At 69.3% G+C, this 42,845-nt stretch carries 39 protein-coding genes and 1 pseudogene; 16 read left to right on the forward strand and 24 right to left on the reverse strand.

What is annotated here, in order from left to right; all coding sequences use genetic code 11:
- The 7 genes and pseudogenes from RBH18_RS22845 to RBH18_RS22875 form a co-directional block, all read left to right on the forward strand.
- Positions 1-475: pseudogene (locus RBH18_RS22845) on the forward strand (hypothetical protein); the annotation flags it as partial.
- On the forward strand, positions 472-2,019 hold the full coding sequence (locus tag RBH18_RS22850) for an SCO6880 family protein (RefSeq protein WP_306211043.1): 1,548 nt from the start codon (positions 472-474) through the stop codon (positions 2,017-2,019). The pseudogene RBH18_RS22845 and the gene RBH18_RS22850, both read left to right, overlap by 4 nt.
- A gap of 177 nt (positions 2,020-2,196) precedes the next feature.
- Entirely contained in the window at positions 2,197-3,516 is a 1,320-nt protein-coding gene (locus tag RBH18_RS22855) for a VirB4 family type IV secretion system protein (protein WP_306211045.1), read from the forward strand.
- A 147-nt stretch (positions 3,517-3,663) separates the two neighbouring features.
- Positions 3,664-5,331: a type IV secretory system conjugative DNA transfer family protein gene (locus tag RBH18_RS22860; RefSeq protein ID WP_306211047.1), complete on the forward strand. Its 1,668-nt coding sequence runs from the start codon at positions 3,664-3,666 to the stop codon at positions 5,329-5,331.
- Positions 5,328-6,041, forward strand: coding sequence for a hypothetical protein (locus RBH18_RS22865; protein ID WP_306211049.1), 714 nt, complete (start codon positions 5,328-5,330; stop codon positions 6,039-6,041). The genes RBH18_RS22860 and RBH18_RS22865 overlap by 4 nt, the downstream gene beginning before the upstream one ends.
- On the forward strand, positions 6,041-7,024 hold the full coding sequence (locus RBH18_RS22870; RefSeq protein ID WP_306211051.1) for a DnaB-like helicase N-terminal domain-containing protein: 984 nt from the start codon (positions 6,041-6,043) through the stop codon (positions 7,022-7,024). Before RBH18_RS22865 ends, RBH18_RS22870 begins: the two co-directional genes overlap by 1 nt.
- Before the next feature lie 14 nt (positions 7,025-7,038).
- Complete coding sequence (locus tag RBH18_RS22875; RefSeq protein ID WP_306211053.1) at positions 7,039-7,302, forward strand: hypothetical protein; 264 nt, start codon at positions 7,039-7,041, stop codon at positions 7,300-7,302.
- 51 nt (positions 7,303-7,353) lie between these two features.
- Here the strand turns inward: RBH18_RS22875 and RBH18_RS22880 are convergent, their stop codons facing one another.
- A complete protein-coding gene (locus RBH18_RS22880) occupies positions 7,354-8,367 on the reverse strand; it encodes a restriction endonuclease (protein WP_306211055.1) in 1,014 nt (337 codons plus the stop codon).
- A 455-nt stretch (positions 8,368-8,822) separates the two neighbouring features.
- Between RBH18_RS22880 and RBH18_RS22885 the strand changes: the two genes are divergently transcribed.
- Together RBH18_RS22885 and RBH18_RS22890 are read left to right on the forward strand one after the other, a co-directional pair.
- Positions 8,823-9,437 (forward strand): hypothetical protein, encoded by a 615-nt coding sequence (locus RBH18_RS22885; protein WP_306211057.1) that lies wholly within the window; start codon positions 8,823-8,825, stop codon positions 9,435-9,437.
- Between the two features lie 113 nt (positions 9,438-9,550).
- Positions 9,551-10,243 (forward strand): hypothetical protein, encoded by a 693-nt coding sequence (locus tag RBH18_RS22890; RefSeq protein WP_306211059.1) that lies wholly within the window; start codon positions 9,551-9,553, stop codon positions 10,241-10,243.
- 242 nt (positions 10,244-10,485) lie between these two features.
- Here the strand turns inward: RBH18_RS22890 and RBH18_RS22895 are convergent, their stop codons facing one another.
- The 3 genes from RBH18_RS22895 to mobF all read right to left on the reverse strand — a co-directional run bounded on the left by RBH18_RS22895 (position 10,486) and on the right by mobF (position 16,198).
- The gene (locus RBH18_RS22895) at positions 10,486-10,683 is read right to left on the reverse strand and encodes a hypothetical protein (RefSeq protein WP_306211061.1); all 198 of its coding nucleotides are present in this window, start codon (positions 10,681-10,683) and stop codon (positions 10,486-10,488) included.
- A gap of 85 nt (positions 10,684-10,768) precedes the next feature.
- Complete coding sequence (locus RBH18_RS22900; RefSeq protein ID WP_306211063.1) at positions 10,769-11,518, reverse strand: phosphoadenosine phosphosulfate reductase domain-containing protein; 750 nt, start codon at positions 11,516-11,518, stop codon at positions 10,769-10,771.
- Between the two features lie 141 nt (positions 11,519-11,659).
- Entirely contained in the window at positions 11,660-16,198 is a 4,539-nt protein-coding gene (gene mobF, locus RBH18_RS22905; protein ID WP_306211065.1) for a MobF family relaxase, read from the reverse strand.
- Between the two features lie 310 nt (positions 16,199-16,508).
- Here mobF and RBH18_RS22910 point away from each other — a divergent pair, with 310 nt between their 5' ends.
- Positions 16,509-16,961 (forward strand): hypothetical protein, encoded by a 453-nt coding sequence (locus RBH18_RS22910; RefSeq protein ID WP_306211068.1) that lies wholly within the window; start codon positions 16,509-16,511, stop codon positions 16,959-16,961.
- Between the two features lie 118 nt (positions 16,962-17,079).
- Here the strand turns inward: RBH18_RS22910 and RBH18_RS22915 are convergent, their stop codons facing one another.
- Positions 17,080-17,247 carry a hypothetical protein gene (locus RBH18_RS22915; protein WP_306211069.1) on the reverse strand — a complete coding sequence of 56 codons (168 nt, stop codon included), beginning with the start codon at positions 17,245-17,247 and terminating at the stop codon, positions 17,080-17,082.
- A 450-nt stretch (positions 17,248-17,697) separates the two neighbouring features.
- On the opposite strand from RBH18_RS22915, the gene RBH18_RS22920 reads away from it, so the two are divergent.
- Positions 17,698-18,318 carry a hypothetical protein gene (locus tag RBH18_RS22920; RefSeq protein WP_306211070.1) on the forward strand — a complete coding sequence of 207 codons (621 nt, stop codon included), beginning with the start codon at positions 17,698-17,700 and terminating at the stop codon, positions 18,316-18,318.
- Here RBH18_RS22920 and RBH18_RS22925 read toward each other — a convergent pair.
- The 5 genes from RBH18_RS22925 to RBH18_RS22945 form a co-directional block, all read right to left on the reverse strand.
- Complete coding sequence (locus RBH18_RS22925; protein ID WP_306211071.1) at positions 18,315-18,560, reverse strand: hypothetical protein; 246 nt, start codon at positions 18,558-18,560, stop codon at positions 18,315-18,317. The genes RBH18_RS22920 and RBH18_RS22925 overlap by 4 nt on opposite strands.
- A gap of 126 nt (positions 18,561-18,686) precedes the next feature.
- Positions 18,687-18,917, reverse strand: a complete 231-nt coding sequence (locus RBH18_RS22930; RefSeq protein ID WP_306211072.1) for a hypothetical protein — start codon at positions 18,915-18,917, stop codon at positions 18,687-18,689.
- Positions 18,918-18,979: 62 nt separating this feature from the next.
- Positions 18,980-19,432, reverse strand: a complete 453-nt coding sequence (locus RBH18_RS22935) for a single-stranded DNA-binding protein (protein ID WP_306211073.1) — start codon at positions 19,430-19,432, stop codon at positions 18,980-18,982.
- A gap of 78 nt (positions 19,433-19,510) precedes the next feature.
- Entirely contained in the window at positions 19,511-19,969 is a 459-nt protein-coding gene (locus tag RBH18_RS22940) for a single-stranded DNA-binding protein (protein ID WP_306211074.1), read from the reverse strand.
- Positions 19,970-20,274: 305 nt separating this feature from the next.
- Positions 20,275-20,622 carry a hypothetical protein gene (locus tag RBH18_RS22945; protein WP_306211075.1) on the reverse strand — a complete coding sequence of 116 codons (348 nt, stop codon included), beginning with the start codon at positions 20,620-20,622 and terminating at the stop codon, positions 20,275-20,277.
- A 225-nt stretch (positions 20,623-20,847) separates the two neighbouring features.
- Here RBH18_RS22945 and RBH18_RS22950 point away from each other — a divergent pair, with 225 nt between their 5' ends.
- The 3 genes from RBH18_RS22950 to RBH18_RS22960 are packed head-to-tail and all read left to right on the forward strand — an operon-like array spanning position 20,848 to position 24,381.
- Positions 20,848-22,200: a DUF4365 domain-containing protein gene (locus RBH18_RS22950; protein ID WP_306211076.1), complete on the forward strand. Its 1,353-nt coding sequence runs from the start codon at positions 20,848-20,850 to the stop codon at positions 22,198-22,200.
- Positions 22,197-23,627 carry an argonaute/piwi family protein gene (locus tag RBH18_RS22955; protein WP_306211077.1) on the forward strand — a complete coding sequence of 477 codons (1,431 nt, stop codon included), beginning with the start codon at positions 22,197-22,199 and terminating at the stop codon, positions 23,625-23,627. The genes RBH18_RS22950 and RBH18_RS22955 overlap by 4 nt, the downstream gene beginning before the upstream one ends.
- Before the next feature lie 31 nt (positions 23,628-23,658).
- Positions 23,659-24,381 carry a hypothetical protein gene (locus RBH18_RS22960; protein WP_306211078.1) on the forward strand — a complete coding sequence of 241 codons (723 nt, stop codon included), beginning with the start codon at positions 23,659-23,661 and terminating at the stop codon, positions 24,379-24,381.
- Positions 24,382-24,465: 84 nt separating this feature from the next.
- Here RBH18_RS22960 and RBH18_RS22965 read toward each other — a convergent pair whose 3' ends face one another.
- From RBH18_RS22965 to RBH18_RS23030, 14 genes are all read right to left on the reverse strand, one after another.
- Positions 24,466-25,419, reverse strand: a complete 954-nt coding sequence (locus tag RBH18_RS22965) for a bifunctional DNA primase/polymerase (protein WP_306211079.1) — start codon at positions 25,417-25,419, stop codon at positions 24,466-24,468.
- Positions 25,416-25,871, reverse strand: a complete 456-nt coding sequence (locus RBH18_RS22970; RefSeq protein ID WP_306211080.1) for a hypothetical protein — start codon at positions 25,869-25,871, stop codon at positions 25,416-25,418. The genes RBH18_RS22965 and RBH18_RS22970 overlap by 4 nt, the downstream gene beginning before the upstream one ends.
- Positions 25,872-25,961: 90 nt before the next feature.
- Complete coding sequence (locus tag RBH18_RS22975; protein ID WP_306211081.1) at positions 25,962-27,464, reverse strand: DUF3560 domain-containing protein; 1,503 nt, start codon at positions 27,462-27,464, stop codon at positions 25,962-25,964.
- Positions 27,465-27,593: 129 nt separating this feature from the next.
- Complete coding sequence (locus tag RBH18_RS22980) at positions 27,594-28,352, reverse strand: hypothetical protein (protein WP_306211082.1); 759 nt, start codon at positions 28,350-28,352, stop codon at positions 27,594-27,596.
- Between the two features lie 4 nt (positions 28,353-28,356).
- Positions 28,357-29,313 carry a hypothetical protein gene (locus tag RBH18_RS22985; protein ID WP_306211083.1) on the reverse strand — a complete coding sequence of 319 codons (957 nt, stop codon included), beginning with the start codon at positions 29,311-29,313 and terminating at the stop codon, positions 28,357-28,359.
- A complete protein-coding gene (locus RBH18_RS22990; protein ID WP_306211084.1) occupies positions 29,310-29,756 on the reverse strand; it encodes a hypothetical protein in 447 nt (148 codons plus the stop codon). The genes RBH18_RS22985 and RBH18_RS22990 overlap by 4 nt, the downstream gene beginning before the upstream one ends.
- Positions 29,757-29,874: 118 nt before the next feature.
- On the reverse strand, positions 29,875-30,321 hold the full coding sequence (locus tag RBH18_RS22995) for a hypothetical protein (protein ID WP_306211085.1): 447 nt from the start codon (positions 30,319-30,321) through the stop codon (positions 29,875-29,877).
- Positions 30,318-31,847, reverse strand: coding sequence for a DNA cytosine methyltransferase (locus RBH18_RS23000; protein ID WP_306211086.1), 1,530 nt, complete (start codon positions 31,845-31,847; stop codon positions 30,318-30,320). Before RBH18_RS23000 ends, RBH18_RS22995 begins: the two co-directional genes overlap by 4 nt.
- A 174-nt stretch (positions 31,848-32,021) precedes the next feature.
- Positions 32,022-33,668 carry a ParB/RepB/Spo0J family partition protein gene (locus RBH18_RS23005; protein WP_306211087.1) on the reverse strand — a complete coding sequence of 549 codons (1,647 nt, stop codon included), beginning with the start codon at positions 33,666-33,668 and terminating at the stop codon, positions 32,022-32,024.
- 433 nt (positions 33,669-34,101) lie between these two features.
- On the reverse strand, positions 34,102-35,322 hold the full coding sequence (locus RBH18_RS23010) for a methyltransferase (RefSeq protein ID WP_306211088.1): 1,221 nt from the start codon (positions 35,320-35,322) through the stop codon (positions 34,102-34,104).
- Between the two features lie 137 nt (positions 35,323-35,459).
- Positions 35,460-35,861 (reverse strand): hypothetical protein, encoded by a 402-nt coding sequence (locus RBH18_RS23015; RefSeq protein WP_306211089.1) that lies wholly within the window; start codon positions 35,859-35,861, stop codon positions 35,460-35,462.
- Positions 35,858-36,841 (reverse strand): hypothetical protein, encoded by a 984-nt coding sequence (locus RBH18_RS23020; RefSeq protein WP_306211090.1) that lies wholly within the window; start codon positions 36,839-36,841, stop codon positions 35,858-35,860. Before RBH18_RS23020 ends, RBH18_RS23015 begins: the two co-directional genes overlap by 4 nt.
- Entirely contained in the window at positions 36,838-37,761 is a 924-nt protein-coding gene (locus RBH18_RS23025) for a DUF4192 domain-containing protein (protein ID WP_306211091.1), read from the reverse strand. The genes RBH18_RS23020 and RBH18_RS23025 overlap by 4 nt, the downstream gene beginning before the upstream one ends.
- A 594-nt stretch (positions 37,762-38,355) precedes the next feature.
- Entirely contained in the window at positions 38,356-39,135 is a 780-nt protein-coding gene (locus tag RBH18_RS23030) for a GP88 family protein (protein ID WP_306211092.1), read from the reverse strand.
- 1,110 nt (positions 39,136-40,245) lie between these two features.
- Here RBH18_RS23030 and RBH18_RS23035 point away from each other — a divergent pair.
- Both RBH18_RS23035 and RBH18_RS23040 read left to right on the forward strand, forming a co-directional pair.
- Positions 40,246-40,896 (forward strand): hypothetical protein, encoded by a 651-nt coding sequence (locus tag RBH18_RS23035; protein ID WP_306211093.1) that lies wholly within the window; start codon positions 40,246-40,248, stop codon positions 40,894-40,896.
- Positions 40,893-42,845 (forward strand): hypothetical protein (locus tag RBH18_RS23040; RefSeq protein ID WP_306211094.1); only part of this gene is annotated, 1,953 nt, incomplete at its 3' end. The genes RBH18_RS23035 and RBH18_RS23040, both read left to right, overlap by 4 nt.

The raw sequence follows: 42,845 nt of genomic DNA on the forward strand, positions 1-42,845 counted from the left end.
GCGGCCGGCTTCGGTGCCGCCGGTCGAGCCGACCAGCACGTCCGGCCCGAGCGTTGCTGCCGCCGCGGAGCCGGTCCCGCCTGCGGTCTACGACCCCGGCCCCGCCGAAACATCAGCTGCCGAGCCCGACAGGACCCCGCCGCCGCAGCCGGTCGTCGTCGAGGCCGACCCGACCGCGCCGAGCCCGCCTCCTGCTGAGCCCGCCCCCGTGATCGAGCAGGCCGAAGCCGCCCCAGCGCCGGAGCCCGCACCACCAGCGGCAACGGCTCCCGCGCCGGAGCCCGCGCCTCCGGTGATGTCGCAGCCCGTGCCGCAGGTGCCGCAGCCGCGCACGGCCAGCCCGGTCGAGCACGTCAAACCCGCACCCAGCTCCCCGGTGGTGGAGCACGTGAAACCGGCCCCGAGCCACCCGATCGAACACACCCGCCCCACCAACACCCCTGGTTCCGGTCGTGAGAAAGGCAGCAACCCGTGACGACAGCCCCCGCGCAAGACTCCGCCCGCCCGCGCTCCTACCTGGGCTGGCAGCAGGAGAAGGTCGCCTTCATGTACGGGCTGTCCGGGCGCCGCTTCGCGATGCTCGCCGCCGCCGTCCTGCTCGCCGTCTGGCCCCTGGTGATCGCGAATATGAAGACGGGCATCGTCGCCTGGCCCCTCGCCGTCATCATCGGGGTCCTGGCCTGGGTGCGGTTGGGCGGGCGGACCGTGGATGAGTGGGCGGTCGCCGCCGTCTCCTACGGCTGGCTGCGCGTGCAGGGCCAGCACAAGTTCGCCTCCGCAGCCTTCGCCCCACCCGCCAAGGACCCGGTGGCGGCGAAGCCGCAGGACCTGCCCGGCATCCTCGCCCCGGTGCAGATCCTGCACGCCGAGATGCCCGGCGGCGGACCCCTGGCCATCGCGCATCACCGTCTCGACCGCACCTACACCGCCGTCGCCCGCGTCCGTGTCCCCGGCATCGGCCTGGTCGACACCAGCCGCCGCGAGCAACGCGTCGCCGGCTGGGGCTCGCTGCTCAGCGGCCTGTGCACCGAGGGCGCGCCGATCGTCCGGGTCCAGGCCCTGCAACGCCTGCTGCCCGAATCGGGTGCTGCGCTACGCCGTTGGCACGCCGACCACCTCGTTGACGGATCTCCGGCGATCACCTCGGAGATCACCAGCGGGCTGCTGTCGACCGCGAGCCTGGCCACCAGCGACCGCGAGGCCTATCTGGCGTTCACCATGGACGCGCGGAAAGCTGCCCGCGCGATCAAACACGCCGGTGGTGGCACCGCCGGAGCCGCCGCCGTCCTCACCCGGCAACTCCGCGCGCTGTCGGGTTCGATCGCGGGGGCGGATCTGATGGTGGAGGGCTGGCTCGCCCCCAGGGATCTCGCCGAGGTCCTGCGCACCGCCTACGACCCGCACGCCGGACGGCACCTGTCCGAGCGCCGCGCCCTGGCCACCGGCCCCCTCGCCTCCGGTGACGAGCTCGAGCCCGGCGTCGACCCGGCCGCGGCGGGGCCGGCGGCGGCGATCGCCGAACCCGGCTCCTACGTGCACGACGGCGCGCAGTCGGTCACCTTCTGGGTGCATGACTGGCCCCGCAACGAGGTCTACGCCACCGCCCTCGCCCCGCTGCTCGGCGAAGGCCAGCACCGCCGAGCCTTCTCCCTACACGTGGAACCGCTCGGCCCGCGGCAGGCCGAACGGGAGGTGATGCGCGAGCGCACCGCCCGCAGCGTCGCCGTGGCGATGCGGCAGCGCTCCGGGCAGATCGTCCCCGAACACGAACGCCAAGCCCTCGATCGCGCTCGGGCGCAGGACATCGAACGCGCCGCCGGGCACGGCCTGGTCCGCTTCACCGCCTACGTCACCGTCACGGTCACCGATGCGGACAAGCTCGAAGACGCCTGCGCCGAACTCGAAGCCGACGCCGCCGCAGCCCGGATCGAGTTGCGGCGGATGTGGTTCGCCCAGGACATCGGCTTCGCCATGTCCGCTCTGCCGCTCGGCTTCGGCCTGCCCAAGAAGAGGTGGTAACCCATGGCGTCTCGTGATCTTCCCGTCGCCGACCTCGGCGACCTCTTCGGCGCCCACGCCGCCACCGTCACCACGAAGAAGCGCGGGCGACGGTCCGAGCGGCCGGCCAAGGCCGTGCGGGAGCCGGTGCCGCCGGCGCACGGCTGGGCTCGCCCGTTCGGCGGACGCGCCCCTGCCATGCCGGAGCTGCCGAGCTTCCGCGGCTCCACCGGCCAGGTCCAAGGCCTCTACCCCTGGTTGTATGGTGCGTCGATGCCGCCGGTCGGCGCCTACATGGGCGTCGACTGCCTGAGCGGCGGCGCCTTCAGTTGCCATCCGATCGCCTGGCTGCACCGCGGCTACATCACCAACCCGAACATGCTCATCACCGGCGTCCCCGGCGCCGGCAAAAGCGCGACGATCAAGGCGATCGCGCACCGGCTGATGGCCTACGGCGTGAAGGCCTTCGTCCCCGGCGACATCAAAAACGAATACGCGCCCCTCGCTCGCGCGCTCGGGGTGGAGCCGGTCGAGCTCGGCCCCGGTCTGCCCGCCCGGCTGAATCCCCTCGATGCCGGCCCGCTCGGCGACAATCTCCCGAGCGATCCGGAGTTGCTGCGCGAGCGCCTGGACGAGATCCAACGGCGGCGGATCACTCTGCTCGGCTCGCTGATCACCATGCGGCTCGGCCGGGAGCTCACCCCGACTGAGGAAGCTGCTCTCTCCCTGGCCATCCAGCACGCCTCCGGCCAAGCGACGGCGAACTCGCGGCTGGTGGACCCGACGATCCCGCAGGTCTGGGCGCTGCTGCGCGATCCGCTGCCGGAGATGGCTTCGGAGATGCGCGTGCCCGGTTTGGACATCGGCGAGCTGCGGGAGATGATCCGGCCCTGCGCCGATGCCCTCGGCAACATGGTCCAAGGCTCCCTCTCCGGGTTGTTTGACAAGCCGACGACGGTGCGGATGGATTTCGACGCCCCGATCCAAACCGTCGACCTGTCGCGGATCGACGGGCGCGGCGACGACACCGTCGCCATGACCCTCGCCTGCGTCTCCTCTTGGGGCCAGGCCGCCATCGACCGCCCGGACGGTCCCGTGCGGCTGGTCATCCGCGACGAGCTGTGGCGGGCCATGCGGATCCCCGCCATGATCCGCAAAGTCGACTCCGACCTGCGCCTGTCGCGCTCCCAAGGCACCATCCAGCTCCTCGCCACTCACCGTCTCGCCGACTTCGAGGCCGTCGGGGCGGCCGGGTCGGCGGAGGTCGCGATCGCCCGCAACCTCATCGCCTCCTGCGATGTGCGGATCTGCCTGCGCCAGGACACCGCACCTTTGGCGATGACCCGCGACGCGATCGGGCTGACCGACACCGAATGCGCGCACATCGCCTCCTGGTCCGGCGAGCAGATCGGCCGCGCCGTGTGGAAGATCGGCCGGACCTCCAGCCACATCGTCCAGACCGTTCTGCACCCGCTCGAGCGGCAGCTGTACTACACCAACGAGAAGATGGCCGTCTAAGTCATGGCGAGCAATCCGGGCGCGTCGGCGACCACCCGCATCCGCGGCACCAGCTACCTGACCAGCAGCGACACCCTCGTCCTGCTCCTCGTCGGCGCGCTGGCGTTCGGCGGCTACGGGGTGTGGCTCACCGGGCAACTCGCCGCCTTGGTCACCCACGCCACGTGGCCGGCGGTCGGCATCGACCAGGCATTCACCCTGCTGACCGGCATGCTGCGGCATGCCGGGGACCCGCGCCAGGCGTGGCCCGAGCCCGCCCAAGGGCTGCTGCCCGGCCCGTTCGGCTTCTACACGGTCATGCTGCTGGTCTTCGCCGCCGAGACGGTGCTGCTCGCTTTCGGGGTGCGCTGGTTCCGTGGCGACCGGCCCACCCGGGGCATGGCCGCGACCGCCGACCTGGACAAAACCCTGTCGTCGGCGGCCGTGCTCGCGCGCGGCCGTCGAATCCGGCCCGGCCTCACCGGCAAACCCGCCCTCGCGGACGTCGCGGTCGATCTCGGCACCGTCGGACGCCGCCACCTGTACGCCGGTCTGGAGTCGTCGGTGCTGTTGATCGCGCCACCGCGGCAGGGCAAGACCAGCCAAGTCATCATCCCCTGGCTCCGCAGCTTCCCCGGGGCGGCCGTCGTCACCTCCGTCCGCACCGACGTCCTGCAAGCCACCGCCGCCCTACGGCGCGGGACGGCGTGGCTGCTCGACCTCGACACCCATACGGTCTGGCCGCACCAGGTCCGCTGGACCCCGATCGCCGGCGCCGCCGATTTCGACGTCGCCTACCGCCGCGCCGACGTCATGATCCAAGTCGGCAAACAAGACAGCGCCAGCGACAGTTCGAACGCCGGGTTCTTCGCCATGACCGCCACCAACCTCCTGGCCTGCTGGCTGCACACCGCAGCACTGACCAGCCGCACCATGGATGACGTCCTCACCTGGTCCCTCGATGCCAGCATCGACACCCCGATCAAACTCCTCCGCGATGCTTCGGGTGCGCGCGAAGGCGTGGTGAAACTCCTCGACGCTTTCTACCGCCAGCCCGACAGCACCCGCGCCAACCTGTGGTCGACCGTGCAGACCGGCACCAGCGTGCTGCTCGGCCGCACCGCGGCCAGGGTCTTCTCCGGCCCCGCCACGGATTCGTTCGACATCGAGGCGTTCCTGCGCTCCGGCTGCGACACCCTGTACTTGGTCGTCGATGAGAAGAAGGCCGACGCGCTCGCGCCGCTGATCACCGCCTTCGTCGAAGAAATCACCACCGTGGCGATCGGCCTGGCCAAGCAGTCCGAGAATCTGCGGCTGGATCCGCCGCTGGGGCTGATCCTCGACGAAGTTTCCAACGTGGTGCCGTTGCCGGACCTGCCGAACACCATGTCCTTCGCTGCGGGCTTCGGCATCTTCACCGTCGCCGTCCTGCAAAACCTCGCCGCCGCCGAACGCCGCTGGCACCGCGTCGGCCGCGAAGAACTCTGGAAAAACTCGACCGTCAAAATCGCATTGGGTGGGCTCGCCGGTGACGACCTCGACGCCTTCTCCCAACTCGCCGGCACCTACCGCGAAACCCTGATCATCCCCCAGCACCACCGCGACCACGTCACCCTGCAGGCCAGCGTCGTCGACCGCAAAACCCTCTCCCCGGATGCGATCCGCACCCTGGACGAACGCCGCCGCGAAGCCCTGATCATCCACGCCACCACCCCACCGGTGATCACCCGCATGCAACGCCACTACGAAGGCCCCCACGCCGCCGACCACACCCGCGCCATCGCCCACGCCCACACGCTCATGCACCCCGAACCCGCGACGGGAGCCACCCCATGAACCCCACTTCCCTCGACCTGGGTGGCGAGCCGCTCCCGGAGCCGGAGCCGCTGATCCGCGAGTGGCATGCGATGAGCAGCGACGAGCAAACCGAGACCTGGCAGGACCTGGTCGACTGGGTCATCTGGATCCACGACCTCTACGAGCTGTCCCGCGAAGAACGCCTCCCGCTGTGCTGGCCGCAGCACCCGGGTCTCGTCGAAGAGCTGCGCTCTCTGAAGGTCTGGCGCGAACAGATCTACGACAACCCCGACGCCGCGTCCGCCCCGCACAGCGCCCGCTCCTGGCACGGCGAACTCCGCCAGTCGATCACGGCCGCGGTCGGGTTCTACGCGCCCAGCTGCCGCAGCGGCCACACCGACGCCGCCCTGTTCGCCGACACTCACCCGGACCTGGCCGAGAAGTGGCGGGGCGCGGCTCCGCCGGTCATGGCCTCGGCCCCGGCCCTGCCCACCATCGCCGAGCCTGAGGTCACGGTGATGTCGGCGCAGGACATGCACGACGCGCTCACCGCCGGGACCGCGCGCCGGCACAGCGCCGCCCTGCCCACCTGCGCCTTCTACGCCGATGGCTGGTGGCGGCGTGAGCCGGACAGTACCTGGCAGCGCGTCACCGGCGACGAAGCCGCCGCCCTCGAGCGCAGCAGCCAGCAACTCGACGCCGCCGACGCCGCCTACCAGCAGCACATCAACCGTGAGGACCAGCCCTGATGTCAGAACTTGTCACACGCGCTGAGCAAGGCCTCCTCGGCGCCATGCTGCGCGACTACGACCACCCCTTCGTCATCGACAGCATCGAACCCGACGACTTCGCCCACGCACAACACCGCGCCGTCTACCGCGTCCTGCTCGAAAACGACACCAGCGACGCCAGCCCCGAGCAACGCATCGCCCTGGTCGCCGCGACCGCGGAAACACATGTCGACCCCGCCTGGCTGCGGGAGCTCCTTGACAACGCACCAGCTGACCCGCTGGTCATCGGCTACAGCAGCATCGTCTACGAAGCCTCCTTCAACCGCATGTTCGTCGAGCTCGCCGAGCCCACCCACCGCGCTGCCGAGGCCGTCACCGACCCCGAAGGCCGCGCCGAGTTCCGACGGCTGGCCGACATCCTCGACGCGCAGGTCGCCTACTTCGGCGCACAGTCCACCGCCGATCCGATCATCGACATCGCCCTTACGGTGAAAGACGCCGAACTCGACCTGAGGATCGCGCTCAACCGCGAAGATCAGGTCATCGCCGACATCGTGCAACACCCCGAACGCGCCCGCGACGTCGCCGCCTGGCTCGACTCTGCTGTGTTCACCACCGAACAACGCCGGCACACCTTCGAGTTCGCCGTCTCCCAGGCCTACGACAGCGACCACTTCGACGCCGTCACCCTCGCCTGGCAGATCAACCGCGCCCAGAACATCACCGCCTACCCCAACGCCGCCGCCCCACCCGCATCGATCGACGCCGACTACACCTACCTCACCCGCCTCTACACCGCGACCGTCACCTCCGGCACCGCCATCGCCGTCGGCCGCGAACTACTCACCGCGCACGTTCAGGCTCAGCACCAGCACACCAGCAGGCCGCAGCAGGTTACGCCGATCGGACAGGCACCTCCACGCCCCCAAGCACAGCGGCAGTTGAACACCCCGCCGCTGCACCAGGCGCCCGCCACCGACATCCGCCCCATCGAGCTGTGACGGAACGAGCGACCATGAGCGACCACACCCAGCCCCACCCCGCCTCCGGCGACCTGCGTACGCCTCGGACCCTGGCCAGCGACGTCATGCGCGAACTCATCAGCACCGCCGACGCCGCTGTGCTCGGCGAGCACCCTCGCTTCCGGATGTTCGCCCGCTACGACAACCACTGGTGGGTCGACGCCGGCAACACCTTCATCGAAATCACCGGCGACGAGCAAACCCGCAAACTCGACCGCTGGCACCAACGGATGTCCCAGGGCAGCCTCTGGGCCTGAACCCGCGTAGCCCTCCTGTCCTGGGGCGAGGAGCACCGGGCGCAGCTTTGGTCAGGCAGCTGCTAGGGCCGGATCAGCATAAGGCGTGGCGCCCGGTTCCGGGGCGGGCAGCCAGGCAACACCGTAGGTGGCCCAGCGTTGCATCACAGCACGATCCACGACATGGATGCCCTGGCTGGCCGCGAACTGCCGCGCGGCCTGCGACAGGGTCCGGTTGGTGACGATCGCGACGACGTCCGCCGCGTGCACCGGCCTGGCGGTGCCGTTGAGCGCGTGCACGTAACGCGGATCGACCCGGCTGCGTGGCTTGATCGAGTGCTTGCACTGCACCACGACACGTCGACCGTCCTGCGTCGTCGCGATCACGTCCGCGCCCTGGTCGTGGGCGCCACCGCGGGCTCGCAGGATCGTGCAGCCGTCACGGTACAGCAGCCAGGCAACGATCTCCTCGAACTTCTCCGGCGACAGCTGGTCGATGTGCTCCAGCGTCAGCGACTCGAAGGTCGTCGCGAACCCTTTTCGCCTGTCCAGTTCCGCGAGCAGTGCGTCAAGATCGCTGTAGAGACGCTCCTGGTCGGTGTTCCAGCGGCTGATGGCCCGCTCCAACGCGGCCCGCAAGCCCTGCAAATGTCGCAGGACCGAGCGGTCGCGAGGTGCACCAGTACGGAAGGCCGCAGTGAGCGTCTCTTGATCGCACATCCGGCTCAGCTCAGCGATGGCTTTCTCGCACAAGGCGATGTGGCCGCGGACGAGGACGTGTTCGTTCTCGACTCGTTCACGTAGACGCTGATGAAGCTCGGCCGCTTCTTCGCGTACATATGCCCACTCCGGTCTCGCCTGCTGGCGCTGCCACTCGGCGGCCGTCTCCAGCATCGTGGTGATGGCGGCGGCGAGCGGGAGCCACTCGTCGTGCGCCTGCGTCGCGACCCTGATCTCGACATGGCGGAACACGATGGCATGCACGTCCGCCTCGCTGAGGCGGCCCAGGTTGCTGCCGAAAGCCCAGTTCAGGTCGGTGTCGGCAAGCTTTGGAGGCCTCACGGACACCGAGCTGTTGATTTCCACTGCGAGGAGGCTACCTGCACCCACCGACAGAGTTGATCTTGTAGGTGTGCGGCTCACCGGCGGGCCATACGTGCCGGTGATAGCTGGATGGCTCGGTGGCGGGCTAGGTAAGGGGTTCAGGGGCGGAATCGGAGTCCAGAGCGTCGCCCTGACGCCGCAACACTGATGCAAGCGCAATGTCGACTTGCCCTCCGGACATAGATGCCGATTCGGGCATACGGCGCCGTATTGCCGCATAGTAATTTTTTCGTTTTTGAGAGTTTTTCAAGGCGGTTTTGTAAATATCAAGTGTCACGCCGCATCGAGCCGTCGAGCTGCACCAATGCCTAGGTTCACCTAAACGATCTCTGGACCGTGATCAAGGTCACCTACATAGACAAACATTAATGCAATGAGGGATACTGAGCGTCCCGGGATCAAAAAAGAAAGTCGCTGCGACCTCACCCAAAGAAACCTTGCGACGCGCATTCGCAATCTTTGCCGCAGTTGCAGCATTTCTTGCCCTGACCGCAAGCCCGACTTACGCAAGCCCCTCAGTTTCGCAGTCCGATGAGCCGAGCCAGACCGAAATTCAGAAAGAGATGAGCGGTCGCGGCACCTTCTACGCCCCGTTTTTCTCGGAAGATTCCTCCATCCTTCAGGACCCCCCGGGTGGTGGTTGCGATTTTTCTGATGTGAACGGATCCGGAACCGCCTACTACACCAATGGCGTCCTGACGGGCACCGAGGTCCAGTGGCACGCCCAGACGATCTGCACAACGACAGCGGCCGGGCAGTCCATGGGTGGAATTATCGTGAATTCCTCCCTGTGGCTCAACGGAAGCAGTGTCGACACCGGCACGGAATTCGTTTGCACAAACTGCAACCTCGGGAACTCCCCGGGGGCCTGGGTGGGCGGCCCTTCCGCTTCCGGCACCTACTGGGTAGGAGCAACCTTCAATTACCTTCTCCCGGACGGCTGGATCTGGGGCACCCCCGGCACCACCGCATGCAACGTAAGCACCACCAACACCGCACTGTTGATCTGCGGCAACACGAGCGGCACGATGTACTTTCCTCCAACGAATTGATATTGACAGGCGACTAGTCGACGGCTAGGACTGCCGGGCGTATCGTACATGCGGGTGAAGTCTCGCTCAGCCGAGACTTCACCCGTCACTAACATTTCACAGACGGAGGCCCAGTGGAAGCCCTCGCTTACTTGCAGGGAAAAATCGCGGAGCTGGAGCGGTCTAATCGCTTGCCAAATGTTGACGCATTCCAGCTGGCATACTCCGAGCTTCAGAGCGCCACTTCCGCCCTAATCCACTTCGGGCACATCGGACGCCAAGAGGCTGACCAGTTACTTCGGCAGGTTATCAGTGATTATTCGCGGGGCGGCGGCCATCAGGTAGCACTCAGGTTCGCTGCAACGGGAACAGCTTCCACCCGAATAACGCCGCTTCCCGAGGCCCTCCTACCGGCCCCCCCTGACGCCGGTCCAGTCGCGCCAGATCTGGATGGCAGCGAAAACTGCGGCCTATTGGAGCGAGTTGTTGCATTGCATCCGCAAACCGCAAATTTGCAGGGAATCACCGTTTCCCTAATTAGCGCTGAGCTGTGGTCGAATCGTTTTGTCGTTCACTTGTATCGTCCGGCCTCTCACGGCAGCACGGTTGAGAGAGTTATTTCACGTTCACGATGGCGCGCACGAACAAAGGACGGGAAGAACCTCCAAGAGATTGCGTACCATTCCTTTGAAGATGGGCAAAACCTCGTCGAGACTGTATCATTTACGCCTGGAATCAATTTTGGCGTCGATAGAATTATCGTCGTCCTCGAGCCCGACCTGGACAGCGATGTCGGATTCGAAATCCGCATGCCAGTAGAGGGTTAGTTCGAGTAGCAACTTGGCGGCGCTCTACTCCAGGTGTAATTCGAATAAAGTCGTCCTGGTGTCACTCAAGCGCCATGTCGCGGGATTCCGGCGGCCCGACATGCGCGCACTAGCATCCGAAGGCGTGGCGTTTTTGCCCTCCCGTGTCCTGGCGGCACGGCCGCTCTCGCGATTCAGACGTCGGCGCTGTTGCGGCCCTGGCTTGGTACGGTTGCTGGATTCTTCGTGTCAGCAAGATAATCTCAGGGCGCGTCGGGGTCGAAGGTGTATTCTTGGAGACGCCGACGTTCATCTGAGGTAAGTTTGGCCCAGGTGTACGGAAACCGCGGGTCGCCGCCGAGGCCTGTGCCGTCGAGGCCGAGGGCTTCGACGGTGTTGAAAGACAGTTCGTCGTCCGGGTGTCTGATAAAGAGTCCGAGCTCGTACGGGATTTCATCCATGGCGCAAGATCCTGTCGACGTATCCATTTTGCGTGACCACACCCCGAAGCGTGGTCGGACGGTGTGATTGGTATGCGGCGCCGGCTCAGGGGCGTTCGGCTGCTTGGGCGATTAATTGGTGCATTGAGGTGCGGTTCTGGATGCGGTGGCCGATGGCGTCTTCGAGGGCGGCATATTGGCGTGCGAGCTGAGGCCGCAGCTGGCAAGCGAGAACCAGGTCGCGGCGTGACGCCAAAGGGCAAATCGAACAGGATAATCTGCTCATTCCGGCCGTATAGGCCCAGTGGCGTGGGATGCCGGTGGCGTTGACGGTGTTCCAGACCTGGTCGATGGTCCAGTCGTGGATAGGGAGCCATTCGGTGACCTCGCGGGCGCGGTTTCGCGTGCTGGTCCGCAGCCTCGGACGCCGGGCGCGGGTCGGGGATTCGGCGGCGCGGAGCCCGAGGGCCGACAGCACCCGCAGGGGCCGGTCGAGGTGGCGGAATTCGCCGCGCAGCAGTTCGGTGACGTACTTGCCGGCAACCGCCCGTTTTTGGTCGGCGGTGCAGAAGCGGGCGTGGGCGGCGGGGAAGTAGCCGCGCTGGTGGATCAGGTCGAGCAGTCCCCGGAACTGGCGCCGGACGGCGAATCGCAGGCCGTAGTGGTGGGCCTGGGTGGCGGCGAGGTCGACGACGCCGGGCCATTCGACGCCGGGGAGTTCGGCGTGGAAGACGGTGACGCGGTCCAGGACTCCGGCGGCGTGTGCGGCGTGTGCGATGACGTCGAGTTGTGCGGCGCTGTCCTTGCCGGCGCTGGACTGCACGAGGATGGCGTCGTACCGGGTCAGATCGATCATGGCGCGAGCTCTTATCTGTCAGGGGAAATGGGTCAGTCGCGCGAGGTGCCGCAGCACGTGACGTGTGCTGCGGCACCTCGTGGATCAGTTCCGAAAGCGCGGCGACCGGGTACGCGCGGCGCGCGCCAGCCCGGTCTGGTTTTAGTAGGTGAGGTCGATGCCGGGCTGCGGTGCCGGGTGTTCGTGGGCCGGTGGTGCGATGACCCGGCGGCGGCTGATCACCTGCTCGGTGCCACCTGAACTGCCCGGTGCGGACGACGCGGCAGGGCTCGGGGCGGGGTAGAGCAGGCCGCGGGTTTCGAGCTCGGCCTGCAGATGGGTGGCGTAGAAGGCGGCGGTGATGAGGGTGTCGGCATCGCCGTGGCGGGGGCCGAGCCAGTCGTTGCCCAGGCGCGTGGCGAGGGCGGCGGTGATGGCGTCGCGGTCAGTGTCGGGCAGGGCGAGATAGAGGTCGGCGGCGACCCGGGCGGTCGCCGGGTCGGCAGCCAGGGTGTGGGGGTGGCGGGTGGCGAGGACGGCGTCGGCGGCGTGCAGGAACGCCCGGTGCCCAGCTGATTCGGCGGGTTGATAGGCGCCGAGGGGGTGGGTGGGGTCGTCGGTGGTGACCTGGTGCTGGTCGCGGTAGGCGGCCACGATGCCGAGGTGCCGCAGCCACACCGCGTGGGCGGCCGGGTCGCCGGTCGGGGCGGGGCCGAGGCCGGCAAGCCAGGCCGGTTGCTGCTGGATGGCGGTCATAGTGAGTTCATGCTGCCGCTGCTGAATGAGCTCGTCGGCCTGGTCGAGGTAGCGGCGGAAACCGGTGTCGGGGGTGGCCGGGTTCGCGGGCAACCACGGCAGCACTCCGGCTGCGGGGGTGGGTTTGAGGTAGGTGGTGATCGTGGCGCGGACGCTGTCGAGGTCCCCGCCGACGGGGATCGCGGAGAGCAGCAGTTCGGCCGGGCGCCCGGAGTTTTCGGCGGCTTTCAGCGTCCAGGCCAGGGTGCGCCAGGCGTCGAAGCCCTCGGGTCCGGCCGGTGCGGGGGCGTGGTGCAGGTGTTGGTTGATGCGCCAGGCCAGGACTTGGGAGATCGAGCGGGCGCCGGTGAGCGGTTGGGTGTGGGCGGCGGTGTGGGCGATGGTGAGGGGGTTGTGTCCGGCGAGTTCGGCGCGGCGGATCGCGGCGCGTAGCGCGGGCCAGGCCGGTTCCGCCATGATCGCGGCGGCGCGCTGGGGGTCGAGGGCGAGCGCGAGGACGGCTTCGACATTGGTGTTTCCGGTGCTCGGGTCGGTGTGCAGCAGCTGCGGCACGGTGACCGCTTCGGCGGGGTTGAGGATGTCCTTGTCGACGATCTTGGTGCGGAGCAGGGCGGCGTAGCGGGTGGCGTCGGCTGCGCTGGGCTGGGCGAGGGCGGGTTGTGGGGTGCGGCCGTCGATGTGCTCGTTGATGCGCCACACCAGCAGCTGCGCCGCCGAGTCCCCGGCGGTCAGCGGGCCGCGGCGGGCGGTCGCGGCGAGGACTTGCGGGAGGTCCCAGCCCTCGGCTTCGACCTCTTGCAGGGTGCGGATGACGGTGGTCCAGGCCGGGTCGCGCAGGACCTGCCAGCCGTCTTCGTCGAGGGTGCTGGTGAGCAGGGTACGGAGCCGGTCGGTGGCGGCGTGTTCGGCGGCGTGGCGCAGCATCGGCAGCACGGTGGCGATGCTGCGCGCGGTCTCCCGGCCGGAGGCGATGGCCTCGGTGGCCGAGGGTTGGGCGCCTTCGGCGGCGAGAACTTGCTCGAGGACTTCGCGAGCCGCTTTCGCGTGGCGGTCGTAGATACTGCGGTCGAGCCGGGCGTCTTCATCGACCGGGAGGATGCGGTGGGTGACGGCGTAGAGGGTGGTCTGCTGGCGGGCGCGGGTTGCGGCAACGTAGAGGGTCTCGCGGGTCATGTCCTCGGTGATCAGCGCATGCGCGGTGTCGACCGTGGCGCCCTGAGCGCGGTGCACGGTCGTGGCGTAGCCGAGCTCGACGTGCGCCGCGACGTAGTCGGCGGGCAGGGTGACGGTGCCGCCGTGGCGGTGATGCCGCACCGCAAGCGACCCGTCCTTGTGGCGGCCGGTGACGGTCCAGGCGTCGCCGTTGCGGACCCAGTCCTTGCCCCGGTTCGCCGTCAGCTTCCGGTTGTTGTCGCGGGTGACGATCCAGTCGCCGACCCCGGCGATATTGCCGTCGTGCAGGATCACGCCGGTGGGTTCGACGTGGCCTGCGGTGACGCGGTCGGCGCGGGCGCGGGCGGACAGGTCGGTTACCCCGCTGGTGGTGGCGGCGAGCATCAGCGTGGTGAGGCCGCGTGTCATGTCGGTGTGCCATGCGGTGTAGGCCTGTTCGAGGAGGGCTTCGGCGGAGCCGCCGACGATGCGGTTGTTCGCGGTGTAGAAGTCCAACGCCGCGCTGTCGCCCTCGCGCAAACGGCGGGTCGCCGCCGCATGATCCGGGTGGGTGAAGCGGTGCAGCTCGGACAGCTCGACGGCGCCGGCTTCGGTGGCGAGGAGGCGTAGGGCGCCGCCGGACTCGACGGCGGACAGCTGCCGGTAGTCCCCGAGCAGCCGCACGCTCGCCCCGTGCTGCTGGGCGATGTCGCGCAGGGTGTCGAGGTTGCGGGTGCCGGCGAGCCCTGCTTCGTCGACCAGGATCACGTCCCCGGCCCGCACCTGAAAGAACGCTTTCCCTGCCGGGAGCCGGCCGTCATGGTCGGGGGTGGGTTGGCCGTGGGTGAGGTGTTCGTAGACGAACTTGTGCACGTTCTCCGCCGCCGTGCCGCCGAGATCGGCGGATAGGACGGCGGCGGCCGAGGCGGAGGTGGCCAGGGGGATCAGGCGGCGGCCTTGCTGGTCGAGGACGTGTTGGTAGGCGCGCATCGCGGTGGTCTTTCCGGCGCCGGCCGGGCCGAGCCCGACTGCGATCAGATGCGGGTCGGTGGTGAAGGCGACGACCAAGTTTCGTTGGCCTGGGTCGAGGCGGGTGCCGGTGGTGGCCTCGAACCCGTCGAGCACCGCGTGCACCGCCGCCTCCGGGACGACGGTGAGGGTGGGGGTTCGGGCAGCGTTGAGGAGGCGTTGTTCGGCGTCGAGGATCTGCTGGCTGGTGTAGCGGGTGGCCTCGTGTTGCACGAACACCGACGTTCCGTCCGGCCGCCGTAACGCGGGCGGTTCGTCCAGCGGCGGGGCCATGGTGACCTGCACCGACAGGGCGACGGCGGCGTCCACGACCCGGTCGAGCAGCAGGGTACGAGCCTCAGCGCCGATGCGGGGAAGTCCGTGTGGGAGGACGGAGGGGGGTGGCTCGCGGAGCATGCGGTCGGCTTCGGCCCGAAGGTTCCAGCGGGTCCAGGTCGAGCGCGATTGCTCCGCCCACCCGACCGCGAGGGCGCCCAGGGCGGTGATCTGGTCTGTGGACACGGCTGTGGATAATCGCGAGTGCTGCTCGCCTTCCCCGCGGTGATCAGCCACCACGGCAGCGAGAACGCGGCGGGCGGTGCGGCCGTGCTCGGCTCGCAACCGACCGGCCCATTCCTCCCGCAGTACGCCGAGCGCGCGCGGTATCGGTTTGGTGCCGCGGGTGTCGAGGTTCGCGCGTTCTGCGAGGGAGAAGGCGATCCGGTTGTCCGGGTCGTGGCCGTGGGTGCGGCGGTAGTCGACGACGAGGTCTTCGTAGCGGGCCTCGATCTGCGCCCGCCGCGCCGAGAACGTCCGGATCCAGTCGAGGGGTATGCCGGTGACTTCGCGGATCGGGCGCTGCTTGCCGACCGTGTCCGCCCGGGTGGTGAACTCGACGCCCAAAAGTTCGGTGGCGAGAGTTTCGACGGTCGAGTTGTAGTGCTCGGACGCGGCGACGCCGATGCGGTAGAGGGCGCGGCCGTCGAGGGCCCGCCAACCACCGTCGGCGCCTTGGATCTTGTTGCTGATCGCGACGTGGGTGTGCAGGTTCGGGTCGCCGTCACGCGAGTCGTAGTGATCGAACATCGCATACACCAGGCCCTTGGTGGCGATCTGCGCCTGGCCGACGTCGCCGGTGCGGGTGAATGCCGCATGCTCTTCGAGCAGCGCGAGGGCGGAGTCCCGGGCGCGTTCGTGGGCCTGCTGCACCGCGTCGCGGACCCATGGGCGTTCGTCGAGGGCCCAGAGCAGGACGAGGGATTTGACCGGGGTGAACACCAGGTCGTAGCCCGCGACCCCACCCCGGGCGCGGCGGGCTTCCTCGGCTCGGATGCGGCCGGTCTCGGCCTGCGTCACCGCCCGGCCCGTCTCCTTCTCAATGACGGCGAGGCGTTGGGCGACGCGGGCGTTGAAGTCCTCCAGGGTCGCGTAGACCGGGAACCGGCGCCCGAGCGTCGCCGCCCGCAACGCTTGCTGCGACAGCTTCTCGAGCTGCTCCTCGGTCATCCCGGCCTTGGTGTGCTTGCGCAGGTGCTCGGCGATGATGCGGTCGGCGTCCGGGTGCATCCCGGAGCCGAACAGGTGCCGCATCTGCGCCTCAGACACGATGCCGGACAGCCCGAGCGCGTCGAGTCCGTGTCCGGCCCAGCGGCCGGGAGGGTTGCCGTGATCGGTGTAGTAGGCGGTGGCGTCCTGGCCGGGTTGGCGGTCGGTGTCGCCGCCGGCGATGTGGCGGGTGAGGTAGGTGTAGCCGTCGCCGACGGTGAGTTTATGCAACGTCATCATGGCCAGCCACCCCCACTCTCTACTCGCCTATTTCGTTGATGAGTGCCGTTTCTGGTGTCGCCGTATCTGCCTTTCTGCGACTGTCGGCTGGGTGAGATTACCCGGGTTTTTGATCCGTGGCCAGAGCATCTGCAAGAGGTGTGTCGTCGTTCTCGTAAGCTCCTCCATGCGGGGAGTTTGTGCAGCTCAGTGCCCTGCTGTGGGAGGTGTTGTGGTGGTTCTCGTTTTTGCTTGCTTTCGCTTATCTTCAGTTGGCTTGAGCTGCTTTGAATTTCGGACTTGACCTTGAGGTGAATGCTTTTCGGCGGCTATGGTTTCGGGCATGACGAAGCGTTTGAGTGGTGCGGGTGTGAATCGTTCGGCGGCGCGGAAGGCGGCGGAGGTCGCCGCGTTGCGCAGGGCACGGGCCGAGGCGCATGAGAAGGCGGTGACCGAGGCGGTCGCGGTCTTCTTCGACCGCTCCGGACGTGCCGAGCAGGTGAGGGCTGAGGCGCAGGAGCGGGCGCGGCGGATCCTCGCCGACGGAGAGGAGGCGGCGGCCGAGCTGAGTGGGCAGGCCGATGACGCGGTGATGGCGTTGAAACGGCTCAAGGAGAAGCCGGTAGAGATCGCCGGGATGCTGGCCCTGCCGATCACCGGCGTGCGCGCCGCGCTGACCCGCGTCGACACCCGCGACCGCACGCCACAGGACGCCGGCGCCCCGGCCGTTGCCGGGACGGACACGGCACGGCAGGACGTGCCGCCGCCGCTCGACGCGCCGTGACCGCACACAAGAAACGGGGGCACCTGCCCGGCGCGGGTGGACGGCGCGCGGACAGGGAGCGCGAACATGCGGACAGGGCCGAACCCCAGGGGTCCGGCCCTGCGGTCATGCGGGTGGTCTACCGCTGGCGGTAGGTCTGGACGGTGCGCAGCTCGGCCATGTCGGCGGGGCTGGCCGGGTTGTAGACCTCCTTCTCCCCGCAGCGCACGAACGGGGTACGCCGGCCCGGCGCGACCCGGACGAACGAACGCGACGAGGGCGGCTGGCGATCGGTGGGCTGGAACATCGGGTGCCTCCCGGCGGGTGACTGATCGTGCGGCTGCCGGGTTGGAGGAGGTTGCGGTGCCCGGGGTTGCCGCGCTGACCGGCGATGAAGGACCGGCCAGTCCAGGCGGCGGGCAAGAAAGCCGGGGCACGCGGGCGGGCGCGGCGGCGCAGCGCACGGCGAAGCCGGGCCGCGCCCGGCCCGCATGGTGACCGGCTCTTGCGGGCCGCGGGCGGGCCGGTCACCATCGCAATGGCCAGCGCGGCACCGGCACCCGCACCACGCAACCCGGCGCCCGGGTCCCCGGCCGGGACCACCCCCGAACGACAGTCCGCCGCCAGCGCGTCGCGCACACCGCGAATCAGTTCGGCCCGCGCGCAAGTGCCGAAGCTTCGGCCGTCGTCTGCCGAAGGGAGTAGCTGCAACACCCGGGATAGAGCACGCCCCCTGGGCAGGGCAGAGGAGGACGAGGTGCGCACAGCAACCAAGATCACGCTCGCCGCCGCAGGAACCGTCACCGCTGGGCTGATCGGCATCACCGCACTGGGAGCGTGGTACGGCACCACCCCCGCCTACAAGGCACAACTCGCCGCCCAGCAGTCCGCCGACGCGCGCGAGTCCGCCGCATCCTCCGCCCGACAGGTCGAGGCCGAGCGTCAGGCACAGGCCGAAGCGTCCCGTAAGGCCGAGGCGGATCGCGTTGCCGCGGCCGAAGCCACGCGCAAGGCCGAAGCAGACCGCATGGCCGCAGAGCAGGCGGCAGCGGCCAAGGCCGAGCAGGACCGCAAAGCCGCCGCCGAGCAAGCACGCCAGGAGAAACTGGAAAGCGACGCGTTCGAGGTGTTCGACCGCGTCGACGGCGCGTGCTCGGACATCGAAGACGCGCGCCAGGCCCGCGCATGCGGCACCAAGACCGGCAACGCTGTCAAGGGCACGCAGCTGCGCGCGGCGGTCAACAAGCTGGCCGACGACCGCGGCAAGTACGTCTCGGCGGAATGGGTGAAAGCCGCTCAGGCCGGCCAGAGCGAGACGGCCCGTCTGTGGATGTCGGCCAAGCAGGCAATGGACGGCCTCTACGTCGCCACCCTCTAACCGCTTGAACATCGCTGGTGCGCGTCGACCGTGTTGAGCGCGTCGTGGTGCTCGTCCACGCTCTCCAGAGCGACCGCGATCAGGTCGTTGAGCGCAGCGGCCTCGAGCTCGCGGCCGTAGTGGCGGTGCAGCACCTGTTCCTCGGTCAGCGTGCGCAGCTGCTCGACCGCCTGGTGCAACGCGAGGCGAACGGCGTTGCGCACCACGGCGAACGTGGCGTCCTCCAGCTCGACAACGACCATGACAACTCCTTCGACGTGAAGATTCAGATGGCCAAAGCGGGGCATCGGCACGGGGCATGGGGTGAGGACGCGCGGCGCCGAGCCAGCCCCTTCGAAGCGGGTGCGGCTCGGCGCCCGTTTGGTTCATCAGGTGCCGTCCAAGCCGCAGCCGGCGCAGACCAGGACCTCGCTGCCGGTGGGGCCGATCCAGATCCCGCCGGGCGAGGTGTCACGGCACGATTCCGGCGACGCGTACGGCCAGCTGCCCTCGACGACGAGGCGACCGGGCCACACAAGATCACCGTGATGACGCTCGACCGCGCCCGGCCGGTAGACGACCCCGTCATGCGAGGCCGGGATGTAGACGCCCTCCACCACGACGCCTCCTTTCGTCACACGGGGTTCGGCCACCCGGAGGTGGCCGAACCCGGACATCGTCGTCAGCGGCTGTGGTGGACGAGTTCGCGGTCGGTGACCGCCTCGGGGTAGACGTCGGCGGCGTAGCGCTCGCCGTCGGCGGTGACTACGACGTTGCCGGGACGCTGCCGCACCGCCGGGCCCGCGTGGGCCTCGGTGAAGCGCATCGACACCGACACGTTGCGGGCCTGCATCTTCAACGCGGGCAGGTCGGAGTCGTTGAGGTACGGCAGCAACTGCCCCGCCTCGACCAGGACCTGATCGCCGCGGACCAGGTTGCGGACGCGGGCGGCGAGCTCGCCCCAGCACAGAACCTCGAAGAACATCGCGCGCGAGTCGCGCCAGGCGCCGGTGTGGTCGCGGTAGCGGTCCTTGTGCACGATCGGGAACTGCACGAACTCGCGACCGTCGCGGGTGGCGCCGGCGGTCGGCGAAGCGGTGAGACGTCCTTCGACGAGGACGGAAAACATCGACATGAGAAGGCTCCAGAGGAGAGGTGGGACAGGCGGGCGGCGGATGCGCCGGGCCGGATGTCCGGCCCGGCGCGGGGCTGCTCAGCCGACCGGCTCGGCGTCGAGCTCGGCGGCGGCCTGGGTGTCCCACGGGTCCTCGAAACCCTGCTCGGCGCTGGCGCTGGCGCTGGCGGGCTTGGGCTTGCGCATCGACTGGGCCTCGGCGAAGCGCAGGCTGATCGCGACGTTGGCGGCGGTGACCTGGAGGTCGGCGGCCGGGTTGCTGGTCGTGCGGTTGGTGTAGGCGAACACCGACAGGTCGTTGCGGGCGGTGACGATGACCGTGTCACCCATCCGGATGCTCTCGGCCACGCGTTCGGCGAGCTCGCGCCAAGCGGTGACGGTGAACCAGATGGTCGGACCGTTGACCCACTCGCCGGCGTTGGTCCGCCGACGGGTGTTGTGGCCGACCCGGAACCGGCACAGGGCGTTGCCGGCCGGAGTGAAGCGGACCTCGGGGTGGTCGGCGACGTTGCCCTCGAAGGTGAGATCGAACTGCATGGCGGTGGCTCCTCGCGGAAGATCCGGGTGCGGCACCGCTCGGAACCGAAGGTGTCCGGCCGCAGGGCCGGTGGTCCGGGGTGTCGCGCTGACGGACCGGTCAGAGCCCGCCCATGGGCCCGGGGCGCCAAACCCTGATCGAGCAGAAGATCTTGGCGTCGAGCGCAGCGAGACACGGGTGCCAAGATGTTCTGCCGGGGTTTGGTAGGCCCCGGCCCGGGTGGGCTGACCTTCAGGGCCTCAGCAGCGGCGCCATGACACCACACGGATCGCACGGCCGCCCGCACGAGCCCGATCGCACGCAACTACAGCGAGAGGAGCGCCGCCAATGGGTTCGGCACCTGCGGAAGCCGGGCTAGGACGGCCCGTGCGGCCCTTTCGCCGGGCGGGTCCCGGACGATCCCGGTCGGCGAGGATGACGTAATGCGTACGCGCTGCGGTGCCGGGGATGAGAAACCGACCGGCGTGCTGGCGAGCTGGATCGTCGCGCCGAGGCTGCCGATCGTCACGAGCAGCAGGCCGCGCAACGCCAAGCCGCCCTCGACGAGGATCGCGGGGCCGTCGACCAGCGGCGCCACCCACTCGACGAACGCGAAACCCGGCTCCATGGACGTGAAGCCCGACTCCATGAGCGAGAACGCACCCTTGATCAACAGGCGATCGTTCAGAGGCCGCCTCTTGGAACATCGAGGTCGAAATCCCCCTCGCCGAGCACGACCCTCCAGGATGATCTTGATTGGCTTCGCGCGCAATGGACGAAAGCCAGTTTTGTCGTACCCCCGCCGTATGGTGGTTGCCGGACTCGACAGCCTCTGAGTCCCGCGCCCCGGCCCCTGTCACGGGGCGGGCGTCAAGCTCGGCACGCGGAGGACGGCTTGGTGAAAAAGATCGACAAGAGCGCCCACACCGGTGACGGTGCGATCGCGCTGATCCACCAGCGCGTCTACGAGATGGGCTTCGTCTGGCACGAGCGCAAGACCGACGCCGGCATCGACGGCGAGATCGAGCTGCGCAACGCGGTCACCGGCGAAGTCGCCAACCGCACTCTGTCCGTGCAGAGCAAAGGCAAGGGCGAGCGGCGCTTCCCCGGCGAAGACACCGACGGGTTCCACTTCCTGTGCGATCGAGCCGACATCGACTACTGGATGAGCGCGTCCGTGCCGGTCCTGCTCGTCTGCTCGCACCCGGAGACCGGCGAGGCCTGGTGGATGCATGTGCAGGGCTGGTTCGCCGACCCCGAGCGCCGAGCGTCGCGGCGCATCGACTTCGACAAGAACACCCAGACGTTCGACCGCTCGGCCGCTCCGCGGCTGCTCGCGCTCGCGGACCCGCACGGCGATGCCCACGTCCCAGTCGCCGAGGACCGGCCCGAGACGCTCACCAGCAACCTGCTCCCTGTCACCATCCCGACCACCCTCTACTACGCCGCCATCGACACTCAGGACCCGCGCGAGGTCTTCCGCCGCCAGCGCACCGAGCACCCCGACCTTCCCATCGCCGAGGACTTCATCCTGCGAGGCGACCGCATCTACACCTGGCGTGCCCCGGAGAAGTCGGCGCTCGGCAAGCTCATCATCGGGCGAAGCAAGCAGATGCCGCTCGCCCAGTGGGACGGCGACGAGACCCGGCAGCGCTGGCTGGTGCAGCTGCTCAACAACGCCCTGCGCGCCGACGTGGCCGCCGACTGCGCCTGGCACGACGGCAGGAAGATCATCTACTGGCGGGCGACACCCGACCTGAACGCACGCAGCATCCGTAGCGCGAGCGGCCGTGCCCGGCAGGTCTTCACCCCGAAGTACAAGAAGAACAACCCCGCCGAGATCAGCTACTGCCTGCACGCCGGGTTGGAATGGCAGTTCCTCGACATCGACGGCACCTGGCACTGCGCGCTCGTGCCGACCTACCACTACACCCGCGACGGCCGCAACGACTCCTACTACCTGTCGGAGTACCTCGCCGGAATCAAGCGCCTCGACCGCAATCCGGCGGTCTACCACCAGACCCGCATGTGGGCGCACTACCTTCACGGCGACGACGACACCCTCACCTTCCGCGACACGATCCTGACCTACGGCACCCTGCAGACCTTCGACACCGACAAAGGCATCGACGACAAGGCCTGGCGCGTCGACCCGCGCAAGCCCGCCGACGACGCCGAGCCCGAACCCCTCGCCGACCCCGTCAACGAGGCCGACGAGGACGAACTCGCCCTGTTCGAGGTGCCGCGATGAAACTGACTATCCTCGACGAGCCGAACCTGGAATTCGGCGCGGGCGCCCGGCACATCGACCCCCGTCACGGGATCACCGACTACGGCCCCGCCGATGCCACCAACACCGCCGTGCGCACCATCCGGGCCGGCATCATCGGCACCCCGGCCGCCGTGCAGGGACTGCGCCGCTGGCTCGACAAATGCACCCATCCGATCGAGGCCAAGGACAGCCGCCTGGGACACCTGTTCGTCCCGTTCCCCGGCTTCGCCACCGCCACCGGCTTCCAGTCCCGCTTCGACTGGGACCCCCGACTGCAACGCACCATCCGTGACCGCGACCTACGGCAACTCGAAGGACTCAAAGCCCAGGACGCCGTCACCGCCGCCGTTGAGCTCTACCTCGCCGAACTCGCCATCCTCGACGAGGAACCGGGCTGCGACGTTGTGCTCATCGCCCGGCCTGAGGAACTCGCCGAACGACCCACCCGCGAGGTTGACGCGGACGCGCCGTGGAAGAAGGCCCCTCTACCCGAACCCGTCGACGACTTCCGCGCCTTGCTCAAAGCCCGCGCCATGCGCTACCACGTCCCGATCCAGGTCCTGCGCCGCACCACCTGGGACCCCACCTTCAAACCGGTCAACACCGAGAAACCGCGCGTGCAGGACGAAGCCACCCGCGCCTGGAACCTGCACACCGCCCTCTACTACAAAGCCGGCGGCGTGCCCTGGCGCCTCCCGCGCGAGGCCAGTGACCTGACCAGCTGCTACGTCGGCATCACCTTCTTCCGCAACGGCGACAACACCACCCTGGAGACCAGCGTCGCCCAGGTCTTCAATCAGCGCGGCGACGGCGTCATCGTCCGCGGCGCTCCCGCCAAGGTCTCGCGCCACGACCTGCAGCCCCACCTCAACCGCACCGACGCCACGAACCTGCTCACCGACGCCCTCACCCGCTACCGCAACGAGCACCGCACCCTGCCCGCCCGCGTCGTGCTGCACAAGACATCGTCGTACACCCGCGACGAGCTCGCCGGCTTCCGCGACGCCGCCGATGCCTGCGGCATCGACCTGCTCGAAATGCTCTGGCTGCCCGCCAGCGACCCCGTGCGCCTCTACCGCCACGGCGACAACCCGCCGCTGCGCGGCACCCTGCTCAGCGTCGACAAGACCCGGCACACGCTCTACACCCGCGGCAGCATCGCCTTCTACCACGCCTATCCCGGCATGTACGTACCCAGGCCACTGCCGTTCCGCTTCGTCGAGGCCGAGTCCAGCCCTGAAGCGCTCGCTGAAGAGCTGCTGGCGCTGACCAAAATGAACTGGAACCAGACCCAGCTCGACGGCAGGCTTCCCATCACCTTGCGCACCGCCGACCGCGTCGGCGAGATCCTGCGCTACCTCGGCCCCCACGATCGGCCCCAGGCCCGCTACGCCTTCTACATGTGAATCCCTACCGACTAGGAGCCAGAAGACCAGCATGTTCGAACCCAACGGGGACCATCCGACCGCCGTCGCCAGCTATGACGACGAGGGCATCAGCGCCGCCATCGCCTGGTGCCGCAAGCATATGCAGGAGGGCGACACTCTCACCGTCTGGACGAGCCAGAAGTCCAATCTGCGCAACTGCCCCCAGCTGGAACAGCTCGTCAACCGCGATAGCAACGTCAGGCGCACCTCCGCACGCGGGGGCGCCCACGTTCACGGGCACGGCCCGGTACTCATGGCCTGGGCCGACATGGACGACATCAGCGAACTCGTTCATTCCGCCCGCCACCGGATCCGCGCGCTGTGCGTCATCACCTACAACGAAGACAAACTCCGACCCTGGGTGCTGGCAGCCCACCCCACTATTCTCGGCGACGGCTCGGCATGGGAAGACAGCACACCAGGGCTCGACCCTCTCGTCGTGGAAGCGCTGAAGGATATGACCAAGGGCGTCACCTACAACACCATCGCGGCACGAGGACACGAGAAGAACGTCGTTGTGGGCGCCTTGCTTGCCCTGCATGACGCCGGTGTCTCCCTGAACGGTGACGCGATGCAGGCCTGGGCACTCACCCACGGATGGTCCGGCAAGAATCCCCAGCACCTGCGTGACTACGTCAGCGCCATCAATAATGGCAAACGCCCCCGCATCGAGCACGTGCTTCGTCCGGACTACGTCGACCTTCTGCGGCAACGGGTGGCGGAACACGCGTAGCTCAACTCCAGCAGCTTGCCAGGCCACCCGTGCGGCCAGGCCAGAGAATATGAGAGTCCCTGGCCAGGCCGCCGGTGGCCCTCGTCAGCGACGCACCCGCTCGGCCGGGGGACGCGGATGTCGCAGCCCGGCCCTCCAACCAGAGGCGATCGTGCGCCGCGCCTGGGCGCCGGAGAGGCCGACGGCGCGGGCGACCTCAATCAGCTGCGGCCACACCGTCTGCTGGTCCAGGCTCCCAGCCTCGGCGAGCTGCCCGAGCCGGAAAGCCGCCCGCACCAAAGCGTCGTTACGGCCCCCGGCGCTGACCCGCTGACCGCCGGAATAGGCAGGCCGCGGTGCGGCGCGGATCCGGCTGATCTCTCCGGCCAACGCGGCGAGCCCATAACTGGCGAGGTCACCCATCTCCGGCGCCTCATGGACGGTCCGGCTGACCGGCTCCCGGCGTGGCCGAGCGACCAGCGGTCTAAGAGCCGGTGGCACGCCGGGCAGCGAACCGATGTAGGGCTGGGTGAACCGGTAGCGGCGTCCGGTGGCGTGTAGCGAGGGTGGGGCGACGACGAGGCCGCCGGTGCCGCGCCAGTCGACGCCGGGGATGATCCCGACCCGGTTGGACAGCCCGGTGCTGGCGTACCAGAGGTGCCAGCCGTGGCCGGTGCGGACGAGGGGTCCAGCGGGCCGGACGACGTCGAGCAGGTCGAGGAGCCGGCGCAGAGCGTCGGGGGTGTCGACGTCGCACACGTCGAGGCCGGTGCCGGTGGCCAGGCCGACGTTGGCGTGCGGCCACCTGGCCCACCAGGAGCAGATCGTGGCGGGGTCGGTGGAGGCGTTGTGCAGGCCGTGGCGCAGGTGCGGATGTTTTCCCGCCGAGCCGCACTCACGTCCGGCGGTGCAGGTGCAGCCGCCCCGGTACGGGGTGTGCAGGGGCATCACCGGGATTCCGGATGCGGCGTAGTGCAGCGCCGCCGCCCGCAGCGCCCTGCGCGCGGCCGGTCGGGCGCCTTCGTCGTGATCAGCCCCGGGTGGGGTGGGGCGGGTCATGCGGGCCGCCGCAGGCCGGCGACCGCGTCGAGGATGGCCTGCTGGTCCACGGCGGTGATCCAGCTGCGCGGGACCTTCGTCCAGACGCGGTGCTCGTCGCCGCCGAGCAGGGCGAGCCGGACAGTGTCGACGTTGTCGTTGAGGACGATGTAGAGGCCGTTGCCGCCTTTCCAGCGGGGCGAGGCGACGGTGACGGCTGCTCCGGGCGACAGCATCGGGTGGAACGGGACGGTGACCGCGTTCGCGGCGGGGGTAGTGCCGTCGGCGGGCGCGGGCAGCAGCAGTGACGGGTGGATGCGCAGGCCTCGGCCGCCGCCGAGCGGGCGGATCGCGATGTTGACGGGCAGGATCTTCTCGACGGTGAAGACGAGGCCGTGGTATTTGGCTGGGGTCTCTTCGGGGTTGCAGATCACTTTGTCGCCGACGGCGAACGAGGGGGTGGTGTCGGGCACAGCAGGTTCCTCTCCTGGAAACAAAAGATCGCCCGGCCGGCGAGATTGCCGAGCGGGCGATGCGGGGTGGCGACGGTCTGGAACTGAGGGTTATTGGCGAGCGGTGGGGTGGACGGCGAGCCAGCGGTCGGCGCGTATTTCTCGGTCGGTGCCGTCGGTGAAGGTGACGGTCACCCAGGTCCGGCCGTGCCGCTCGACGAGGTCGCCGATGTGGGCGACGGGGCCTTGGAAGTGGGGCCACAGCTCGCGGCCGTGCGGCCCGGTGTCCCACAGTCCGACAACGATGTCACCTGGTGTGAGCTGGGCGGGTTTGCGGTCGACGGGGTCGCCGTCGGGCATCGTCCACGCCGCTGCGTCGCGGTCCGGGATGAGGCTGGCGGCGATGGCGGGCACGGGTTCGCCGGCTTGTAGGCGGTCGTAGACGGCGAGGTAGGCGGCGGCGAGCCGGCGTCGGGTGTGCAGGGCGTGCGGGGTGTCGGCGGTGGGCCAGAACGCGGCGGTCTGCTGGTCGCCGGCGTTCAGGTCGAGGCCGTGCACGAGGCGGCGGGCGTTGTCGGCGTGCCGGGCCTTCTGCTGCTCGGCCGGGCTGCTGGCGGCATGTCCCGTGGCGTGGTGGGAAACGTGGTGCCAGCGGGCGACGGTGCGGGCGAGGTCGACCGGCCAGGGCTCACCGGCCGGGGTGTCGAGTTGCAGGCCGTCGCGGCGGCGGCCGTGGATCTTGTCGAAGGTCAGCTTCTGGGGCCAGTCGGTGTTGGCGAGGCTGACCGATTTGCGGTTGACGCGCGTGACCCGGTGCCAGCCGGATATCCCGCGCACCTGGTCTCCGGTCGTCAGGTTCTGCGGGCCCCAGGCGTGGAAGGTGCCGTCAGCCGCGTGCTGGGCGAGGATCTGCTGCTGGTGGGCGATGTTCTCGCGGAGCCGGTCGATCTCGCGGCGAATATGATGTTGAGGGGCGTCGCCGGTGTCTTCTACGCTCGGTGCGGCGTCGAGCTCGCGCTGGCGGGCGCGGAGCTCAGCGTTCAGCGTCTCGAGGCGGCGCATCACCACCCGCGGATCCTCCAGGCGGGCGGCGTGCGCGCGGACCGCGTCGGCGCGCCCGGCCCACGCGGTCGCCTCCCGGCTGGCGGTGAGGGCGGCGTCGAGGTTCGCGAACGCGCGTTCGCGGCGGGCGCGGTCACCGTGGTAGGAGTGGTGGCCCGGCAGCAGCGGCTGCCCGGCCGGGATGACGTCCAAGGTCTGCTCGGCGGCGTGCTGGCGGGCGTCACGGCGGGCGGCGGCGGTGTCGGCGTGCTGGTCGTAGCGCTCGGCGCGTTCACCGGCTCGGTGCGCGGCGGCGGCTTCGCGCTCGGCGGCGGGCCGCCACTGGTCGTCGATCTCGACCGACACCGCGAAGCCGTGCTCGCGTAGCGCTGCGGCGGCGGCGTTGATGCGTGCGACCGGAGCGTCGCGGTCGCGGGTCCCGCGCAGGTAGATGATCTGTGACTGTCGTGAGTAGCGGAATCCGTGCTGGGCGACGAGGGGCAGGACGCCGTCGCCGCGGCGGGATCCGGAGATGACGGTGCCGGTGGCGTGTGTGTGCGAGATGGTGATCACCGATGGCGCTCCTAACGCGACAAGAGATGCGAAGTGGCGATCCGGCGGCCCGGCCGGCGCCCGCTCCGGGTGGGCACGGGGCCGGAGGCTTCGGCGGTTCGCGGATCGAGCGGGGCCTGGCCGGGGATGTCAGGGCGTGCGGGGTGGGCAGCGGTGCTCGGCGTGCCAGGCGAGCAGCCCGGTGAGTCCGGCTCCCGGGGTGATCGGGGCGGTGGGCTGGTCACAGCGAGGGCAGGTGAGCCAGTCGCCGTCGTCGTCGCTGCTGATGTACACCCCGTCGAGAGCCTCAGCCCGGCTACAGGTCGGGGTCGGCAGGAGCCGCAGCGCCGACAGGTGCTGCAGTTCGGCGGCGAGCTGCTGCGCGGCGGCGAGCTCGCCACCGACCTCGGTCCACAGGGCGTGGGCGGGCCGGATCTGCTGGTGAACGCAGTCGGCCAGCCGCCGGCCGGCGCTGTGGCGGGCGGCAGCGGCATGCAGGCTGGGGATATCGAGGCGCCGGTAGTGGGCCGCGAGGTGGCGGCACACCTCACGCGCGTACCAGACGGCCTGCACCGCCAGCACCGATGAGACGGCGTCGCGGGGCGTCAGCTGTAGCCTCTCGGCCCAATTGTGGTCGGTCAGGTCGAGTTGGTCGGCGCCGCCGACAAGCGTGACGCCGTTGACGACGGGCAGATCATGGAGGCGGTCGGCGAGGAGATGCTGCCCGGCGCCGCAGCGGATGACGAGCCGGTCGGGAACCGCCTGGCCGGCGCGAAGGTGCGGGGTGAAGGTGATGGTGCCGTGCATGTGGACGCCGTCGAGCCGGTAGGTGACCGTGCCGTCGGCCGACACGGTCTGCGGGGCCTGGAGCTCGCCGTCGAAGAGGCGCAACGTCAGGGTGTCGGGCATCGGGTTAGTCCTTGCCGCTGGTGGTCGGGCGGCGGAACACAGCAATGCCGCGCCCGTCGACGGGCAGCCCGTAGCGGGCGTGCTGGCGCAGCTGGTCGGCGAAGGCGTCGAGGTCGAACAGCTCCAGCGGGATGCCGGCCTCGGTCAGGACGGTGGTCCAGCCACGGGCCTCGCGTTCGACGGCGGCGTAGGCCTTCCAGCGCGGGAACATGCCCGCGTAGGCGTCGGCGAAGGCGGCCGGCAACGCCTCGGCGGGCACGCGGGTGCTGCTGCCACCCTCCTGGTGTAGCCAATCTCCGACGAGCGTGACGGGCACATCCGCGCTGTCGGCGATGGCCTCCAGCGCGCAGAGCACCTCCAGGTCGACCTCGTCGACGTGGCGGCCGTAATGGCCGTAGCCGATCACCTCGATGATCAGCACGTCCTGGTCGGCGCCGGTCACCGTGCGCAGGTGCTCGCGGCTGGCGACGGGGTCGGCGTTGATCGCGGTCCAGGTGGCGACGGTCGGATCGGCGCGGTCGGCGACCAGGACCCGCGTGCTGCTCGCGCCGGCCGGGACCTCGAGGCCCATGCGGTCGGTCTCGGCGTCGGCGAGGGCGGCGAGCATGCGGATCGCGCGGCGGGTCAGCTGGGCGAAGGCGTCGGCCGCGAAGGTCTGCTGACGCTTCTGGTAGGCGCTCAGCGATCCGGCGGGCAGCACGACGTGGGCGGTACGGGTGACCCACGCGACCGGGGTGCCGTCGCACGACGCCACGTACACGATCCGGTCGGCGCCGAGCGTGATGCCGGGCTTCGGGTAGAGGCTGGCGTGCAGGATCGCGGCGGCCTCGTCGTCGAGCGTCCCGGCCGCGATCATGACGGCGTGGCCGCGAGCCACGCTCTGCCCGCGCAGACGCCCGGCGTTGATGTCGGCGAGCTGCCGGAACGCGGCAAACGTCTGCTGCCGGGTTGGCCGGGTCACGACCGCACCGCCGCGCTGCCCGCCCCGTCGGCGGTGCAGGTCGTGGTGTGGGCGGGTGGGCGGTCGCGGATGGCCGTCCAGACGCCGAGGGCGACCTGCCAGGCGTACTCGCCGAAGCGGGGCAGCTCGAAGTCGACGCGCTCGCCGCCGAGCCAGATCGCGTACGCGGGAAGACCGCGCGGGTCCTCGAAGGCGACCACCCGCACCCGGTGGCCGGCGGCGGTGAACTCGTACGACATCGCGTACGGGCACGCCCGCCGGTCGCTGGGGTTGCGTCTGTAGACGGGTGGGGTGATCTGCTCGTGCAGCAGCTGGCCGAGGAAGGTGGTGAGCTGGCGGCCGAAGGTGTGCGAGCCGTACTCGAGGTCGGCCGACACGGTATCGATCTGCACCGGTTCGGCGTCCGGCTCGATCGCCGGTGGCTCGTAGTCGATCAGGGACATGAACAAACTCCTCGTCGTGTTCGCGGGTAGCAGGACAAGCCGTGCGGATCCAGCAGCCCCCGGGCGGGGCGGGTCGCGCGGCGGATCGTCGCGGGCCTCAGTTGGCGAGATCGCGCGGCTATCGGCGGCGGACCGGCCCGTTGAGCTGCAGATCGTGAGGAACGGTGGTGCCGGTGGTGCAGGTCATCGCGTCGAGGACCGGCCGGCCGTTGACGGTGATCGCCACGCCGAGGTCGTCGCCGTCGTCGGTGGTGATGTCGATGCGCAGGTCGGCGAGCCCGCTGGTGGGCTGGTAGACCTGCACGGTGGTGCCGTCGTCGGTGGTGACCCGTGCGGTCATCAGGCCGTAGCGGTCGAGTTCCACCTCGGCCTCGAGGTCGGTGGTGGGGCGGGTGAGTAGGGGCCGTCCGCTGGCGGCGATGAGCTGCATCAGGACTTCGACGGTGTCGGCGCCCGACGGTTCGCTGCGCTCGTTGAGGAACGCGGTGAGCTCGTCCACGAGCACCGTGTCCGGATGCCGCACAGTGAAAATGGTGTCGCCGCGGGTGTGCTCGTCGGCGTTCATGCGGGACCGGCGGCGAGGGAGTAGTCGGCCTGCCGGAAAGTCGGTTCCTGGCCGGTGATGGTCTCGACCAGGGCTGCGATCAGATCGCGGGCGGCCGGGGGTGTGACGGCGTTGCCAGCTTGGCGGACCTTTTCGCGGCGGGTGCCCAGGATCGTGTAGGCGGGGGCGAACGCCATCCCGGTCTTGATCTCGTGGGGCTCCAGCATCCGGAACAGGCAGTCCATCACATCCAGTACCGGGGCCTCCGGATCGAGCAGGCCGTACCGGTCGACGGTCGACAGGGCGCCGAGCGGCTGGGCGACGGGTCGTGCTTTGCCGGTGCTGTAGTACGGCACGAGCAGCTGGGGCCAGGACAGCAGCGCGTGGTGGTTGCCGGCCGCGGTGACCGTGGGCAGCGGATCCGTGTGCGCGGGGCGGGCCACGCCGTGGTTACGCATCGGCACCACCAGGGCGTCCTGGTGGCGGCCGGTCTGCGCCCGCAACGGCCGGTCGACGGGCCGCACGTGCGCGACGGTGGCCCGGCCTTCCAAGGCGACGACCAGCGGCGTGGGCAGGTCGGGGATGGCGAGGGCGTCGGTTTCGCGGGTGGTCCGGGCGGGCATCGGCGCGTCGATCGGCGTCGCGCTGGTGCGCCAGGTGCCTCCGGCGGGCACCATCATCGGCCGCGCGTACTTTTCGAGGCCTTGTTCGATGCGGGTCATCGTCTTGCCCGCGAGTGGTTTCTTGCGGTCGCCGATGCGGGTGCCGGTCAGGGCCCAGTCGATGGCCGCGGCGGCGGGCAAGACGTTCGGGTAGACGCGGTTGCCGCGGCACGCCGTGGCGGGGCAGCGCCACACGTACTGGGCGCCGTAGCGGCCCCACTGCTGGTTCGGGTTCTTCCACGCCTGGATCGGCGTCTGCGTGCGCCCGCAGCGTTCGCACCGCGCCTTCGGGCGGGTCCAGCGCCGCAGATCCGGGCACCGGCCCAACGTTTTCAAGTGGCCGAGGGTGTACCAGCGGTCGCGGGACTGGCAGGCACCGTCGCCGCCGGCCTGGGCGAACATCGAGTTCATGTACACGGTGTGCAGGCAGTAGCCGTACCCGGTCAGCGCGGTGCGCCACGCGCTGTAGGGGATCCATTTGACGACCTCGACGACGTTCTCCACGACGAACGCCTTGTACGGCCGTGCCGCGAGCCACTTCGCTTCGACGAACCGCACGACGTCCCACATCGTCGCCCGCGAGCGTTCGGCCGCGTCATCCGGGAGGATCTCGCCGAACAGGTCGGGGATCTTGTCGGCCTCGCGCACACCTTTGGCCTGGGAGTGGTTGGTGCACTCCGGCGAGGCCCAGAGCAGGTCGGTGGCCGGGTAGCGGCGCGGGTCGATCTGGGAGATGTCGGCGCAGTCGTGGGCGGCATGCGGCAGGTTGTGCTCGTGGGTGGCGATCGCCTTATCCCAGTGGTTCGCGGCGATCACCGTGCGGACGCCGTCGACGAGCTCGGCGCCGGACGCGGACCCGCCGGCGCCGCAGAACAGATCAGTCAACGTGACAGACACAAGAGGTCTCCAGAAACGAAAAAAGGGCGGGAGAACCGCACCCCGCGAACGGGTGCAGATCTCCCGCCCTGGCGGAAGACAAGAAAGAGAAGAAGTAAGAGGGAGGCGAGCGCGTGGAGGACGGCCCGAACCCTCGCGGGTTGCCGCGGTGGGGTGGGCTGATCAGGCCGCCAGCGACTCGGGACCCTCGGCGGCGGTCGGCAAGGCCACGACCTCGGCCAGCTCCTCGCCCTGGCCGCCGTCCTCGTCGACGAGCTCGTCAGCAGCGAAGTCCTCCGGCGTGCTCTCGCCGTCCTCCGGGGCCTCGGGGTCGTCGAGGTCTTCGGTGGCGGGGTCGGCTTCGACGACCGGGTCGGGGGTGACGTCGCGGCGCAGCGCCGTTTCGGCGTCGGACAGCGCGTAGCCGTCGGCGACCAGCAGGTCGAGCCACAGCGCGGCGGCATCGTCGTCGAGGTAGCCGCTCCAGCCGTCGTTGGCCTGGCGCAGGTTGCGCTCGTGCCGCACGATCCACTTCGCCACCAGGCAGCGGCGCAGCAGATCCTCCTTCGCCACGGCGAGGGCGTCCCCGTCGACGCCGCCGAGCGCGGGGTAGAGGTCGTCGACGTCGTTGAAGTAGCCCCCGGTGCCGGCGACGGCGTCGCGCAGCGCGTACGGGAACAGCTTGCGGATCATCTTCGTGGCGGTGTAGGTCTGCCGATAGAACTCCGCGCGCACCCCGGAAGCGATTGTCAGCGCCTCCAGGCGCGCCGCCTTCTCGGCCTCGGCCTGCTCCCGGGCGGCCTTCTCCTCGTCCGACAGCGCCGAGCGGTGCCCGTACGGCTGGCGTTTGGTGTAGCCGTACTCGCCCGGGTCGACGCAGTAGACGACCGCCCGCGCAGTGTCGAGGTTCTTGTCGATGAACGCGGCGAACCCGGGCGCGGTGCGCACCTGCTCGACATCCAGGGGCTCACCAGCGGCATCTTCGAGCTGGCGGGCGTCGACGGCCGGGCAATCGGGGTAACCGAACCCCTTCGGCTTCCCCGTGATCTTCACCCCCGCCAGGACCAGCTCGGCCTTGACACGTTCCTTGGCCGCCGCATAGGTCTGCTTCGAGCGTTCGGTGGCCACCGCGTGCCGAAACCCCCACCCCGGGGCGGCCTTCAAGATCCGGTTCATGGCGGCAGGCTGGTCGGAAAACTCGGCCATACGGGCGGCGTCGTCCAAGGTCAGCGCCCCGGCATCGGCGGCGGTGCGGGCGGCCTCCGGTAGCGCCCGCAACGACAGGGACTGCTTGATCTTCGCGGTGCTGGTGTTGCGGGCCTTCGCGATCTTCTCCGCCGACCAGTCGAGCAGGGTGAGCTGGTAGAAACCCTCGGCCTCCTCGGTCGCGGTCAGCCCGACCCGGTCACCGTTCTCGGCCAGCTGCGCGATGATGCCCGCAGCGGCGCCCTCGTCCGGCGCGACGATGCACGGCACCAGCGGGAACTCCAGCGCGAGAGCGGCGGCCTTCCGCCGGTGCCCGATCATGATCATCAGCTGGTCGGGGTGCTCGGTGACCGGCACCACGACCAGGGGACAGAGGATCCCGACGACGGCCATCGACGCCTTGAGGTCCTCGACATCGGCGATGCTCGTGCGCAGGTTGCGCGGGTTGTCGATCAACTGGGCGGGGTCGACGTAGTCGAAGCGCAGCGCGCTCTGCGTGGCGAACAACGGCCCCACGGTGGAGCCGGGCAGGCCGGCGAAACCCTCGGCGGTCTCGTCGAGCTCGCCGTGGCGGGGACGATCGCTGTCATCGGCGGCGGTAGCGGGCAGCACGGTCGTGGTCATAAACGGATCCGTCCTTCACACAAAGAAGATCGAGCCGCCCGGCGGCGCGGTGGCCGCCGGGCGGTGCTGGCCCGATCCGTCCCGGGACGGCCGGTCGGCGCAGACCCGCACGAACCCCGGCCCCGTCCTGCTGCTGCCCTTTCCGATACCGGTGCGAGCGGGGCCCGGGGTTGTGCCGGGGCCAGTCGCGGCCGTCCAGGATCGAGGGCCAGCCACCCCGCGAGCGGCCCGCGCCCCGCGCGGCATCCCACCGCCCTCCCGCTGCTCGTTCCGCCCAGCCGCTACCACCTCGGTCGGCGGTGTCGGGGATCTGATCGGCGCACGTCCCGACTGGTGGTGGCCGCATACAGTACTGCGCGAGACGATCGCCGACCTTGGCCCGCTAATCTCGCCTCCAGCCGAAGCCTCGTGGATCGAGGGAGCCTCGTGGTGGCTAGGCGGCCGGGGCCACGGCGGGGATGATCACGGGCTCGCTCCAGTGGGTCCGGGCCATGGCCCACCCGGCTCGGTAGCGCTCGGCGTCGTTCGCGCAGCCGCTGCAGAGCCCGACCTCGGGGCCGGTGAGGTCGTAGCCGGTGGGATCCAGGCTGAACCCGGCGGTGAAGTCGCTGAGTGCGCCGCGGGGGTCGTTGTCCCCGTCGTCGAAGGCCCAGAGCAGCCAGCCGCAGACGATGCACCGGCCGCGGTAGCGCAGCACCCGGTCACGGCGCCGCCAGGCGTCGAACCACACCTGGACCGGCATGGTGACCGCGGCCTGGCCGGTGAGCTGCGGCTCGTCCACACGTTGGGGCACCGCGAGCCGGGGCGGGGCGAACAGGGCGTCGTTGCCGGTGGGCGTGACGGGTTTGGTGAGGGTGACCAGGCGGGTGGCGAAGGTCGTGCCCGAGGGCTTGTAGGCCTCGAACGGCATCGGCTGGTGACGGCCATGGTGCTCGACGAACGCCCGGGTATCCGTGTAGCGGGGTCCGGTGGCGATGCTGGCCGGTACGACGCACACGAGGCGGGCACCGGGCGCGAGCAGATGCCAGGCCAGGCGCAGGTGCTCGACCCAGATGCTCTTGTCATGCGGGACGGCGAACGGCGGGTTCATCACGATCGCCGCATAACGCAGGCCGGTGGCGGTGGTGCGGGCGGCGAAGGCCTCGAAGGTTTCGGCATGAACGGTGATCGCCGGGTCGAGGGCTGCGCAGACGCTGGCGCGGGACGGGTGCGGTTCGACCGCGGCCACATCGAGATGGGGGTTGGCGCGCAGCATCGCGGCGACCAGGGAGCCGATGCCGGCGGAGGGCTCGAGGACCGCGGAGCCGGCGGGGAGCTCGGCGAGGTCGCTGTTCGGGTAGGCGCACAGGTCGTCGGCGAGGTCGTCGGGGGTGCGGACCCAGCCTTCGGCGGCGCGGGGGTGCAGCGGGACGACGCCCTTGGCAAGGGTGGCGGTGATGAGGGTGTGGGGGTCGGATCCGTCGGGGAACAGGGTGGCCCGCTGGGTGGGTGACCAGATGCCGCCGAGGGTGGCCAGGACGGAGGCGACCTGGCGGTAGTCCTCGGGCGGGAGTTGTTGGGTGAGGTGCACGCGGGTGCCGTCGATGCGGGCACCGGTCAGGGCTTCCCGGACGACGGCGGGCAGCGGTGGCTGGGTCAGCGAGCGTGAACGCATGAAGGGCTCCGGAAACACGAAAAGGGCCGCCCCGGACCGGTGCCGCCGCTGGGGAGGACAAGCGGGGCACCGAGCCGGAGACGGCCCTGGAAGCGGAAAGGGTGGTGTCGCGCGTTAGGCGCGGCCGTGCGGATTTGTTAGAGGTGAATCACGGTGGGGGTGCCGCTGACGTGGTCGAGGACCTCGGCGAGCAAGTGCGCGCGGCTGTGCTTGCTGTACCAGGACGAGGTCCGGTAGCCGTCTCGGATCGTGTAGACCACGCACCCGTCGGGCTCCGGATTGATGACGTGCAGGCAGGACTCGTAGTCCGGGCCGCCACCGATCACGAGGATCGGTTTGAGATCCATGAGCACCAGCGCCTCAGCTGTCCTGGCAGCCAGCGCTTCGCGCGCGTCGGTCGGGGTGGCGGCTTCGGCGGTGAGCAGCGGCTGGAGGTCGCTGTCGTAGAGGCCGGCCTGCCAGCGCACGGGCCGCCGCCGGGTTTGCGTGAGCCGGACCGGCAGGGTGATCTCGGCGAGTTTCAGCAGGATCCGGCTCACCGCACGGCCTCCATCCGCCGCTGTTCGCGTGCCTGACGGCGGCCTTCGGCGATCAACCGGGCCGCGTAGGCGGAGGTCAGCCGGCCCAGGGACCAGCGCACGGTGCGGGTATCGTGCTCCGGCCACGCTCCAGTGCCATGTACGACCTGCCACCACAGCTGCTCGCGGGTCTCGTCGTCGAGGTCATCCCACACCGTGCTCGCGTGGTCGCCGAGGGAGCGGTGGATGTCGGCGGAGATCCACTGCTGCCAGGAGTCGAGGACCTCCTGGCGTTCCAGCTCGACGAGGTCGTCTTCGTCAAAGACCAGATACTCGCTGACGAGCCGACACAGCACGCCCACCACCTCGGGCGACAGGTCCGCGACGAAGGCGCCAAGCACGGTCACGTTACTGAATGCCATGTCGGTGAACACGTCGGGAAACACCCGGTGCAGGCTGCGCATGTTGCTGCGCTGCACCGTGCTGGACTGCCCCGCTCGGCATTCGCCGCGGGCGATGTCGGAGAGCATCACGTACACGTGCCGATGAACTTCGTCGGCGTGTTCGCGCCAGCCCAACGGCCGCACGAAGCCCTGTTCGGCGGCCTCGCCGTGGTCGGCGTACCCGACGGTGAACCGCGCCGCCCGCAGCTGCTCGATCACGGGGGCGCTGAACGGACGCAGGCGGTCAACCAGCCAGTCCTCGCCGACGGGGAGCATGACGAGGTAGGCGGCGCAGACCAGCTCCGCGGCCTCCATCACCTCGGCGTCGAGGTCCGCGCCGACCACGATCAACTCTCCGCGCACACGGCGACGGCTGGCCCGCGCCGCCGCGGGTACCTGGTCGACGCCGAGCAGCACCAGCTCCGCGGACTCCCACCGCTCGCCGGCGTCGGCGATAGCGTTCTGGACGTGCAGGAAGACACCGGCGCGATGCGCGGCCTCGGCGAGCCGAGCCCGGAGCTCGGGGTCCGTGGTGATCGCCAGCCCGACGTCGCTCATCGAGGGTCTCCCGCCGTAGCCACGCCACCATCCGGCGCGAGGTGGGGAAACAGCTGTTGCGGGCGTAGCCCGTGCCGCAGGGCGTGGTCGAGCAGCTGGGCGATCAGGTAGCCGGGATCGTCGGCCAGGGCGCGGTCGACGGCGGCGCTGGCGAGGGTGTGTTCCCCTCGCTGCCACGCGCACCAGGCTGCGAGGCTTGCCGGGGCCGCGATGTGCCCGGCGGGGGCGCGGCGGGTCAGATCGAGCCAGAGGTCGCGCTGCCACATCAGGTCCCCGGTCGCCTCCCACGCCAGATCACGCACCGTCCGGTGACGCAACAGGCGCAGCAGCTGGGCCGCCTGCTCGTCCGGCAGCCGCTGCCCGTCGGCGGCCACCTCCAGCCCGTACGCCAGCACCGGCCCCGGCTCGTCGGCCCCGGCACTCGGCTGCGCGAGCACGGCGCTCAGGCGGATCTGCTCGAGCGGATCCGCAGCGGTGAGAGCGATCAGCTGGTCGCGGGAGCCCAAGGCGACCCGGCCGGCCAGCGTCGCCCGCGCGGCCACTGCGGTCGCTGCCGGATCGAACACCACCCCGCTCGCGTCCCCGCAAGGGCACCGCAGGCAGAAGAAGCGACCCTCGGTAACCAACAGCACCTCGACAACCGGCGCATGCGCGGCGAGCCCATCCGCGACCACCGTCACCTGCGCGCCAGCGTCCCGAGGGCCGTAGCCGATCAGCAGCACCGCCCCGGCCGGCTGCTGCGCGCTCACCCGCGACCACTCATGGACCGCCACCGCCGCAGGCGCCGTGAGGTCCAGCCGGCTCACGCACGCCACGTCCTGTACGGCGTCCAGGAAGATCGCGACCACACTCTCCTTCGGGTGATACCCCAGCAGGTAGGGCACCAGGCCCAGCACCTCCGCACGTGAACGCACCGCCACGTCCCACTTCTTCTCCGACACCGGACAACTCCTCGCTGACGAACCGACCACGGACGTCAGCACCGCCACCCGGGATGCGAGACGAAGCCGCCCACGCGACATGTGCTCGCCCGGACCAGATCGCGGGAACACCCTGCGACCGGCCGTGCTGACCCCGTCGCCCGACCGGCCCCGATGCCCGCCGCCAGGCAAGGGCCCGGCGCGCCCCGCCTGCACGAGCACGCCACCTGGGCGCGTTTACGACGACGCAGGCTGGGGCGAGAAAGCGCCGGGCCCTTGCCGGGCCAGGGCCGGGACGGTAGGAGGCGCAGGTCAGGCAGCACGGCCAGACGGTGGTCCCGGACCTGGGCCTGGGCCTGGGTCAGCGCACGCCTGCTGCAATCAGCAGAGCTGGGGCCAGGGACCCGACCGTCAATCGCGCGATTCGCGTCTGAGCACACTCGGGCGGTGCCTACGTCGCAGCCACGCCGACCTCGATGCCACTGGCACAGAGGTGAGCGGCGATCTGAAGGCACGCTTCCACCGGCCGAAGGTCGACGTGTGATCCGGATCGGGCAGCGACATCCTCAGCTGCCAGAGCCTGTACGGCCTCCGTCATTGGCCGCTCGCGGGTTGTCGTCGACGCCTGGAGAACAGGGCGTTGGTTTCTGCCTGCCAGGTGCGAAACGTCCGGTCGCCTTGCCGTTTAAGGAAATGCGGGATGTTGTTGGCCGCCATACCGACAGGTGACGGCCCGTCGACGGCCAGCAAGTCGCTTGCGGACTGGTCGTGATACCGGGCGGCAACGATGTCAGCGGCGGTCGGGAAGACGTCGGCGACGCGATCACGGGCAGGGTTGAGCCGGATGTCCTGGATGCCGCCGTAGCTGTAGACCCATTTGAAGTTGCGTAGCGCTCTGGGCTCGACGAGCCGGCGGAAACGATTCACTTCCTTGGTGTAGGTGTAGAATCTGCTGCTGGAGCAATGGGTCATGACCGTCAGCCACGCGGTGAGGTAGGCGTCGGCGAAGAAGTCGCCACCGTCGTGAATACGCACGATGGTGCCCACTCGTTTGCGGTTGATCTCGGCGATCATCTGGGCGGTCCAGCCGACGAGGTCGTCGAGGACGTAAGCAAGGTTGCGTTCGTGGCGGGCCAAGACGTTGGAGAACCGGTAGGCACCGGCGCGGGCGTAGCAGACCTTGGCGCAAATCCCGGCGCTGGGACAGGTGTTGTAGGTACGGCCGTCAGGCAGGCGCCCGGCCCAGGCTGGCAGGGTCCAGTTGTAGATGCGATCTCGACGCAGCCTGCTGTTTTGCGTCAGCAGCTGCCGTGGCCGGACGTGCAGCAGTTCGATCGCCGCGGGATGGTGATGATGGGACAGGGCTGCGGGCATGACGCATCCGTTTCGTCGGAGATATAGAGGTCGCCCTCGGCGGGCCGCAGCATCGAGCGGCACACAGACGGACAAAGCGCCGCCCGTGCCGGGGACGGCCACGAAATCACCGGCCGGGCCGCAGGCCGGGGTCAAGCCAGACCGGCGAGCCCCGTCACAGCGGGGCGGGGCTGAGCGAAGCGGACCCGGGCTAAGCGAAGCGAGCCGGGGCAGGCCGGCCCCGGACGGGGCCGCAGCCGTGCGGCTTGACGACGGCGCGGATCGCCGGGACCGTGGCGGACGTCCCCGGCGCAAGCGCGGAGGTAGGCCGATCGCTCGAAGAAGTGAGGGGGTTCAATGCGGTTGCTTCTGTCGAGTGACTGCCGACTGCTGCCAAACCCATGCGCCAACGCCTGATGGCACCGGCTACGAGGTCCTCAACTTCGACTGGGACGGCACCCTCGTTGATTCCCGCGAAGTGTGCTTCATCGGGCTGAGCCGAGCGCTTGCAGATGCTGGCGTGCCGCCGGTCCCGCTTTGGTATTGGCCTCGGCAAGCGATCACTTCGCCGGAGATGGCTGTTGCTGCGGGAGAGGAGATCGGCCTACTGCCTATACCTATTTACAATATTATCATTCAATATCAGGCACATGCCATCACATCTATGGCAAGTGTCGCAATTCTAGACGAGTACGTAGATCCCGATGCCTGGCGGCTGCGCCCTCCCGCTCCGAGACTTCACGGGCGCATCGCCCGATGCCTGGTCGGCCATACTTCATTCACGTACTTACGCGCTATGCGATCGGCCGCACGTTTTGCCAAGGCTGTGGGTCCACCCGCTCGGGAGAGGATGCCTTACCCAGCGCTAACTCGGACCCGTCGCAGGCCACGCGAATAGAGCCGTCGATACCGGGAGTTTCAACGACTGGCAACGCCTCCGCCTTGGCGGAACGACACGCCTCTTCGGCGGTCGCATTCGAGACGAAAGACGATCGATCCGATCGCGTCTCTTGATGTCCACTTGGGTCGTTGGATCGGCGGGCGACGACTCTCGTATGACGAAGGGGTGCGGTAGTAGCCATGACGCAACCGAGCGCCGGCGAATCTGGGGGCCGACCAGAGGCGACGGTGATGCAACACGCCGTCCGGCTGCTGGCCATCCTGAACGAGTGCGGGGAGCCGACGAAGGAGAGCGACCCCTCGGAAGGCATCGCCGTCATCCGAGCGGAACTTCGTCTGCAGGCCCTAGACTTCTGGCTGCGCAACCCGGACTACCTGGCTGGCGAGTTGCTCACGAAGGTGGAGAACGGCGATCTGCCGGACCGCTATCTGGACGTTGTCGAGGAGTTGCTCAACAGCCCGGAACCCGACCTTCGCTGGTACCCGATGCCCCGCTGGCGCCACGGCGCCTACGAGGCGATCGATGACGCGTTCTCCATCCTCAGCGCCTACGGGCTGGCGCTGGTACGGCGTATGGGCGGGGTGCAGAAGACCGCACGTAGCCAGTTCTTCCTGACCGCCGCCGGTCGCGCCGCAGTGGACGACCTCGCACAGGAGAAGGTGCTTTCCTGGTACCCCGAGCAGGTGAAACTCGTCGCCCTTGCCGCGGGTGGCGACAACGGGAGCACCCTCAAGAAGCGTCAGTACCAGCAGGCAGAGTATGCGCGCACGAAGCTCGGGGTGAACATCGCCCCCATTCATTCGACTGTACGTGAGCGTCTCGAAACCATCAGGGCCACGGTCGGCCCCACACCGGCCGCCGGAGCAGGAGGACAGGCATGAGCAAGCTCGGCGACGCGGTCGCACAAGAACTCGCGCGTCGGGGCACGCCAATTGACCAGAGCCGGGTCGAGAAGATCCTGCTCGATGCCGACGTCTCCTCGACGGCGTCCCGCGGTGTCCCGGCTCGGCTGCGGGTGCGGCGAGTAAAGGTAACCGGGGAGAAGGTGTACTCGGAGGCGCCGGCAGCCGAGGAGCCGGACGCGGAGATGCCAGACGCGGAGGCTCTGGACGCCGCGATGCAGAGAGCGCCCATCAGCTTGGACTGGACGCCCGGAGATGGCGTCAACGGTGTTGGTAGTGAGCGCAATCTCCGCGGAAAGTCATCGGTGCTGCACTTCGCGATGTGGGCGCTGACCGGTCGTACCCATTTGCAGGAGGACGTCCTGTCGTGGGTTGACCATGTCTTCGTGGAGTTTCACGTCGACGGGGTGCCGTTGTTCGTCGAGTTCGACGTTCAAGACGGAGCGCCGACGGGAACGGTGACGCAGAGGATCTCAGCGGCTCAAGCGGTGCTGGGGTCCTTCTCGGGGCACGCCGAGTTCGAGTCGTTGATGGGGTCGGTGATGCTTGATCGCTTGCGCCTCGACGTCATCTCGGTCTTCTCCAAGGGCGTCGAGACGGAACATGCGTGGCCGTCGTATGCAGCGGCGCTGACGGTGCGGGCTGACAAGCTCGATCCGATCGTGGGTAACGAGAACACGCTGAAGACCAGGATTCTGCAGATGTTTGTCGGCACGCGCTGGGCTGCCGTGGATGCGCAGGTCACGACCGCGTTGAACGCGACGCAGTTCGAGCGGGAAAGAACTGCGGAGAAGCGTCGCACGGCGGCCTCGGTGACGACAGCGGCCTTGGCCCAAGCAGAGGCCCGGCTCCGGACGGCGACGGCTTCACTGAACGCGTTCGATCCGTCTGAGCCGGATGTGGATGCGGTCTTCTCGCTTGTAGCTGCGGCGGCTACGCGGGGGCGGGAGGCACACGAGCTCTCGATGCGGCTGATGGTGGCCCGCACAGCGTTGACGGACGTACAGGCGCAGCTGCGCGCTGAGCAGATACGCCTGCACGCGGCCGAGGAGGACGCGGTAGCTCGCCGCTTGTTCAACGGAATGGCTCCGAAGGCCTGCCCGCGGTGTTCGGCGGCGGTGTCGGCAGCGCGGTACGCGGCCGAGGTGACCGATCACGAGTGCTCCATGTGCAGGACCGAACTCGAGCTCAACGAACTACGCGAAGACGGCGCGCCCGTACCAGCGTCGTCCGGCGGGGTGGTCACGGCACTCGACGACGGCGAGGGTGAGGTCGTTGATCCGGTGGATGCCCTTGACGCTGCCATCGCCGAGGCCGAGCAGGACATCAGCCGCCTGGAGGAGCAAGTTCGGGCCGCCGACCGTTCCCGGGTGGAGGCCGAGGCAGCAGCGCAGCGCAGCCGAGGCAGCCTGGAGTCCGCACGGGCGCGGCTTCAGTCCGAGCTTGAGGTGGCTCGCGCTGAGAGCGCCTTGGAGACATTACGGCAGGCGACGCGTCCAGAACCGCCGTCGCCGGTGGACGACGAAAAGCATCTCGTCCTCTCAGCTGCCTCTAAGCTGACGAAGAACTGGGTAAAAGAAGATCAGGATCCGTTGCTGGAGTCCGTGTCGGTCGCGATCGCCCGCCTCGCGCGACAGTTCGGGTCCACGAACCTTACGTCCGTGACCCTCAAAGGCAATGGCAATATGGAGATCAAGAAAGGCGGGAAAGACGCTGTCGGGTACAGCGGGCTGGTCAACGGGGAAAAGCTACGCATTAAGATCGCGGCGGCCATCGCACTGATTGAGATCGGGCACACCGACGGAGTCGGCCGCCATCCCGGCCTACTGTTCATTGACTCACCGGCGGCGGAGGAAATCCCGGAGGACGACCTGCGGACAATGCTCAAGGCCATGTCCACCGTCGCGCAGAAGGTCGACTTGCAAATC

Origin of the sequence: Actinoplanes oryzae (genome assembly GCF_030757795.1) — a bacterium.
Classification (GTDB): Bacteria; Actinomycetota; Actinomycetes; order Mycobacteriales; family Micromonosporaceae; genus Actinoplanes.

Bases quoted from the DNA above. Each gene is read 5' to 3' on its own strand.
- RBH18_RS22855 (WP_306211045.1), top strand. From the start codon at position 2,197: ATGCCGGAGCTGCCGAGCTTCCGCGGCTCCACCGGCCAGGTCCAAGGC.
- RBH18_RS22865 (WP_306211049.1), top strand. From the start codon at position 5,328: ATGAACCCCACTTCCCTCGACCTGGGTGGCGAGCCGCTCCCGGAGCCG.
- RBH18_RS22870 (WP_306211051.1), top strand. From the start codon at position 6,041: ATGTCAGAACTTGTCACACGCGCTGAGCAAGGCCTCCTCGGCGCCATG.
- RBH18_RS22875 (WP_306211053.1), top strand. From the start codon at position 7,039: ATGAGCGACCACACCCAGCCCCACCCCGCCTCCGGCGACCTGCGTACG.
- RBH18_RS22895 (WP_306211061.1), bottom strand. From the start codon at position 10,683: ATGGATGAAATCCCGTACGAGCTCGGACTCTTTATCAGACACCCGGAC.
- RBH18_RS22900 (WP_306211063.1), bottom strand. From the start codon at position 11,518: ATGATCGATCTGACCCGGTACGACGCCATCCTCGTGCAGTCCAGCGCC.
- mobF (WP_306211065.1), bottom strand. From the start codon at position 16,198: ATGATGACGTTGCATAAACTCACCGTCGGCGACGGCTACACCTACCTC.
- RBH18_RS22910 (WP_306211068.1), top strand. From the start codon at position 16,509: ATGGTTTCGGGCATGACGAAGCGTTTGAGTGGTGCGGGTGTGAATCGT.
- RBH18_RS22915 (WP_306211069.1), bottom strand. From the start codon at position 17,247: ATGTTCCAGCCCACCGATCGCCAGCCGCCCTCGTCGCGTTCGTTCGTC.
- RBH18_RS22925 (WP_306211071.1), bottom strand. From the start codon at position 18,560: ATGGTCGTTGTCGAGCTGGAGGACGCCACGTTCGCCGTGGTGCGCAAC.
- RBH18_RS22935 (WP_306211073.1), bottom strand. From the start codon at position 19,432: ATGTCGATGTTTTCCGTCCTCGTCGAAGGACGTCTCACCGCTTCGCCG.
- RBH18_RS22940 (WP_306211074.1), bottom strand. From the start codon at position 19,969: ATGCAGTTCGATCTCACCTTCGAGGGCAACGTCGCCGACCACCCCGAG.
- RBH18_RS22955 (WP_306211077.1), top strand. From the start codon at position 22,197: ATGAAACTGACTATCCTCGACGAGCCGAACCTGGAATTCGGCGCGGGC.
- RBH18_RS22960 (WP_306211078.1), top strand. From the start codon at position 23,659: ATGTTCGAACCCAACGGGGACCATCCGACCGCCGTCGCCAGCTATGAC.
- RBH18_RS22965 (WP_306211079.1), bottom strand. From the start codon at position 25,419: ATGACCCGCCCCACCCCACCCGGGGCTGATCACGACGAAGGCGCCCGA.
- RBH18_RS22980 (WP_306211082.1), bottom strand. From the start codon at position 28,352: ATGCCCGACACCCTGACGTTGCGCCTCTTCGACGGCGAGCTCCAGGCC.
- RBH18_RS22990 (WP_306211084.1), bottom strand. From the start codon at position 29,756: ATGTCCCTGATCGACTACGAGCCACCGGCGATCGAGCCGGACGCCGAA.
- RBH18_RS22995 (WP_306211085.1), bottom strand. From the start codon at position 30,321: ATGAACGCCGACGAGCACACCCGCGGCGACACCATTTTCACTGTGCGG.
- RBH18_RS23005 (WP_306211087.1), bottom strand. From the start codon at position 33,668: ATGACCACGACCGTGCTGCCCGCTACCGCCGCCGATGACAGCGATCGT.
- RBH18_RS23010 (WP_306211088.1), bottom strand. From the start codon at position 35,322: ATGCGTTCACGCTCGCTGACCCAGCCACCGCTGCCCGCCGTCGTCCGG.
- RBH18_RS23020 (WP_306211090.1), bottom strand. From the start codon at position 36,841: ATGAGCGACGTCGGGCTGGCGATCACCACGGACCCCGAGCTCCGGGCT.
- RBH18_RS23030 (WP_306211092.1), bottom strand. From the start codon at position 39,135: ATGCCCGCAGCCCTGTCCCATCATCACCATCCCGCGGCGATCGAACTG.
- RBH18_RS23035 (WP_306211093.1), top strand. From the start codon at position 40,246: ATGCAACACGCCGTCCGGCTGCTGGCCATCCTGAACGAGTGCGGGGAG.